Genomic DNA, 57,671 nt, shown 5'->3' with positions numbered 1-57,671 from the left:
AGAACATTTTCGAGACGGTAAACGTAGGATCAATCTTTTTCGCTCGTTCCCAGATTTTTTCTCCGCCAACCAACTTATTCGATTGTTTCCAGAACTTCACTTCCGAGTCAGTACGGTCATACCAGCCGTTGCCGACAATACCGGTTTCGCTCGGCCACTTCCCCGTTACGTAGGTTGACTGGACAGACGTAGTGACAGCCGGAAGCATGGGATCAATAGTAGCCTGATGCTTGCTGGCAAACCATTGTTTCAGAAAAGGAGTATGTTCACCAATCAGCGAATAGGATAGCCCTACTACGTCGATTACTACTGTTTTTTGCATAAAAGAGGAGTTTAACGCAAAATAGCGATTTTGTACTCAGGAAAATTGCTGCACCCACTTCATTTCTCGTTCAATCGAATCAACAAGATCTTTTTTCAAATCATCCGGCAATACGCCCCACGTATAGGTTTCGACTTCAAGCTGGTTGGTGAATCGCCGATCGGCCTGCAACTGTAAGACTTCCCGAATGTCGTCCTGCGTTGAATGTAGAACTCCATAATCGTTCACGAAAAGCGGTACGTGAAAGTGAGACCGCCATTCTGCGTGCGTATCGTCGAAAGCGGCTAGTGCCTCGGGTAAATCCGGAAAACGCAGTAATTCGCCTGATTTTGTACGAGCTACCACCTGATGTAGATACGTTGGTTCATTAAACTGCCCGAACGCTTGCCGAACGGCTTCGCGATTTTCGTCGGTTGCCGGAAATTCTGCTTTTAAAGCCGCGCTGATCTGAATTTTACCAACACGCAGCCCATATTGTTTCAATTTGTCGAGCACTTCAGCCGGGCGTTCGTAACCTACTGCAAAATGGCATACGTCGTAGCATAAGCGAACGTGTTCGCAGATGGTTGCCTCGGCTTCTTCGTCTGTCAGACTAAATTGATCGCTGATCTGTTCGATACCCATTGGCAACAAATAGTCTGTAAACCAGGTGATAAACTCATCTGCTGTTTCGATGACGCCATCGGGCTCAGGTTCCAGATCGAGATGCATCAACCGGTCGGTCTGTCGATGGAGCCGGATTAATTCGGCCACTACGTCGAGTACGTTCTGGGTTGTCTGCGAAAAAATATAATCCCGGGCAGCGGGCTGTTCCCACTCAAACCAGTGGCGGTAGGAGAGGGGCGAGGTAGAGACACCGCCCTGAATAGCATTGCCCAGTTCATCGACAGGTAGCAGTATCGACAAAATTCGAAACAGTCGTTTTGTGTATTCGACCCGGGCTTCGGTTGTCCAGTCGGGCGCATGAACCTGATCTTTGACAACCGTATCGTGAAATCCGCCGAACGGAAAGCCGTTCATGGTAAATACGTAGCAATCGTTCTCGGCCAGCCAGTGCTGAAAGGCCACTAAGTTTTCGGGTTGCTCCAACTCCTCACTCGCTACGTTCGATAGGCGTAGGCCAATTCCAAACGATGCATCGGGTGATAGCCGCTGCTTCAATTCAGGAATGGCCTGTTGCAACGCGGCAAAATGGTCGGTCCAGGTTTCGCCCGCGTGAATGTTGGTGCAATAGCCAAGGTGGCCGAGTGGCGTTTTCATAAAACGTTATTGAACACAGAGCCCCGGAGAACACAAAGAAATTGACAAAAAATCTGTGTCCTTCGGGGCTCTGTGTTCACTAGTAGAAACTTTAATTAATAAAAAACTAAACCGTAGTAGACAATTCATACTTACGCAACGTAGCAATTGCCTGTCGAATAAGCTCAGTATCCATTTCGTGGACCTCAACGCCCAGGCCAATACGTTTCAGAAGCATGATCGTCAGCTTACCGCCAAGATGTTCCCGGAATTCAGAGAGTCCTTTTAAAATGCCCGCGCTTTTATTAGCATCGAGCATCGGATGATAGAGCGAAAAACCAAGCGTCCGTAACGTTGTCAGAACGCGGTTCGTTTCGGCTTCGGTGAGCCAGCCGAGCTGCTGCGAATAGAGTGTATCCAGCGCAATACCGATAGCAACGGCTTCGCCATGACGGATCTCGAAATTGGTCAGCTGCTCCAGCTTATGTGCGCTCCAATGACCAAAATCCAGGGGGCGCGACGAACCCATCTCAAACGGATCACCACTCGCAATATGGTCCAGGTGCATCTGAGCGCAGCGGTGAATGAGCGTTTGCATGGCAGCGGCATCGCGTGCGGCAAGCGCCTGTGCATTGGCTTCGATCTCTTCGAAAAACTGGGTGTCTTTGATCAGCGCTACCTTAACCGCTTCGGAGATTCCCGAGCGCCAGTCCCGGTCGTCAAGTGTCGTCAGGAACGTACTGTCGTTGAATACCGCAACCGGTGGAACGAACGTACCCAGAAAGTTTTTCTTGCCCCGATAATTGACGCCATTTTTAACGCCAACACCTGAATCATTCTGCGAAAGCACCGTAGTGGGAATGCGGATGTGGCGGATTCCGCGATGCGAAATAGCGGCTGCATACCCAACCAGATCGAGCAACGACCCGCCCCCAATCGCTGCTACGTAAGAGTGGCGATCAATGCCGTGTCGGTCGACAGCATCTACGATTTTTTCAACAAAAGCTGGTTCATTTTTAGCATCCTCACCACCTGGGATAATCACTAGGTCATCTATAACCTCAATAAAATCAGCATCTTGAGCAAAATAATGCTTAATGTCTGCCAATAAAGTAGGCTGTGCCGTCACAACACCTGAGTCGATGACAAACAGCAGCTTTTTCCGGGTTTCATCAGTTGCCTGTTGCTTGAGAAAATCGCCGAAAAGTGGGTTCGTATGGCCGAAAAGTTGTTCGGTGAAAAAAACGTTATAGGTAAACCGAACGCTAAACGCTTGATGCAAATGATTCATGAGCTGATAAAGCAGTAGAGTAAAGGGGTCTTACTCTGTCAGAAAAAAATTAAGGTATTATTGGTTCCTTCCTGCTGTGTTTTTGACTACTGTCAGATGTAGTCAAGTGTGATCGGCAATTGTAGACGAGGCAGACGCGGTCAGGTTTTTGTTTTTTCGGACGCCCCTTTCCCAATCTTGATCACTTTTGACCCTTTATAGTCAATAACGGTATGAGAACCCGTTTATCTTTGCGAAAAAACTAGTCGCTGATTTTATGTCCCGTATTGCTCTTATCACTGGTGCTACATCCGGCATTGGCCGCGCTACCGCCGAAGCTTTCGCTGACCTTGAATACCGCCTGATTCTCTGCGGCCGTCGACAGGATCGTTTAGACGAATTGAAAACTGAGTTAAGCTCAAAAACCGACGTAACAACGCTAAACTTCGACGTCCGCGAGTTTATCGACGTCGATGACGCCGTTCGTTCATTGCCCGAAGAGTGGAAAGCGATTGATATTCTGGTGAATAATGCCGGTAACGCGCATGGTATGTCAGCTATTCAGGATGGCGATCCGAACGATTGGGATCAGATGATCGACGGCAACGTACAGGGACTGCTCTACGTATCGAAAGCGGTTATTCCAGGTATGGTCGATCGCAAACGGGGTCATGTCGTGAACCTGAGTTCGATTGCGGGCAAGGAAACTTACGCCAATGGAGCCGTTTACTGCGCGAGCAAAGCCGCTGTGGAAGCCTTGAGCACAGGCATGCGCCTTGACCTGACACAACATGGTATTAAAGTAACGAACGTAGCGCCGGGAGCTGTTAAAACAGAGTTTTCAGTAGTACGTTTCAAAGGAGATACCGAGCGGGCCGACAAAATCTATCAGGGTTTTACGCCCCTCTCCGCCGAAGATATTGCCGATGCCATTGTATACGCCGTTACAGCTCCTGCTAACGTTACCATCGCCGACCTGACCATCCTGGCCTCCGCGCAGGCTGCCGCCATGACAATCCATCGGAAATAAACGCAGCTCTTTTCCCAATGAGTTGTGCTTGTGCAGACTGAGTTAACATAATGCCAGTGGCTGTTGCAAAAGTCTGACTAGGTTTAGATAGGCTTAAATTGTGAGCTGATTACAGACCTAATCAGTAGATAAAACAGCCCGTTTACCAAGTCAATTCGCAGTCGTTTCGACTTTTGCAACAGCCATGCCACTTATATAACAGAAAATGGCTATTAAAAACATATTGTTTTGTTTATGCCTGGTTAGTTGGAGTTGCACCCAGAAGGTGCTGCCAGAAGCGATTCTCCAGCAAGCGAGTAAACCACTACCATACTATTTACCGCCTGAATATGATCTATCGATTCAGGAAGCGCAAAGCTGGTTAGCTCAGCATGAGTACAAACGAGAGGGAAGTTATGTACGCCAAGAGCAACTCGATTGGAACTTAGCCGTAAATCTAGGTTATTTTCTTGAGGTTCCTTTCAAAAAAACGTATCTAGGGCCAACTTACAATCATCTCTTCTATTCGGGTGAACTATCTAAATTAAATCAATCGCAAACAGAGTGGCAGTTCGTTATAGGCAAACAGAATAATATCTATGTTTTTCATATTCGGGCCTATGTTCCTTTCAAAGGGTCTCACATACCTCACTCTACTGATGAACCCTTGCAACTGGACTTAAAGCGGAAAGATCAAGTTTACCTATCGTTAGGTTTCGACAGTAATGGCCGTTTTCACAGTGGGGTTGAGTGTAACAACAAACGATGGGGACATGGTATTATCGACATTAGTACGAAGAAGTTTCCCTCTACAGAATTAGACGAAATCAAACGGGAGATGTATAACGATTCTTTGAAAGGTAGATAGTATAGATTTTATCGGTTTCCGAGTTTAATCGACTAACATAATCATAGTTATTCAACAAGGCTGAGATAAGTACAATTAACTCTGGATGTATCTGAGCAGACGCATTGAACTTTATAGATATCAAGTCTATAGGCTCTCTTTTAATTAAATAGCGGCTGGTTAATGCATTTGTTAGTTTCGCTGAAAACGGGATTGCTGCCGATCGTTTTTCCGTTGCTCATAGTGCTGTTTGTCGGCAACGTAGCACAACCGTTCGAGTTCGGCGTACACGGTGCCGTCTTCATCGAGCCATTGTATGGTGAATGTTTTCTCCGTCTGGGAGTTGGCAGCTACTTCCTGCCGAATGGTTTCGATTTGTTCGTTGGTTAGTTCAAAACGAGCGTAAAGTGTCCGACGCCCCGGCTTTCGGAAACGAATACTGGCAGCCTTATCCCAGACAACGTATTGATCGCCTAAAATCCGAAACAGTATTACCATGTAAAACGGATCAGTGGCGGAGAACATACTACCCCCAAAAATAGTACCGACGTAGTTATAGGTCCAGATGTTACGTCGTAGCCGCACATGAACTTCCTGCCAGTCGGCCGACCAGAACAGAATTTTACCACCCGTTCCGAAATACATCGGATACCAGTTCAGAAATGTCCGAAACCACCATGATTTAGTCGATTCCCGGCGGTCGGTTTTGAAGAAAGCTGGTTTCATAATGTTGATACGGTCAGACCGAATACCCGCCCTTTTTTTACCGCCTGCGCAAGTTGCCCGGCGTGGTATGAATTGTGATGGATCAAAAACATTAGCACCTGCAAGCGTGGCAATTCGCCGAATGGTGACGTAACGGTTTCCGCCCAGGCTGCATCGGGCAGATGCTGAATCTGGTCGCTGATCATAGCAAAACTGTCCTCAACCAGTTGCTGAACGGCTGGAAGATTGAGCGGGCTACCCTCGTCCGAAACACCCCCCATTGTCTGAATCGGTATATTGATCGGGTGATCGAAAAGAATATTGGCAAATCGGTGCATAACCTCTGCTGTATGTAAAGCAATAAAACCGGCCGAAGCCGTTTCCGGAGTTAGCCGATTGCGGTAGTTGGCTGGTGTCAGCTTGCGTGTTGGTCCTAAGGCTGGCCCCTGGCTCAGTTGCCAGATCTGACTAACAAATTCAGTTTTCATAGACGATCAGGATAAAAGTTTAGTCAATAAAGATTCTGACAGAAGTGTTAGCCCATTCACAGCCTCAGGACCAAGTTCAGCATGAACGCGCTGGTTTAATTCTTTCCAGATTTTGTGACATCGTTTAGCCAATAAGCTGCCTTCTTCCGTCAGAAATAGCCCCCGGCGGTTATCTGTTAACCAGCCATTCTTATACATTAGCTGCACATCCCGGCTCATCGCTGACTTCTCGATCTGTAAGGTTTTTGACAACGCTGACTGACGTATACCCGGCTGGGCAAAGATGTGCATGAGCAACCCTGCCTGCGCGAACGTAACGTTCTCTCCCGTAAATGCATCGTTATACAAACCGGTCGCAACGCGTGCCAGCATCCGCAGCCTTCCGGCTATACAATACGTTTCGGTGTTCATACGGTTAAAACTACCGCAAAAAGTTGTATATACAACTTTTATAAAAAAATTAATGTCAGCAAAGAATAACTCGATTCCTCATGACCTGATTCTGAGTGATAAACAATAAATGTGGCTTTTGTGATTATTCAGCGAAGAACATTCGCTTATTGATCGGTCTTGCAAAACTTTACGTAAAGCCTAAATTTGTCTGTTTATTTTTTAATCATTTCTTAACTACTCAAACATGAAGAAACTCTTACGAGTCTGTACTGTCCTTACTTTACTCTTCTGTTCGTCGCTTGTTTTGGCGCAACAGATTGAAGTAAGCGGCAACGTTACGTCAGATGGCGATGCTACTCCGCTGCCCGGCGTGAACGTAGCGGTAAAAGGAACCTCATCCGGAACACAAACGAACGAAAATGGCCGGTATACGATTCGGACCAATGGCGGAAATACGATTCTGGTCTTCAGCTACATCGGTTATGAAAGTCAGGAAATTACCGTAGGCAATCGAACGAGTATCAACGTATCGCTGAAGGACAACAACAAAATGCTGAATGAGGTCGTCGTTACAGCCCTTGGTATTAGTCGCCCGAAAAAAGACCTGGGCTATGCTACCCAGGGCGTTACGTCATCCGAGATTACGCAAAACCGGCAGACGAACCTGGTTAACGCCCTACAGGGGAAAGTGGCGGGTGTAACGATTACAAACACCGGGGGCGCACCGGGGCAGGGGGCACGTATCCTGATTCGGGGAATTAACTCGCTCGACGTAAGCCGCGATAACCAGCCGTTGTTTGTTGTTGACGGTATTTTGCTCGATAACAGCACGTCGGTGGGAACGACCAATTCGGGTGCCAGTTTACGTGGTATGTCGAACCGGGCCGGTGATATTAACCCCGACGATGTTGAGTCGATGAATATTCTGAAAGGGGGAGCGGCTACGGCTCTCTATGGCTTGCGCGGGGCCAATGGCGTAGTCGTCATCACGACAAAATCGGGAAAAGCGGGGGCGATCCGTACGAACTTCAGCAGTACGTATGGTTTCGAAAACGTCAATAAAATCCCGGAAACACAGGACAAATACACGATTGGTTTTTCGGGCGTATACAACCCGCAGGACTTCTTTCCATCGTGGGGACCAACCGTTGAAGAAGCCCGTAAAATTGATCCGACGCATCCCGAAAAACTGTATAATATCTACAAGGATGCGTTCAATACAGGTAGTCAGTGGCAGAATAACCTGTCGTTTACGGGGGGTAATGAACGGCTTACGTTCCTCACGTCTATCGGGCACCTGCGTCACGAAGGCGTGATTCCGTTCACCAATTTCAACCGGCTATCAGTGCGGCTCAATACGAATGCCAAGATCAGTGATCGGTTTAGCATCGGCTCCTCCCTCAACTTCATCAATTCGGGCGGAGATCGGTACAATGCCGACCGGTTTAACGAAAGTCTGAGCTACTGGTCGCCCCGCTGGGACATACGTGATTACCTGAACGCCGACGGTACGTATAAAACCTACGGAAATGGTAACCCGATTTATGGAGCCATGACCAACAAACTTCGCGACAACGTAAACCGTCTGGTGGGTGGGCTGAATTTTCTTTACAACCCAACGTCCTGGCTGTCGTTGAGCTATCGGGCGGGTCTGGATACGTATAGTGACAACCGCCTGCGAACGGCTCCCGGTCCGCAGGGTATTGCCGGAGAACGTGTACTTGAAGACAACGCGTTAGGCTTTGTTTATCAATACAATTCCAGCTTTCGGGCCATTACGTCGACCTTTACGGCGAGTGCGAACAAAAAGTTCGGCGCAAACCTGAACACGACGCTACGTCTGGGGCATGACCTCTACGACCGGCGCATTCGTGAGTTTGGCGCTGAAGGAACCGAACTGGCCGTTTATAACTATTTCGACCTGCGCAACGCCCGCACTGTTGTACCGAGCCAGAACAACGAAGATTACCACCTGATGGGTATTTTCGGTGAATTGACCCTCGACTGGAAAGATTACCTGTTTCTGACGCTGACCGGACGTAACGACCAGACGTCGTCGCTGCTGGCGCCGAACAACTCGTTCTTCTATCCATCGGCCAGCCTGTCGTACATCTTCTCGCAACAGTTTAAACTGCCCGAAGTATTCTCGCTGGGTAAGTTCCGAGCGTCGTACGCGCAGATCGGGAAAGATGCCGCTCCCTATTCGACCATTACGGGTTATTCGCCGTATACGGTACTACCATCGGGCACAACCGGGTTTACGCGGGGTTCACTGCTGGGCGATCCCAGCCTGCGACCCGAGTTTACCGATACGTTCGAGGCTGGTGTTGAACTGGGCTTCCTGAATAACCGGTTAGGCCTGGATTTTACGTATTACAATTCGCTTAGTAAAGACCAGATTATTCGGGTCGACGTAACGTCCACAACGGGTTATGTGAATGCCGCCATCAACTCCGGCTCGATGCGTAACCGGGGTATTGAACTGATTCTTCGTGCTACGCCCATTCGGACGAGTAAGTTCAACTGGGATGTAAATCTGAACTTCTCGGCCAATCGCAACCGTATCCTGAGTCTGCGCGAAGGTCTGACCGAAATCAACTACGCCAGCCAATCGGGTTATGCCAACTCGACCGTAACGATGCGACTGGTGCCGGGTTATGCCTATGGAAATCTGTACGGCCGGTCGTATCAGCGGTACTACGCTACGCCTGCCGAAGCTAACGCATCGCCCGAGCTTGACCGGAGCCGCCCCATCGTGATCGGCTCCAACGGTTTTCCGGTGATCAACACCACGCAGAAAATTCTGGGCAACTCACAGCCCGACTGGATTGGTGGTCTGAACAATACGCTACGGTACGGGAATTTCACATTCTCGGCCTTGTTCGATGCCCGGGTAGGGCAGGAACGGTATAACCAGATGGCCAACTGGTTCTCGGCCTTCGGCATTTCTAAAGAGTCCGAAAATCGGAACGAAACCATTGTGTTCGATGGCGTTCTGGCCGACGGATCGCGCAATACCAAGCCGGTTTGGCTGGGTCAGGGCAAAGGGCCGGATGGCGTTGATTACGGGATTGGCTTCTACCGGAACGTACACCGGGGCTCTTCGGAAAACTTCGTTGAAGATGCTTCTTGGTATCGGCTGCGGTCGGCCAGTTTATCGTATGCCTTGCCCACGTCGCTGCTGAAAGGCAAACTCATCAAGAACCTGTCGTTTAGCGTAACCGGTAATAACCTGTTTCTCTGGACGAAGTATACGGGCTACGATCCGGAAACCAGTTCGACCAATGCCGGTAGTAACATTGACGGCTTCACGGGTTTTACGTACCCCGCCGTACGGAGTTTCCTGTTTACCCTAAACGCTGGCTTTTAATCCCTGAAACGACATCATGAAACTACGTACCCAATATATCGCACTGACCATGATCGCCCTATTGGTGGGCGCGAGTGGTTGTAAAGAGGACTACTTCAATATGGCAAGTAATCCCAATCTAATCAGCAATCCGCCCCTCAATTCGCTGTTGTCGACTACGACACAGAAAACAGCTTACAGTTCGCAACGGGTGGCTAATACTACGTCCTATTTTGTGCAGTATCTGGCAAACCCCGGCGCTGGTGGACAAACCGATACATACCAGATTACGGACTATACCGGCACCTGGGATTATATTTATTTTGCGATGGCAGACCTGCGCGACATGAAGCTGAAAGCGCAGGAACAGGGTGCGACGGACTACGTAGGCGTGGCCGATGTCATGCTGGCGTATCACATCAATCTGATTGCGGATACGTTCGGGTCAGGGCCATTCTCGAATGCCTTTACGGGCACTACGTTAACACCCACGTACGATTCGGAAGAAACACTGTACACGACCGCCCTCGGTTTGCTCAACGAATCGCTGACCGAACTGGCCAAAACCGACTCGAAAATAAAACTGGCAGCTGCCAACGACTTGATTCACAAGGGGAGTAACACGGCCTGGATCAAAACGGCGAATGCGCTGAAAGCCCGAATGCTCAACAAAGTATCGAAAAAGAGTACATACAAACCGGCTGATGTGCTCGACGCGGTATCGAAATCGTACGCTGCCAATGCCGACGATGCTCAGATGGCTTCCTATCAGTTACGAAGTCCGTGGGCTACGGTGGCGCGTAATAATGCCCAACTGGTGCTTGATGGATGGCTGTCCAATCAACTGGTCAATCAATTGAATGGTACTACGTATGGTATCATCGATCCACGTATCGAAAAAATCACCGACAAAACGGTGAACGGTACGTATGTCGGTACGCGCAATGGGCAGGGCAATGTAGGCGGGAATAACACGGTGAAAGACGAAGTCTATATATCACTAAATTCACCTTGGTCGGGCGACGCTTCACCGTTGTTTATTGCCACTTATGCCGAAATGAAGTTTGTAGAAGCCGAAGCCGCTTTCCGCGCTGGCGATAAAGCGAGAGCGTATACGGCGTACCTGGCGGGCATTCGGGCCAATATGGATAAATTCGGCGTAGCAACTGCGGCCCGCGATACGTATGTCAACGATAAGTCAGTTAGTGTGGGCGCGGATGCGTTAACGCTCGATCTAATTTTCAAGGAGAAGTACGTAGCCACGTATCTGAATCCCGAAGCCTGGAACGATGCCCGGCGGTTTGATTACAAATACAAGGGCTTTACGTTACCGCTCAATGCTGCGCTCGGTACTGCGTTTATCCGGCGTGTCGCTTACCCAAACGCCGAAATCTCGAAAAACGGCAAGAACGTACCAGCCGACGTAGTGTTATCGACACCGCTCTGGTGGGATAAGCCGTAGAACAAATAGAACCCAAAACCCCTAAAGTCGCCCGCGACTTTAGGGGTTTAAACTAATCAGCAAGCGAGGCCAAAACGCCTTCTTTTAAGGAATACGTTGACGTCCGGATCTGTGAAACATTATAGGTCTTTAGTACGTAGTCGATCAGACAAACAGCTACCACGATCATATCGACACGAAGTTCAATCATGCCCGGAATCTGCATTCGCTCGGCATGATTTTTTGTGATAAGCAACTCATAAGCGCGGTAAAATTCAGTAACAGGCAACGTAAATGTAACTTGTTCAGGATTGGGCAAGCGCCCCTGTTCATGCATATACCACATATCGACCAACGTATCGAATGAACCCGAGGAGCCCACCAATACCGCCGGTTGATACTGGTGGATGGCGTTGGCAAGTGGTAAAAGCTGCTCCTGAAAATAATCGTGAAGTCGGCGGATGCTGCCCGAACTGATGGGGTCAGTAGACATGAACCGTTCGCGGAGTCGCTGTCCGCCGATCTCAAAACTTTGTTTCCAGAAAATCCGCGACTGATTGCCGAGAATAAACTCAACGCTGCCTCCACCAATGTCCATAATCAGGGCTGTCTCCGCATCCAGCGCCCCAGCCGCCCGGATACCCTTGTAAATGTAGTCGGCCTCCTGATCACCCGAAATGACCCGAATCGTAATACCCGTAGCTTCCCGCACACGATCAGTAAATTCCTGCTGATTGCGCGCTACCCGAATGGCACTGGTACCCATCGCAATAACTTGTTCCGGAGAAACACCGTATTGGTCAAGTACCTGTCGGAAGTAGGTCAATACGCCTAAGGCCCGGGTAATTCCATCTTCCGTGATGATTCCTTGATTAATACCCGCCTGACCGATTTTGGCGGGTCGGCTTTCGCGGAATAATGTTTGATACGTATCATCGCTTTTTTCACTGATAAACAGGTGAAATGTGTTGGTACCTAAGTCAATAATCGCTTGCTTCATACCTGCAAAACTATTACCTTTGCCGTCCGGTTTTAGCTAAATACCATATTTAAACATGCTTATCATTAACGTAAAAGACAACGAGTCGATTGACAAAGCTCTGAAGCGCTTCAAGAAGAAATTCGAGAAGACGGGCGTGTTACGGCAGTTGCGGTCGCGGACGGCTTTCCAAAAACCGTCGGTAAAGCGTCGCACGGAAGTTATTAAGGCTGCCTACAAAGAAAGAATGTATGGCAATCACACCGAGCAATAGAAAAGCCGGTGGTACGCAATTGGGCTTAAATCACTGAATGCGCAGTCAGCGATTAGTATGTGCCAATTCGAATAAGGGAGCAGCAGACAGGAATGTTTGCTGCTTTTTTGTTTACTTAAATCGCACGGACTGCCTCGCAGCATTTTCACAACAATGATTTTGGGGATTAATACGTATTGTACTAGTAAACCCTGAGCGGTTTCGAATCCTGCAAACACTTTGGTTCAGCTATGATTATCGATGATTTTCTCACCCACATTCGCTATGAAAAGCGGCTTAGTCACCACACGCTGACGGCTTATACGAAAGACCTGGAGCAGTTCAGTCTGTTCCTGGCAGGCGAATGCAATGTCAGCCAACCTGAACTAGCGGACTTCCGCCATATCCGGTCGTGGATCGTGAGTATGGTTGAAGGTGAAATGGATAAATCGTCGGTGAATCGCAAGATTGCTACGTTACGTACCTTCTACGAATTTCTACTACGTCGGAAAGTCATTACGGCTGACCCTATGGTGAAAATTCAGTCCCTGAAAGCTAGCAAACGACTGCCGCAGTACGTCGAAGAGAAACCGATGGAGATGCTCCTGAACGACATTGAATTTCCCGATACGTTTGAAGGGATGCGGGATAAGTTGGTTCTTGAATTGTTGTACGGAACGGGCATTCGGCTAAGTGAACTGCTCGGTCTAAAAACAACAGATGTCAACCTGTATGAGAAAACCATCATCGTGCTGGGCAAGCGAAACAAGCACCGTATTATTCCGCTGACTCAACCACTTTTTGAGCTGATTCAACAGTACATTCGTTTAAAAGAACAGGAATTTTCGGGACAGGCCGATGGCGTTTGCCTGGTGGTCAGCGACAAAGGAGTTGCGGCCTACCCTATGCTGATTCAGCGCATTGTACAGCGGAACCTTGCCCTGGTAACAACGCTTTCAACCAAGAGCCCTCACGTACTACGTCATTCCTTTGCTACGCACCTGCTTAATCGGGGCGCTGATCTGAATGCCATTAAAGATTTACTGGGACACACCAGTCTGGCCGCTACGCAGGTGTATACGCACACCAGTCTCGAACAACTCAAGAAAACCTACGATCAGGCCCATCCCAAAGCGAAAAAATAAAGGATAGGGTAAATAGCAACTGGCTTTTGAGGCTTTATAACTGAATAAGCGTGGTTGGAGTATACTCACCAGAGTGCTCCAACCACGCTTATTGAACTTTCTGTCCGTAAAAATTATTCGCCTAGTTTTTCGGTTACTACGCGCTCCAGGTATTCCCGGATTGGTTGAATTTTAATTTGGCTCAAAACATCCTGCGAGAAGGCGTAAAGCAATAATGTCCGGGCTTCGTCTTTGGGAATCCCGCGCGATCGCATGTAGAATAATGCTTCGTCGTTAAGTTTCCCCGTGGTTGTACCGTGTGAACACTTTACGTCGTCGGCGAAGATTTCCAGTTGAGGTTTCGTATTCATTGAAGCTCCCGGCGACAGCACTACGTTCTTGCAAGACTGGTAGGCGTTGGTTTTCTGTGCGTCAGGACGGACAAAAATCTTACCATTAAACACACCTGTACTGTTATCATCGAGGATGCCTTTGTATAATTCGTTACTGTACGAATTGGGCATCGCATGATCGACGAGCGTGTGATTATCCACATGTTGCCGACCGTTAGGCATGTACAAGCCATACATGAACGCTTCAGCGTGTTGACCGTTGAGTACGATGTTCAGGTTATTACGAACGAAATTACCGTTGAGCGTAACGGTAGCCGAATAGAAGTGGCTATTGTCGGTCTGATTTACCTGCGTCGTACCGATGTGATACGCTTTTTCGGTTTCGTTCTGTACCTTATAGTATTGCATCCGGGCATCGCGGCCAAGCACGATCTCTGTAACTACATTCACAAAACTGGCTTGTTCGCCTAGCGTTCGATAGGATTCGGCCATCATTACTTCCGCATTTTTGCCGACCGTAATCAGATTGCGTGGCTGCGACGCGATACTTTTATCGCGAGCGTCGGTAATGAATCGTAGAATAATTGGCTGCTCGACAGTTGTGTTGTCTGGTACACGTACTACAACGCCATCTGTCGCCAAAGCGGTGTTCAGCGCCGTAAAGGCATTTTCCTGGTAGTCGGCGTAGTGAGCAAAATGCGACTCGATAAAATCAGGGTCTGCTTTGAGTGCTTCGGCAAAGCTCGTGATCTGTACTTGATCGGTTGGGCTAACAAGCCGTGAAAGTTCGGCATGGTAGCGACCATTGACAAAGTATAGAATATTCCCGTCGAGGTTCGGAATTTCCAGCGGAGCCAGATCTTCGGCCGTTAACGTAGTAGTTTCGTCAAGTGCAAAGGCTTCCTTAAGCAGTCCGTTGACATTGGAGTATTTCCACTCTTCGTGTCGAATGGTGGGGAAACCCAATAGGTCGAATTGCTTAAGGGCTGACCGGCGGAGTTGATGCACTGGCGTCTTACTAGCCCCGTTCATCCGCTCTTCGTTCGTTCGGAAAGCCGTCAGCAACTGGTTTTTAAAATCGTTATAGGATGCGTAGGAGGGAGTCATTTTTTTCAGTGAAGAGTGAAGAATGAAGAGTGAAGAATACAGAAAAGAACAATCGATCCGCTATTCTTCACTCTTCACTTTTCACTGATTTATATAGCTTCGGCTTTGATCCAGTCGTAACCTTTTTCTTCCAGTTCAAGAGCTAGCTCTTTCGGACCTGATTTAACGATCCGGCCTTTATACAGTACGTGTACGTAATCTGGTACGATGTAATCCAGAAGCCGCTGATAGTGCGTTACGACGATCGTAGCCCGTTCTGGCGAACGAAGTTGATTGACGCCGTCAGCAACGATACGTAGTGCATCAATATCCAGACCGGAGTCGGTTTCATCTAGAATAGCCAGTTTTGGTTCAAGCATGGCCATTTGAAAGATTTCGTTCCGTTTTTTCTCCCCCCCCGAAAAGCCTTCGTTCAACGACCGACTCAGCAAGGACTGATCGATGTTAACGAGCTTCATCTTTTCTTTCATCAGCTTCAGAAACTGCACAGCATCGAGTGAGTCCTGACCACGATGTTTGCGAATTTCATTGAGAGCTGTTTTCAGAAAGTTGGTTGTGCTAACCCCCGGAATTTCTACCGGGTACTGAAATGCCAGGAAGATACCTTCAGCGGCCCGCTCTTCAGGTGCCATTTCTAAAAGGTCTTTCCCCTCGAACAATACGCTACCGCCCGTTACTTCATAATCTTCACGACCTGCCAGGACCGATGCCAATGTGCTCTTACCGGCGCCATTGGGCCCCATAATTGCGTGAACTTCACCGGCATTAACTTCCAGATCGAGACCTTTTAGTATTTGCTTGTCGCCAATAACGGCTTGTAAATTACTGATGGATAACATAATAGAAATATAGCGTGACGGCCAAATGAAGCCGCAAAGATAACAGATCAAACAGTATCTGCCCTGTTAGGGTAACAAAATCAGGTACTTAAAAGTTGACGCTGTCTGGGATATTATCCACTTTAAACCCTACCAATCTACTTCTTTCTTGTCGTGCCAGAACTTACCTGTTTCAGTCTGAGAGGCTTCGGTCGCCAGCCACACGATTGTTTCCGCTCCTTTTTCGACTGGGCGGCTTGCCTGAGGGCCTCCCATATCCGTACGAACCCAGCCTGGATCGACACAGTTAACGGCAATATTCTGGCCGTTGAGCGCACCCGCGAACTGCTTTGTTACGGCATTCAGCGCTGTTTTAGAAATACTGTAAGCCGGAGCGTACGTGTTCATATTTTTCAGCGCGCCAGCCCCACTCGATATGTTGATGATACGTCCACCCTGCGGACTTTTTTGCAGGAATGACAGAAAATTCTGCGCTACCAGGATAGGTCCGATCACATTCGATTTTAGCGTTCGTTCGAGCATTTCCGTGTTTAGCTTGAGAATATCTTCGCCATGATCTTCCAGAATACCTGCGTTGTTGATCAATACGTCTAAATGCTCCGCTTTTTGCGAGAACGTACCACAGGCTGTACGGATACTAACAGGGTCGTTTACGTCGAGCTGGATAAAGGTAGACTCATAGCCTTGCTGGCAAAGCTCGTCCGAGGCCTCTCTGCCCTTTGTGATGTCGCGGGCACCAATAAAAACGGCAAATCCACGTTGTGCCAATTGCCGGGCAATCTCTTTACCGATTCCTTTATTGGCACCTGTAATCAGGGCAATGCGTTGGTGTTCAGTTTTCATTCTGGTGGTCAGGTAAGGAAATGACGGGGTATCTAAATTTACCTATGTACTCTTCCATCTACTTGACTAGCCCCTAAAATGTTTAGTAAAGCACACCGTAAAGTCAACACAACGACCGTTTGCTCAGATGTGTTGAGGATTTTAATACTTTAGCGACTAATCTTACATAATTAATTTACCAACTATGAAATCGGTGAAAATCGTTTATGCGTTTCTAACCTTACTTACTTTGACGATGAATTCTTTGTTTGCGCAACTAAGCGGTACGACAACGCAACCAACGTCAACAACCAGTACGAACCGGCAGCAGGAGCTCTATGACCAATACCATGGCTATAATAAAAAATCATCATCTACCGCTCCGGCTACACTACCTGCGACTACTGCTGATCAGCCGCAACAGCGGACGAGTGACTATAGCACTTCACAACCAACTGGTTCAACTGGTCAGGCACAAAGTATGAATTCAAAGGCTAATACCTCGGGGACTCGCATAGGCGTGCGTGGGGGTGTTACGTATGAACTATTTACTGAAGAGCATCCCTTGTTCGATCCAATTATCGGTTTCGTAGGAGGGTTGACATTTAATCTGGGTGCTGGTACATTCTCATTTCAGCCCGAGGTGAACTACGCGCGCTATAGTGTGAAAATTACGGAGCCGTTCTCTGGCGCGCGCATAACGAGTGCTGGTGATCATGTTGAAATACCACTGTTCCTCAAAATTTCGACGGGATCTTATGCCGGTCATCGGTTTTTTGTCAACATCGGTCCCTATGGTTCGTATTTGATCAGCGCTAGTTCGGGCGGTAAAAAACTGCCCGTTGATGGACTAAGTAACCGCTTCAGTTATGGAGCTGCTGCGGGCGTTGGAGCAGCGATAAAAGCTGGATCAGGTCACGCTATTATTGAAGTACGTGGGCTGTATGAGCTAAGCAACACGAACAACGGGTTCAATTCGAATTACAAGCAGGTTCTGACCCAGGCAACAATTGGTTATTCGTTCCCGCTGGGAAGTCGGTAAGCGTACAACGTTAAAATTCTCATAGAGTGGGTTTTCAGAATGGCGACGACCGCTTGGGCGTCGCCATTTTTGTTACGTTGGACTAAAAACATACGTTGAGACACTTACTTATTTACTTATAACTTCTCTGATTTGACCCCAGCGGGACCAAATTAAACTAGAAGCGTTGTTGGGAATCCCATCATTTGGTCTTTATCTATGCGCTATCCCCTGTAAACGCCGTGAATAGACTTCGTCTATCCTGACAAATAGAATTGAATTGATTAACACAAAGAATATCACATACCAAAAGCCATAGAATTGGCTAAGCCAGCTTGCGGCTCCCCATGTGTGAGCCAGTAATACGAAAACAGCAAAGATTTTCAGATACCTGAGGGGCAAGAAATAACCAATAACGCCGATTGCAATTAACCAGAGAATCGAAAGTAAAAATATACCGGAAACGTGGCTCTTCATGAATAGCGCCCCTATGGGATTCGCTTCATTGGCTCGGTTCAAATTACCATTCCAATAGGCGGCTGGTTGATGAACAATCGTGATGGCTTCGTCGAACAGGCAAGCCCAATAGGCTGGTATAAGAATGAGGAATTTATTTTTTATGGCTGGTGTCATCGATTCGTATTCAGTGTTAGCCTTGTTTTCGGATCTTTGATAATCCCGTTGCTTCCTGCGACTTTACGGTTGGATTACCGGAATAGGTGAGTACGCTAACCCCTTCTGCCGAGGCTGAGAGGGTTTCTGTAACGTGAATAGTGGCGTTACTAGCTCCGTCGAGTTGCACGGTAGCCCGAGTAATGTTTAATTTATCGGCCTCTAATTTACCCGCGCCCGACAGGCGAATATCGGCATCCGTAGCGGTCCCCTGCACAGTAGCCTGCGATCCTTCCTTTACGGTGAGATTTAGTCTTTTAGCAGAAAATGTAGCTTTCAGACGACTGCCTGTCTCGACAGTTGTAACCAACGATTCGCTCTGGATGGGTAGTTCCGATTCCAGAGAGCAACCCGTACTGACCAGAATTTGATCGAGTTTGGGTACGTGAATGGTCACCGTCACCGTTTTTGTTTGCTTAAACGACTGCTTATCGGATAGCATAACCGTTAACTGCCCGTTTTTGACATCGGTTACTACGTGTTCGAGAATGTTGCTTTCGCCTTCCAATTCAGCCTTACCAGCGTCACCGGTCGTGATTCGTACACGCAGGCCAATACGTACTGCCAGTTTGGTAAAGCTTCCAACCGTACGTTGCTGTTTAACAATTTGCCCGTTGCCCACAAGACCAGCCTGACCGTAACTGGTTCGACCCATCAGGAGCGCCGAGATGAGCATAAGGGTTATGTTTATTGTTTTCATACGTAATGGGTATTTATCAGCATTATTGAATACACGATTTACGGCTAAGGGGTTGCTTCAAAGACGTAAGGTAGGGAAGTGTGAGCGTTACCAAAAGAGTTAAGTATATAATTTTAGTCATAAAAAAAGTGCTCGATGTGAGCACTTAGTATGAATAGGCAAAGCCTGCGTTTAAATGTCGCTACGTTGGTGGCTGTAATGACAGAGCTAAATTGGCAACAGCACCTCTTGCTTAGCGGTGGTGCTCAATTCTGTGTCAAAAAAGTAGTTTCCAGCCGTTGAAAAACAAGTCTTTACCCGGCTGTCCTGACCAGTGACGAGGGGCATCGTCAGTTTCGGTAGAAGGCGCTTCTTTTTGAACAACAATAGCCGAAATTCCCTTTTCAGCCAGCGAGCGGCAAATGTCCTTCGTCGTATTTGTTACGTTTCCGGCTGCGAGTCCTATGGTTTCTTCGTTCGTTTTCATGGCTATCGTTCTGTTGTATGTGCAAGCAATTTTCGTAATAAAATTTTTAGAAATCTTCTCCCAGTGTCTTAGCGGCCTTGAGTACCTGTTGCGTCAGCTGGCAAACATTCGTATCACCAAGTATCTGAGAGTAACGTGCTCCAACCTGATCCCAGGCTTTTGACACTTCAGGTTGTAAGGCTTCGCCTTCTGGCGTTGGAAAAATGAGGGTCTTTTTTCCCTCCGATTCCCGTCTGACCAACCGTTTCAATTCTAGTTTTTCAACCAATCGTGTGATCGTTGAAGGGGTCAGGTATAAGGTTTCGCTTAATTGCGATGGACTTATACCGGGTTGAGCTACGACTTCACATAGCAAATAAGCATGTGAGTAACATAAACCAAAGCGACCAAATTCTTCGTCTCCGATAGCTGTAATCGCACGCGCCAGGGCATTTGCTGAGAATAGTAAACAGGCACTAAAACGTGATGCAGTTTTTTCCTCGCCAGCTGTAAGGAGGATTTGTTCTTCGGTCATACCTTTCATTTCCAAACTCTGACAACAAAGGTAAATGTTATATTTGTATGTGCAAGCAAAAATAAAAAATAATTAATGTCTACTTTACTTGTTAGCTGACTTTCGATCGTACGACGGGATCGTTTAGTTGGTGATCGAGTTGATTGTCAAGGTGCGAAAAGCGCAGCTAGGATGCACTATACTACATCGCTCTCTATTTTTCCGGCAGATGCACTTCGGCCATCATGCATCTGGCCGAACCACCGCCCGCGTTTTCTATCGTAGGCAGATCAACATGAAGCAGGGTAGCATAATCGTCCAGGATGTCAATCTGCTTGGGGGTAAGTGACTCGAAAGCACGCGTTGACATAACCAGTAATTTTTGGCCTTTCCTGGCCTGAACCATAAGCATATTACCGGCAAAATTGTCCATTTGAACCAGCGAAATATCAACAATACGCTTGTTTAACCGCTCCAGCTCCTGACGTACCATCAACCGCTCATCGGGATCGCTAATGGCTGACAGACAGACGATCGCTAACGTATCGGTGATGCATAGTAGTACATTTGTGTGATAGATAGCCTGGCCATTTGCATCGGCTGACCGAAACGAAACGGTTCGATAGCCAGTCTGACGGGCGAACTCCGCTAATACGTCTGGATCAGTACGGGGTGACAGACTAGCAAAGGCAACGCGATGCATCCGGTCGAGTACCAGACTACCAGTACCTTCCAGAAATTTTCCTTCCTGCTCAAAGTGAGTTAAATCAACAATTCTGGCGACGTGGTATTGTTTGGCCAGGTCGTCAATAATATCCTGCCGCCGTTCGAGCCGACGGTTTTCAGCCTGCATCGGATAAAGAACAACCGTTCCGCTAGCATGGAACGACACCCAATTGTTTGGAAAAATTGAGTCGGGTGTATGGGAGGTAAGCGTGTCTTCGTAAACCACTACGTCGACGCCAAAAGCCTGTAGCTGACGTACCATCTCGTCGAACTCGCGTAAGGCATTTTCTTGAGCCACATCCTTTGTTTGCGCTGACAGTTCAGTATTCTGAAACGCATTCGATTCGGCTGTCTGTTCATTGAACGCAAAACGAACAGGACGAATCATTAGAAGATGAGAGGTAGCTTGGGATTGCATGACTGAAAGTTAACGTTTGTACTTAACCGTAGCAAGTTAGCACGAAAGCACTGAATCAAGCAATGAAAGCTGCGTAGTCTACAGGATTTCCTCTCTTAACAATGGCAGACTCATGCAGTGTGAACCACCCCGCGCCCGCGACAATTCTGCAGAAGGGAGCATAATGAACGTATTCTCAATCGTTTCTGGGGATAATTGATCTTGCTCGAAACGTTCCAGGAGCCTGGCAGCGCTAATAACTTCGAACCCGGCTGCGCGAAAAGCATCCGCTGTTTTTTCGTTACGGTCATACCCAACTACAACCCCATCTTTTAAGGCTAGCAAATTGCAGGAGTCGGTCCATTGCTCTCGGGCACCGAATGGAAATTCGTTGTTACCTGAGTAAATGAACTGCACGGGTTCGGTAGCGCCCAGATCATTTTTGCTAATGTCCGTCAGTAAGTCCTCAAGATTCTCGATTTCAATCGGCTTATGTTCCACTCCTTTGATAAACTGGAGAATCTTCAACTCTTCTGCTACGTCCTTCGGCGCGAAAAAATGCAGTACATCCCGTTTTTTAGCTTCATCACCCGTTCGGGCGAGTGATCCCAGCAGGACCCACACGTTGCGTTTTACCTGGGTAAAAATCGTATCGATGTGCATGTAATCCCGTTTTTTCGGAATCTTAATAATCGTCACCTTATCCACCAGATTTTTTTCGAACACCAGTTGCATCGTCTGCTGGGCCGCATAGAGCGTAGTGCGTTCACTAACGCCAATTAGTAGATGGCGTTTCGCAATCATCATCACGTCGCCCCCTTCGAGCGTTGAGCGCGTTACGTCGCGATTCGTATCTGAGTCAGCCAGAAGAAACGCATGCTCATTGTCGGGAATCTCAATGATTTTATCCTGATAGCCAGCAAATAATGGATGATTGAAAAATATATACTGAGCGAGCAGCGCTTCGCGCGTGCGGGCAAGCTTTGCCGGTTTATTAAGCAGAATATGGTCGTTGATGACAATACCAATGTCGCGCGTGAAAATAAAATTGGGTAGCGGAGCGAAGAGCATCGTCAGATCGGGTAAGGAACCCGAAATCATAATCTTAGCCAGTTCGCCGGGCTCATACTGATTTAGTTGTTGCTGTGTACGGAATGAAGTTCGCTCGATGCCACAAATGGCCGCAATCAGGCGCGTACGGATACTTTCGTCGGTCAGGATATCCGATAATAGCCATTGAATGTCAATAACCTTATTTGACTTGTAATAATCGGGATGATCAGGTTTAAAAAACGACCGGTCGTGGTCGGGGCTGAGAGAAGCTATTTTACCCCGAATGACAGTCGTGTCTAAAAAATACAGCAGAATCTTAACGTAGTAATCGTACTCATCCCGGCGCATCATGTCCAGATGAACGATGTCTTCAAACAACCAGTCCTGCGCTTTTGAAGGAACGACTTTGCCCAGGCCTCGGTCGGGGCTGTGAATCAGTAAACGTTTGAGAGTACCAATTTCAGAGGAGATCATAATTCGACTGGTCAACGACTCAGCGGGCTGTTCAGCAAGTATGTCAGCGATATTTCCAGCGGTTTGATTTTCGTTTTCCATATGATTCAAAAACCTACGAAAAGGCGGGTTCTCATTGGCAATGTACGTGTTTATGGGTTGAAAAGAAATGGTGTTTTCTTGCCCAACGGGGTGTTGTTACGTATTAATTTATTTCCATAATGTCTCTGTAAAACGGATTTAGATGAAAAAAATAAAGCGTTTAAAATCAAAAAGCCCTCCGACTAGTCGGAGGGCTTTTTGATTCACTGGTTACTAATTACACTACAGAGATCGTCAGTTTTATTGACGAGTATCCCAAAACACGCGTTCAGTTAGAGAAGCGCGTTTTGGTGTGTTCAGATTTCTGTCTGTTTCGCTTTGTGGATAATACAAGACGCGTGGTATCTGTGTGATCACCCCATTTGCTACTGGCCTAATCGCAGGATAACCTGTCCGGCGCCAGTCAGTCCAGTTCTCAACAGAAACGGATAAGTTCGCAACATATTTTTCTTCAATCAATTGCTGCAACTGCTGAGCGGCTGTGCCCGTTAACGTTCCCCGTCTGGCCAGATAGGACGTAATATCAGCGTCAGCTACACCGGCTGCCTGCATAGATGCGCGGATACCCGCCTGATAAAACGTTTGTGCATCGCCAGTAACCTGGAATCGTAAAGCTGCTTCCGCCCGAATAAAATTGTATTCGGCAAATGTTAACATCCGGACAGGCGCACTACCACTATACTGAATGACCGTAGAAGTAATACCGCCCTGAGCATTGGGGGTTATTGTCGTCGTCGTGTTGGTTCGGGCCCCGAATAAATATTCACCAAACCGTGAATAATTGATGGATTGATCATCACCCGGTGTCGAACCCTTGTATTGTGCCTGTGCCAGATTCGTTGTATAAGGGAACGGCGTAAAATACCTGGGCCGACGTGGGTCGGTGTTTGTATTCATCAAATTAACAAGGAAGCTGTTAGGGAATAAATAATCCGCCCGGCTTACGTCGAATTGATAAATTGGATTTTGTTTACCAACATCCGTTCCAAACGTCATCTGAAAATTATCTGAGTTAGACTGCATGAACTGCACATTACTACCGATCAAGGCAGTCATTTGCTGCTTCAGATAAGCGTTGTCTTTCTCACTGTAATGGAGTAACAACCGCAGTTTCAACGTGTTCGCAAATTTGGCCCATTTGGTCCGATCACCAGCAAAAATGACATCATTAGCCGTTGGTGAGAGAGCTGACTGCGTAGCGCTCACCTCCGAGATTCCCTGATCGAGCAACGTGAACAACTGCCTGTACACCTGCTCATCGTCATCGAACTTAGGCTGCGTATTGGCCGTACCCAGACCCGCTTCAGTGTAAGGAATGTCCCCAAACGTATCCAGTACTTGCTGAAATGAATAGGCCTTCAGAATTTTAGCAATGCCTGAATAGTGCGGACTACCCGTCGAATTACTGATTACATAGTCCAGATCAGACAGCGTCGTTGCATAAATCGAACCGTAGACGTTATTAACATCCGTAGGCTGAATGACGTACGTCTGATAAATAGAGGTCTGAGTACCAGGGCCTGCCTGGCCGGCAAATTGCTGAACAAGAAGGTTCGAGAACCGGCTCAGGTCGCTGCCTCCTGTAAAGCCTACGTTAACAGCCGCTGAAGTCAAAACTTGACTAATTGGCGCTGTCAGCAAATTATTCGGACTCGTGTTGATATCCAGAAACGTATCGCATGAGCTACTTATCAACACCAGAGCTGTAAGTAACGGAGCTAGTTTTAATTTAAAAGTCATTAGCTGTTGACTGGTTTAGAATGATGCTTTCAAAAAGACTCCATAAGAACGCGTTTGCGGCAGAGAATTGAACTCAAGACCTTGGCCGTTACTAGCACCTAAAACGCTATTTTCCGGGTCGAAATGCGGATAGTTTGGTGCTGATAAAAGTAAATTACGACCGTTAATGCCGATTTGTAATTGTCCCAAAGGCGTTTTCGTCAACAGTTTGTTGGTAAAGCTGTATGACAAAGAAGCCTCTCTCAAACGCATCCATGACGTATCAAAAATGTAGGTTTCGCCAATACCGGTGTATAAATTTTGCCAGTACTGTTGAGCTGTTAGGCGCGTCGTATTAACCGAGCCATCCGCTTTAACTCCATCAATGATATAAGGCGTCGCTTGTGTACCGTCAGCATTGAAGCGATCGAACTCGGCGGTTTCGATAGCGGCTCCTGTCCGGCGCAAGTCGCCAATGTTTCGGGCGTAAGCATCACCACCTTTGCGAATGTCAATCAGGAAATTCAGGTTGAATCCGCGGAACGAAAGATCACTGGTAATACCCATTGTCCACTGTGGATTGGGATTGCCGATCCGCTGGTTAGCGGCTGCCTGAGTAGGTAAGCCTTGAGCCGTTACAATCACCCTACCGTTCGCGTCGCGGTTTAACACCGATCCATAGATTATACCATAAGGCTGCCCTTCTTCCAGACGAGCTTGTGGCGTTGTAAATCCTCCTAAGAAAATGTTGGGTACACCAGCCGCCAGGCTTTCAACCCTGGGGTCAACATGGCTAAAGTTGGCTGACAGGTTCCAGGTGAGATTGGTGGTACGAATAGGTGTACCACGGAGTAAAAACTCCACACCGCGGGAGCGCATAGAGCCTGCATTTCGGTAGGCACTCGTAAAGCCCGAACTTGGCGAAATAGGTACGGCAAAGATCAGATCTGTTGAATGCTGGTCATAATAAGCAAACTCAAATCCGATTCGATCACGTAGGAACGACATCTCCAGACCAATTTCACTGCTGGTCGTGAATTCAGGACCTAAATCCGAATTACCGGCAGCATCATCCAGAGTTCTGCCACCTAACTGCTGGAACGGGAAGAGAATCTGTGGCCCAAAACCATCGGCTGGCTGTGCTTGGAGGAAGTACGTATCGGTTGAATAGACCGGAGCTACTTTACCCCCTTTCGCTCTGTTTACGTATAGTTTACCAAAGCTGATAGCTCCTCCATTTTTAAGCGAAGGGAAGGCTTCGGTGAAGACAAAGCTGGCGGCCACGCCCGGATAGAAGAAGGAGCGCTTGGCACGACCAAACGTAGACGACCAGTCATTACGTCCCGTAACATTCACTGTAAGCCATTGCTTGTAATTCAAGCTAAAATCACCGTAAACGCCGATCAGCCGTTGCATTGATACTTCTGCAAACGGGGTGTAAACGGTAGCATTCGTAATATTATCAAAATCACGAACATTCAACGTTGTTCCCGTAATGCGGTTCCGATTGCTGTATAACTGGGTGATTTCGTTACCAACCACAAGATTAAACCCTAAATCTTCGGTGATTTGCCGTTTAACACTCAGGTTAAGATAAGAAGCCAGGTTTTTGGTCTGGAAGGTTTCATCGCGGATACCGCCCCTGCCACCAGCACTCGTTGTCGCTGCTCCGACAGCACCAATCTGGTCGTATGCTTTTATCGTCTGGGTATAGTTGTCAATACCGATCTTGTAGCTCGCGTTCAACCAGGGTGTTATATCGTAGCCCAAATTGATATTGCCCAGTACACGATTTACCTGGTCATTCCAGCGGTTATTATCGATGGTCCAGTAGGGGTTGTCTTGCGACGTATCGAAATAATATTGCGTTCCGGCGGCATCCTGATAGGGCAGATTCTGCAGATCAATATTACGCGGCAGGAACCAGGTTCTGAAGAATGGGTTCGATAATTGGTTACCGACCTGCGTTCGCTTAGACGTCGAGGTAATGTATTCTGCACTTACGCCTGCCGTAAACTTACTGGTTATTTGAGATGACCCGTTGAACCGGAAGTTATTACGGACCAGTCGGTTGTTGGCTAATGTACCATTTTCAACCAGATTACCGTACGACACGCGGAACGTTGATCGCTCATTACCACCTGTTATCGCTACGTTTTTCTGGAAGTTATTTCCCTGACGGAAAACGTTGCGAATATTATCCGGATAAGACGTTAAGTTCGTTGAATCGGGCATACCGATCAACTGGCGCACGGCAGACGTGAACGGATTGGCTACCCGTTGTCCTTGAATACGGGGACCCCACGAGAAGTTAGATAAGTTGTTAAACGTAGAGCCGTTACTACCCTGCGCATATTGGTTTTGCCAGTCGGGGAAGCGATTCACTTCATTAACGTTATAAGAACTGGTCAGTTGCACGGAGGTTTTTGCGTTCCGACGACCCTTCTTCGTCGTAATAATAATCGCTCCACTAGCCGCCCGCGACCCGTAAAGCGCAGCAGCAGCCGGTCCTTTCAATACTGAGAGATTTTCAATTTCGTCCTGATTCAGGTCAATCCCCCGGTTTGAGTTAGCTACCCCGTTCTGTAGTGAGTTCGTACCACCCGAGTTATCAATCGGAATTCCATCCACAACGAACAAAGGTTGGTTACTGCCGGTGAAAGTCGTGAAGCCCCGGATAAAGATGGCAGAACTAGCACCCACTTGTCCGCTTGACGACTGGATGCGTACCCCGGCTACTTTACCCTGTAGCGAATTCACGAGGTTTGTTGTCCGGCCAACAGTTAGCTCTTCGTTTTTTACCGTATTAATAGCGTAACCCAGGCTCTTTTTTTCGCGCTCGAAACCAATTGCCGTTACAACAACCTCATTTAGGTTTGTTGCGTCCGTTTGAAGCGTAACGGCAATCGTTGAGCGATTACCAACAGCTACTTCCTGAGATTTGTACCCGATGAAGCTGAATACCAATGTACTAGTGGCAGGAGCGTTAATTCTGTAGTTGCCCTGTGCATCGGTCGTTGTTCCACGGCTTTCGCCTTTTACTTGTACGGTCACACCTGGTAAGCCTGACCCATCATCTGATGAAGTGACCTGACCACTTACTGATACATCCTGAGCCAATACGGGCAAGCAGAATAGTAGCGAAAGCAGCCAGCTGCCTAATAAAATTTTTCGCATTTGTGAGTCTAGATTAAATTAGCATTAAAGAAGTATAAAATGGCAACAAATATAATGAGCAGAAAAGAAAATACTAAATAATATACTATCAGGTAGTATACCTTTTGGATAATTCCCATTTAAGTCAAAAAAAGGTTACACAATTTGACAATATACAGAAAAAGCAACCTGCTTATTGAGTTGCTTTTTCTGTGTGGATTGAAAACGACTTGTATCTATTGGCGAATCAGATAACCTAGCCGTTTATAGTTCGCGCTGGCTTTGTAATCGGTGTTAGTACTATCAATAACCAGCACTAAATTACCTGTAGGACTGGTTGAACTGGTCGCACGCGATACAGTCAATGTTAGTGAGCCGAAACTACTGTTGGCTGGAATCGTTACGTTACCGTCATTAACCAGTGTATAGGTATTCGCCCTTGTGATTGTCGTATTAACCGGGTCAATGGCCACTTTAACCGAGAAATCGCTGCTACGTTGGCGGCCGACCAGGTTTAGTTGCTGAACGAATGTAGCACCAGCCGTTACGGAGTTATTAGCCGTAATAATCGGAAACGTGCGTCCGACAGCCGGGGTGCGGGTTACTGCTTCATTGAACTCAATGACAGTAGGGCCGTCATAAACCGTTTCCATGTTGTCGAAGCACGACATAACCAGCAGGGACAGTGCCCCTAAAAACAAATAAGCTTTCAGATGTTTGATCATCGGAGTAAAGTCAGTGATTAATAGCCCGAATTCTGGGCTAAGTTTTTGTTGGCTAAAATTTCGCTGTTGGGGATTGGCGCTAGTATACGGGTATCGCCGTAGGTTACGTTTCCGGTAGCTTTAATCACATCCTGTCCGCGCCGTTTCAAATCGAACCAGCGATGACCTTCGAACGCGAGTTCGAGTCGACGTTGTAAGACTATTTCTGCCTGCAACTGGGCGTTGGTTAGTCCGGTTGCGGCCGTTAGACCCGCCCGTGTCCGAATCATGTTCACATCCGCTAATGCCTGCGCAAGATCGCCGTTGCTACGTGCCTGCGCTTCGGCCCGAATCAGATACAGTTCCGAGATGCGAATGACCGGTACGTTGTCCATGTAAATAACTCCCGATTTACCAAGAAATTTAGTGCATTCGATTACAGTTGAGTTTGATCGGTTAAGGCCCAACTGATAGAGTTGTCGGCGAACGTCACCCGTTTGATGGAGGTTCAGGAAGGCCGTAGTTGGCACAATACCACCGTAGCCGTTTGCTGGCGGAAGCGGAGTAGGACGTAGGGCGGCCAGGCTGTTTGCCTGCGCTACGGATTCGATGGTAGTGTAGGCTGTCTGAATGGAGTTGTTCACCCCCAGCGATTCCTGACGGGTCTGAAACAATACTTCAAAAATTGATTCTGGGTGCGTATTGCTACGCCATGCTGCTACGTAATCCGTATTACCTACAAATCGCCCAACCCCTGCGGCTAAAGCCTCCGTCGCATACTTGATGGCGTTCGGAAAATCCTCATTATATAAGGCTACACGGGCAAAAAGAGCCAGCGCGGCTGCTTTAGTAGCCCGGTTCGGACCACCCGTAGCAGGCGCTTTCGCAACGGCTGTTGTCAGATCCTGGTAAATCAGTGAGTAAACATCAGCTACCGATGCGCGCGTTGGATACTGTACCTGTTCAGGAGTCTTAATTCCTGTGGTCATAATCGGAACACCGCCTTTATTGAGGGACGCAATGGCTACCTTGGGATCGAAGGCAAATACTCGCGCTAAATTGAAGTAGTTCAAGGCCCGAAGGAATTTAATCTCACCTTCAATAGAAGCGCGTTCTGCTTCACTGAACGGACTGGTAGGTAAGGCTTCCAGAATCAGATTAATTTCGTTGATGGCTGTGTAATAAGTTGGCCAGCCCAGAAAGTGGTTATTAATCACGTTCTGGCCTTCACTCACGTAGCGTCCGCCCGCGCGGTTGATAATTTGAGTTTCATCGGCTAAAGCTTCGGCAATCGCGATTAGATCACGCCCATAGGTAACCTGTGCTTTGAGGTACGTGTAAACACTAGTTACGGCCGCGTTGATGCCCTCCCGGGTAGTGAGCGCTACGGATGAATCGATGGACTGGCGCGGCTCGATGTCCAGCAGGCTGCTGCAACTGGCTATCAGCAGACCCATCGTTAGTACAAATGATTGAATGATATATTTCATGAGTATGACGTCTTCTGTGAGATTAAAGCCCGATTTGGATACCGAATGTGTAGCTGCGCGACTGTGGAATGATACCGGAGTTATCCGTACCAGCAAATTCTGGATCGAAGCCGGTCCATTTTGTCCAGGTCAGGGCGTTGATGCTCTGTGCATAGATTTTAACGCTCGACATTTTCAGGTGCTGCATTAGCGATGAAGGTAAGTTGTAGGATAAGGTAATTTGTTTCAGCCGGATGTAGGAAGCATCCTGATAGAACCGGCTGATTTGCTGATACGAACTAACCCGGCCACTCACTTCCGTACGATTTTCAGCCGGACGTGGTACGCTCGTAATCTGTCCGGGGGTGGTCCATCGATTTTCGTAATAGTATAACAAGCTGTTCCGCAATACGCCCCCATTGTCGGCAAATCGAAATTCCTGCAGGTTTTGCACCGTTTTTCCCTGATCGTATTGGAATAAAGCCGATAATTCGATGCCGCCGTAAGAAAGCGTATTGGTAAAACCGCCATAAATTTTTGAAATAGCGGAGTGGCCTAGTGGCCGCTGATCGGCCGTGCGGAAGAGGTACGTAATGTCGCCGTTTAGATCATACCACATTGGACGACCATTGGCTGGATTTACACCGGCATAGGGAACGCTGACGTTTGTAAAAAGTGGATACCCAACCCGAACGGCCAGGTTTCCGGGAAGTACGTCAGTTCCTTCGAACAGTTTCGTAACCTTATTATCAATCAGTGTAATATTGAAGTTGGTTTCCCAGCGGAAACCTCCTTTGTTAACATTGACTGTTGTAATGTCGAATTCCAGTCCTTTGTTAACGACCTCACCGATATTCTCGGTAATGACTGTGTTTGTGTTTGTATTTTCTAAGGCAACCCCGTTACTGGACGGTACGGTGCGGTTCAACAGCAGGTCGCGACTGGTCCGATGGAACGCTTCGAAAGAACCTTTGATCCGACCGCCAAAGAATCCATAGTCTAACCCGAGGTTGTAGGTTACGTTACGTTCCCAACGCAGATTGGAATTACCCAGCTGACTGGGACGAATTCCCGAATTACCCTGGTAAACACTGCTTAAGCCGTATAACTGGCGGGCAGCAAAGTTGTCAACCTGGTCGTTGCCAGTGCTACCGACGCTGAAACGAAGCCCCAGATCACTGATTGTGTTACTTGTGTTTAGGAACGATTCTTCCGCGATATTCCATTTAGCCGAAATCGACGGGAAATACCCCCAGCGATTATCAGTTCCGAAACGCGACGAGCCATCATACCGAAGAATTCCGCTTAGAATGTATCGCTTACCGTATTCATACCGCACGTTTGTGAAGATACCTGCCCGTTTGAAACCCGTCCAGGCACCACCTACCGATACCGGTTCAGCTGCTGCATTGGCTGTATTGAGATCAGGTGTTGGAAACCCACTTGCATTGAGCGTAGTCGTTTCGTTAATTTCCTGACGATATTCAGCACCTATCAAGGCACTCACTAAATGTTTCTCGCCAATCGTCTTGGTATAATTCGCGGTAACGTTGCTGGTCAGACCTATGTTGCTGTTCACAAACTGATTAAGGCTACCTCTAACATTGTAATAATCAGACGTACGCGGATCGTTGAACAACGATGAATTGACAGTTCGGTAGTCCAGACCGCCAAATCCTTTAAGAATTAAATCCTTGGTTAGTGAATAGGTTAGGCCCAGATTACCAACCAATTGATTGACATTCGTTTTTGATTTAATGAGGTCGGAGTTCGCAACAATGTTCTGCGATAAATCACCCACCATCGTTACGCCGGATGCTGGCAGGCCGTAGTAACTACCGTCGGGATTATAGATAGGGTTGAATGGCAGAATGAGCGGAGCCGCGTATTGAGGAGCTCCAAAAGCAGTTGTACTCCCTACGTTAGCGGCATTACCTGTATTGCCCGACGTACCATAGGGACCGCGCTGCGTGATTGCACTCACATTCAGCCCCGCATCGACCGCCAGTTTATTATTCAGCTTATGAGTCAAATTAAGCTTGCTTGAAAAACGCTTGAAGTCGACATTTCTGAGCGAAGCATCCTGCTGGTTAAAGGAGCCGGACAGGTAGAACGTCGTGCGGTCATTCCCGCCCTGCGCCGACAGATCAACGTTATCGACAGAGCCGGGTCGATACGACTCACCCTGCCAGTCATAATTGGGCAGTGCAGCAATGGCTTCATCCGTTAAATCTGTTGAAAGACCCAGTTGACTAAGGGCTAACGTGCGGCTGGCTACAGGCGTAAGGGTCGGACGCGCTGCCTGCAGGGCTTCGGTACGTATCTGGATGAACTGCTGCGTTGACAGTACGTCCAGCTTCCGAATGGGATCAACAATACCTTTGTAATAGTTGATATTGACACGGGTTTTGGCTCCTGCTTTACCCCGTTTGGTAGTTACCAGTACCACACCGTTAGCGGCCTGAGCGCCATAGATAGCGGCTGTCGCGGCATCTTTCAGTACGTCAATGCTCTCAATATCGTTTGGATTCAGGAATGATAACGGGTTACTGCTTACGTTACCACCGCCGTCGTTTCGGGTATTAATCTGCACACCATCAACTACGTATAGCGGATCGTTACCGGCAGTGATGGAGCCAACCCCCCGAATGCGAACCTGGACAGCACCACCCGGCACGCCACTACTGGACGTAATCTGCACTCCAGCGGCTCGACCCTGCAAGGCCCGGTCAAAGCTCTGAACAGGTAAGTTCTCAATGGCATCACCCTTGATATTAGCCGTTGCGCCCGTTGCTTCCTTTTTGGTAACAGCAGCTCCGTAACCCGTAATGATGAACTCTGTAAGTTCATTTGCACTGCTCTGAAGAGTTAGGTTAACGGTTGTTCTCGAGCCTGCTTCTACTTCCTGACTTGTGTAACCAATAAAGCTGAAAACCAGCCTTGGATTCGCCGGGGTAGTAATTTTGTAGTTCCCGTTCGCATCCGTTGTAGTCCCCCGAGTCGTACCTTTTACCTGCACACTTACACCCGGTAGGGCGGAGCCGTCGTCTGATGAAGTTACACGGCCACTCACTGTTACCTCCTGCGCCATAACTGGTAGGCAGAATAACGTAGCAAGTAACCAATTCGCTAATAAAAATTTCTTCATTTTTAAATTGAGTTGAGGTTAAAATTTCCTTAAAAGTATGAGTTCTTAAAGATACAATGAGAGAATTGCAAGATAGTCTGTTCGTTACAAGAAATTCTCTTTTTTAGTTATCAGTCTACTTTTGGTTTAAATAAGTCTACTAGATTTCTTGACTTTTATTCATATAACTCCTATCACGACCAACAAAAGTATGAGGTATTTATTAGGCACAATTGTGCTATGCCCCTATATTGTTCTGCCAAAAGCGTATATTGCATAATGATGAGACGTAACTAAGAAATTGTATAATTCAATGAACAAGCAGCAACTATTTGTATGCGTTTTAGTAATCGGAAGCTTAACCGCTCAAACAGCATTTGGTCAGACAGCAACACTGAATGCCCGGATGGATAAAATGGCGGAAAGCCTTGAAAAAAAAGTTGTTTCCTGGCGTCGTGATTTTCATCAACATCCTGAATTGGGCAATCGAGAATTTCAGACGGCGTCTAAAATTGCGGCCCACCTCCAGGCACTGGGCATGGAAGTAAAAACCGGTGTCGGCAAAACTGGTGTTGTGGGTTTACTCAAAGGTGGTAAATCAGGTCCGGTGGTGGCACTTCGGGCGGATATGGATGGCCTACCCGTAACGGAACGGGTAAACGTACCGTTCAAATCGGAAGCTCATACCGAATACAATGGTCAGCAGACGGGTATCATGCATGCCTGTGGGCACGATAGCCATGTAGCCATACTAATGGGCGTGGCTGAAGTGTTGTCTTCCGTTAAAAATGATCTGCGCGGCACAGTTAAGTTTATTTTTCAACCTGCCGAAGAAGGAGCACCCGCTGGTGAAGAAGGGGGTGCCTATTTGATGGTGAAAGAAGGCGTACTGGAAAACCCTAAAGTCGATGCCATTTTCGGCTTACACATCAACTCACAAACGGAAGTTGGCACCATCAAATACCGACCCGGCGCTACCATGGCCGCTGTCGATTCGTATGCCATAAAGATTAAGGGCAAACAAACACACGGTGCCAACCCCTGGTCAGGCGTAGATCCAATCGTTACGTCTGCGCAGGTTGTGATGGGGCTGCAGACTATTGTCAGTCGGAATGTTAATCTGACCGATGATGCGGCCGTTGTGACGGTGGGTGCGTTGCACGGCGGTATTCGGCAAAACATTATTCCGGAAGAAGCGAACATGATCGGTACGATTCGTACGTTTAGTCCTGACGCGCAGAAACTGGTTCATCGGCGGATCAACGAAATCGCGACCAACATTGCCGAAAGCGCGGGTGCTCAGGCTGATGTAAAAATTGATATCATGTATCCGGTTACCTATAACGATCCCAAGCTGACGGATCAGATGGTGCCATCCATCGAAGCCGTAGCGGGTAAAAACAACGTAAAAATTACCCCGGCTGCGACTGGTGCTGAAGATTTTTCATTCTACCAGCAAAAAGTACCCGGACTTTTCTTTTTCCTGGGAGGAATGGCGAAGGGAAAGAAAGTAGAGGATGCGGCCCCGCACCACACCCCCGATTTCCAGATTGATGAGGGAGGCTTTGTATTGGGTATGAAGTCCCTATGCCGTCTTACTACCGATTATATGGAATATGCCAGTAAAGGCACAGCCGTGAAAGGACTTACGGCGAGTAAGTGATGCATAACAAGAGTCTTAACGTAACGTGGGTGAGAATCGGCAATGATTGGTTAAACATTGCCGATTCTCACCCACGTTACGTTAAGACTAGGTTCCTTTTCGGTTCCGTAGAATTCTGGATAGTAAGCCAGGAAAAAAACGTTTTAGATAAATGCCGTAGATTTCTGAACCTCCGATATAAACTTCCTCCTTTTCCTGAGAAACAGCCCTTAGTAATCGCTTGGCAAACTCATCAGGGGACATGCCTTTTTCCTGATTATCATCCATTTTGCCATGTGTCTGACCGTGGGCGTTAAGTGCATTTAGTGAAATGGCGGTTCGGATATAACCCGGACAAACCAACGTAACGCGCAGACCAGACTCATAAACCTCCGCCCGCAGTGCATCGAAAAAGCCGTGCAGGGCATGTTTGCTCGCCGAATAGCCCGAGCGTTGTTTGGTTGACAGTTTGCCTGCGACACTACTCATTACAACAAAATGCCCGCTTTTCTGGGCCAGCATAATGGGTAATACCGCTTTTGTAAGCGCCACAACACCAAAGAAATTGACTTCCATAAGTTGTCTGTAGACGGCAAAATCGGTATCAGCGACGGTGCTACGTTGGGAAATTCCCGCATTCTGAAATACGTAATCAATCCGACCAAATCGCTGACGCACAACGTCGACTTGAGCAGGCAGGTTGTCAATATCAGTCATATCCAGAGGAAGCACCAACACGTCTGATTCTGGTAAACCCGTTTGCGTAGCCACACGTTGTAGCTCATCAGCCCGTCGGGCTGACAGGACTAGTTTGACACCCTTATACTGACTCAACGCAAGTGCGATGGCTTCGCCAATACCAGACGATGCACCGGTAATCCAGATAACCGATTCCTCGAATACCATAGACGTAGCGTTTTTACAGATGAAAATTGATACGACCTGATTCTTGCTCCACGATCAAGTCCACAGTACTTCCGATTGGCAAAGCCAGGTTATACGTAACGTGACCGGCTGGAAAATCATACAAAACGGGAAACGCATAACCTGAAACAGTATCGGCAATAATCTCGTAAGCGTCTTTGCCGAAGGGAAGCGATAGATTTGCCCGCATATCGGTAAACTGCCCGACTACCAAACCGGCCAAACGAGCCAAGCGTCCGGCTCTACGGAATTGCAGCATCATCCGATCCAGCGAGAAAAGCGTTTCGTCAATGTCTTCGATGAACAGGATTTTCCCCCTAAAGTCTACATCAGTTGGTGTGTTGATGGAGTTAACGAGCATTGTCAGATTGCCACCAACGAGTGGTCCTGTAGCTTGTCCTGATCTGTTGAGCGGATGGGCCGGAACGGTATAGTGCGAGGGGTATTCGCCGAACAGCCACCGACGTAACGATTCAAGCGATTCAGCCCGGTCCGGGTCACCAAACTGGCGAGGCATTAGGCCGTGTAAACTTACAATCCCCTGGTTGTATAGTAAACTTAACAACACCGTTACGTCGCTGAAACCTACTAACCATTTAGGATTGGTTTGCAAACGGGTCAGATCGAGATCGTCGGCGATTCGGTAACAGCCATAACCGCCACGAGCGGCAAAAACGGCTCGTACGTTTGGATCATCAAAGAAGCGCTGAAGATCGGCCCGGCGAAGTTCGTCGGAACCCGCAAAAGGCCCATCCGTTACGTGTAAACTCTGACCTTCTAGTACGTTGAGATGCCAGACATCGCGTAAAATATGAATTCCATCGGCCAGTTCTTCATACGGAAACCAACTGGCCGGGGAAACAATCCCGACTGTGTCGCCGGGACGTAAAAAGGGAGGTAAAATCACTTGATGAGGTAGAAACTGCTGTTTCGGTTTATGCGCCGTTGAAAGGGAAAATCTAATTTAGAGCTATTTCTTCGGTATCGTCAAGTCGGTTCAGGTCAAGGGTTACGGTGCCCTGCTGACTTCCATCGAACATTGGCCGGAATTTATGTCCCCAACGGATTTCATCATGCCGGTAGGAATAGCGCGTATGCACACTCTGAGCGAACGTATCGTCCATCGCCTGAAAAGAAATTAAAAACTCGCTATCGGATGTTTCCATATCCTGAGGAGTGCAGCCATACAAAGGACTTTCAGACGTAATTGGGTGTACCAACGTCCAGTTGGTTGGGAAAAAAGTCACCTTGCTACGTTCCAGATTCAATCCATAATATTTTCGGGTAGGCGTTCCGTCGGCTTTCGGTTCGATGCGGGACAGCGATACCGTTATGTTCAGATCGATCAGTTGATTGGCTCGGGTATTGATGATGCGAAACATCCAGGCATTCACGTCTAAATAAGGGGCAATAACGGCTATGCGTGAAAAGCGAGTATGGGCAACGGGCCGTGAAAAACGCGCGTATAGTAAACCGGTGGCCAGCGCAAATGCCAGCAAGCCAATCATCGACTCAAAGGCGGCAATGCAACTCGTCAGAAAACTGTCGGGCGAAATATGGCCATAGCCAACGGTGGTAAGCGTTTGTGAACTGAAAAAGAAACACTTCCAGAACGGTCCATTCAGCGCCCGGTCATCAACGCCTTTCAGCGTATCTGATCCTGCCAGCATATAGACGCCCGCAAAAAGTGTGTTGGTAAACAAATACGCCAGGAGAAGCCAGCTAAAAAACTGGGCCCAGCCCATGGTGATGAGCCGATTATAGATGTTCAGCCGATCCCAAAGCGAGTCATTGATACGGGTAATGTTGAAACTACCGTCTTTGTTAATCAGCCGCGATTGGGAGTGGGTGATTTTCGTGCCAAAACCAATGTCGTTCCGTTGCTCTTCCTGCTCAACTAATTTGCGGTCGACGGAACTTTGATTTGAAAAACGACGGTTTGATGAATTCATACCGGATAAATTTGGGATAGGAGGTCCGTTTCGGTAGGGCGGCTAACAAAGTTATGGCAAATTTGTCCCGCTTGTCATGGCCTAATCAGAATCATCACCCACATTCTATTCACGCAATGCATCCAATTGAACTTATAACGGGTCTACTCGGCGTAACAACCCTGCTGGCTGTCGTGGCTCGGTGGGTACGAGTATCTTATCCAATTTTGTTGGTTATCACGGGTTTGTTCATTGGCTGGATACCGGGTTTACCGCACGTAGAATTATCGCCAGATGCCGTTTTTCTGGTCTTTCTGCCACCCTTACTGTATGCGGCTGCCTGGCAAATCGACAATGTTGAACTAAAACTATATAGTCGGTCCGTCACCCTGCTGGCTGTTGGTCTGGTGCTTTTCACATCGACCGTTGTGGCGCTGGTAGCCCATGCCTTCATTCCTGGTTTTTCGCTGGCGCAGGGCTACTTACTGGGGGCCATCATTTCTCCTCCCGATGCCATCGCTGCTACGTCTGTCACGCAGGGGTTGAACGTACCCAAACGGATTACGACTGTGCTGGAAGGCGAAAGTTTAGTGAACGATGCCACCAGCCTGATTATTTACCGTTACGGCTTAGCGGCTATTCTGACAGGTCAATTCGTATTATGGCAAGCCAGTCTGCGATTTTTGGGAATTGCGCTGGCCAGCGGGGCGCTCGGTTGGGTAATTGGCTGGGGGATGAGTCGGGTACACCGACTCGTTACAAAAGATACGGTTATCAGTACGGTATTGACCCTGCTGACACCCTACGGCTCCTACCTGATTGCCGAAGAACTTCACATTTCGGGCGTTTTGGCCGTGGTTACAACGGGGCTCTACCTATCGACTCGAACAACGGAAATCTTCAGCAATCAGAGTCGGTTGCAAACCAACGCGGTCTGGGAGATTGTGGTTTTTCTGCTGAATGGCCTGGTATTTATTCTGATCGGTCTGCAATTGCCGACGATTGTCGCTGAACTAAACGGGTATACCCTGACTCAAGCAATTAACTATGGCCTGTTAATCAGTGCTGTCGCGGTTGTTTGCCGGATTCTCTGGGTTTTCCCCGGAGCGTATTTGCCTCGCCTGTTAAGCCGACGTATCCGCGAACGGGAACCTAAGCCGACCTGGCAGCAGGTAGCTGTTATTAGCTGGGCAGGAATGCGTGGCGTCGTTTCATTGGCTGGAGCTCTGGCGTTGCCCAATACGTTGCTCAATGGTCAACCTTTTCCTGCCCGGGATCTGGTCCTGTTCATTACGTTCATTGTGATTCTCTGCACGTTAGTAATTCAGGGGCTGACATTGCCCGTAATTATTGACGGACTGAATGTACGGGAAACGATTGACGGAAAGCGGGAAGAACGCAAATTACGGCGAAAGATGGCTTTAGAGGTCATCACACATCTCGAAGCCAATTACTCAGTGGGCGTGGTACACGACGATGTATTGAACTACGTGAAAAACGCCTACGAACTTCGAATCAATGAACTCAATGGGATGTTGCGAGCCAATAGTTTGTCAGGACGTCCGGAAGAGCTGTATCAACAAGCCGTTCAACTTCAACTGGAACTGATTGCCGTTGAACGTAGCGTATTGAACAGTCAGCGGCAGGGAAGCTTGCTGGATGGCGAGGTGTTTCGAAAGATGGAACAGGAACTGGATCTGGAAGCGGCTCGTCTTTCGTTGGTACAACCGTCAGATTAAAAAACCATTAAACAAAAGAGTACAGTCTGATTGTTAAATAGATAGAGCAGCAAGTTCTCAAAAAGTACATAACTAAGATGACATAGTCATTTTTTTTACCAGGGTAGTTGAAAATATTAGGTAAATATACTTATTTTAGCAGGAGATTTTTGGAATGCCATCCGTAACGGCTCATAATACGAACCTACTCATGACGTATCACCCAGGTATGATTAGCCTGATTGTACCCGCTTTTAACGAAGAAGAAAACTTACCCGTTCTAGTTCATCGTCTTATGGCCGTTATGGAGCCATATGACTCCTATGAAATTCTGATCATTGACGACGGCAGTTCTGACCAAACCCGTTACGTACTGCGGCAATTAAGCAAGGCTTATCCAGTTGTTCGGTTTCTCTCATTTTCCCGCAATTTCGGTCACCAAATGGCGCTACGTGCTGGCTACGATAACGCACGGGGTGAAGCAGTCATCTGTCTTGATGCCGACCTTCAGCATCCACCTGAGCTGATTCCAGCCCTAATTGACAAGTGGCGTCAGGGCTATGAAGTCGTGTATACCGTCCGGCAGACCGATCCAAAACTGTCGTGGTTTAAGCGAACGACGTCAAAGCATTTTTATCGATTGTTACGTACCGTCTCTAATCTGGATATTGAAGATGGGGCTGCTGATTTTCGGTTGCTCGACCGAAAAGTGGTTAACACCATCAAACAGTTCAAGGAAAACGACCTGTTTTTGCGTGGGGCGATCTCGTGGGTAGGCTTCCGGCAGTGTCGAATCATTTACGAACCAGCGGCCCGATACGCAGGGCGGTCAAAATACTCATTCCGTAAGATGCTTAAGCTGGCGGCAATGGGCATTACATCTTTCTCAACACGACCGCTGTATCTGTCGGTACTGCTCGGGTTTATTATGTTTCTCTTCGCCAGCCTGTTCGGTGCGGAAGCTCTCTACGAACACTATTTCACAAATGCTACCGTATCAGGTTGGACCACGTTGGTTTTACTTTCTGTATTGATCGGTGGTGTGCAGTTTATTATGATTGGCATTATCGGTGTTTACCTGGGTAAGACGTTCGTTGAAGTGAAAGGACGACCCGCTTACATTATTGGTGATACGAGCGAGATTGAGGAAAGCGTAGCGCCATGGCAATCATCCACAGAGGAGAATGACGACGTCTTCTATTTACCGTCCAGGTAAATTAATCGGATGACATTATACGAATAGATTGGCCAGCCGCCCAATACATTGGGCGGCTGGGTAGTTTCTTGACCAGTTCATGTCCGGATGGTATCCTTTTTTAAAAAACCATTATTTAGTGATTACCGATTTATAGTCGGTGTTTACGCGCTGCTTACGTTGTTTGCCAGCCTCCGGATCGTTTTTGTCGATGGTTCCAATAATTACCAGATTTTCTATCACTCGCTCGATCATCTTATTCAGGGTATAAGTCTGTATAATGAATACCCTGCTGAATACACGGATCATTACCATTACGCGCCCACATTTGCCGCCCTTTTCTCCCCGGTTTTTGCCTTACCTTACTCAGTAGGTTTATTCCTGTGGCATTTTCTATTTGCTGGTGTCTGGATGTTCGCCATTTACCGAATGCCTTTCACACATCAGCAAAAGGTGTTCGGGTATTGGTTTGGCTTGCAGGAATTATTTACCTCGCTCGTAAACAGCCAGACAAACCCGCTCATTGCGGCCATACCACTATTTGCTTTTCTATGTTTTGAGAAACGACAGCCGTTCTGGGCGGCCTTTTTTATCATCCTGGGGTTTAATATAAAAATATACAGTCTGGTGGCCGGGGCACTCTTTCTCCTCTACCCGCAAAAACTTCGGTTTTTAGGGTCCATCGTAGTCTGGAGCGTAGTACTAGGGCTACTTCCAGTCGTGTTTACGACGCCGGCTAAACTGCTCTGGCAATACGATCTGTGGGTTAATCAATTGTTCATTAAGTCAGATCATGACAAGTGGGCGAATACGTCTATTCATCGACTCATTCATACCTTTATTTCTCCTGATATTGACACAGCAGTCATTATTGGCTTGGGCGTAGTACTTTTTTGCACCGTTTATAGTCAGATTCGGAAGTTTACCCAACCTGCGTTTCGACTGCTCATGGTGGCTTCCATACTGATCTTTCAGGTCATTTTTAACCCGGTTTCCGAATCTCCTACCTACATTACGGCGGTCACCGGTGTGATTATCTGGTGGTTGTACTGTCCCCAGACTTGGCTCGATCGAACGTTATTGATGAGCTGCCTGATACTAACGGTTTTCTCTCCCAGTGATCTATTCCCATCTTTTTTGCGCGAGCAATACGTTAAACCGTACGTATTAAAAGCGTTACCCTGCGTATTGATCTGGTTCCGGATTATTTATCTGATGAACATATTCGCTTTGGAACAGATTTCTAACCGCAATAGGGTTTCTGTGGTTTCTATTGAGAAGTAGTGTATTTCTAACGATTCAGCAGACGCTCAACAAGCTACTGTCTGATTTTAAACCTAGGTGAATGGCTTCAACGTGGCTCGATTTCTGGCAGGGCGAGAATGAATTTGATCAGCCAATGTCAGTCAATTACGCTTATTTTCTGGCTCGCATAAAAAAGCATGTACCTGTATCAAAAACGCATAAAGTACTTGATATTGGCTCGGGGCCCGGAAACCTGGCCGATGCCTGGCACGATCAGGTCGCGGAAATTCACGGTCTGGATATTTCCAAACGCTACAATGAAATCGCCAGGACGAAACACGCTCATCACCCCAACATTCACTTTCATGATTTAGCCTCGGATGATTACCTCAATTTCAGTCCCGTCAAACAGATTAAGTTTGACCTCATTATTGTTATGAGCGTGGTGCAATACTACCGGAACGTAGCCGATGTCGAGCAACTACTCAAATCAATCAAAGGAGTAGCGGCACCCGGCGCCAAGGCACTTATCTGCGACTTGATGGTAGGTGGTAGTGTGCTCAAAGATATAGCCAGTATTATGGGTCGTTCACTCAGGCAGGGCCAGTTGCTATCTATGCTGAAATTATTGGTGCAACTCCGACTATCCGCGTATTATACTATCCGTAAAGAGAATGGCTTCTTAGTGATACCAAAGCAGGAGTGGCTGGCTATATGTCAACGATTGGGGTTGACGGCGGAATTTATTGAGGAACCATTGACAATGCAGCAGGAACGACAAAATCTGCTGATTCATTTTTAAAAAGTTGTTGAATTGATTCAACTGGTGCGGGTGCCTTGGAGGACACACCATTCATGAGGATCGGGCATATCGGCGTATATTTGGGGAAACGTTCGTTAGTAGAGAAGGTGGACTGCCTATATCATCAGCGAGACGAGCGAGATTGAGGAAACCGTAACGACATGGCAAGCCCCAACCGAGGACGACGAGATATTTTATTTACTGTAGACGTAGAAGAGTTTGATACCGCCGTTGAATTCGGTCATAATATCCCCCTAAGTGAACAAATAGACGTATCAACACGGGGTCTGAAATTAGTAGCCGATTGCTTCGATACAGTGGGGGCTCGCACTACGTTATTTACAACAGCGAATTATGCGCTCCACGAGCCAGAATTAATTCGGAAACTAGCCCAAAAGCACGAAATTGCTTCCCACGGCTATTTTCACACCACGTTCGAACCCGCCGATCTGCTCACCTCCCGACTGGCCTTGGAGGATTTGCTGAAACGACCTGTAACTGGGTTTCGGCGCGCGCGTATGGGGTTCGTCGATCCAAACGATGTGCAGCAGGCAGGCTATCAGTATAATTCATCGCTGCATCCAACCTGGTTACCGGGGCGGTATAACCATTGGGGTGATCCGCGCCATCCCTTCCGGGAAATGGGAGTCTGGCAAATTCCGGCATCGGTTACCCCTACGCTACGATTACCCTTGTTCTGGCTGAGTCTGAAAAATTTCCCGTTTGCTTTCTATAAACAGCTTTGCCGCCAAACCCTGCAAACCGATAATTTCCTGAATCTATACGTCCATCCCTGGGAGTTCACGGATTTATCGGCCTACGAAAAAATTCCCACCTATGTGCGCCGACATTCCCGCGATGCGTTACTCGACCGGGTCGACAATCTGCTACGTTACCTGAAACCATTGGGCGAGTTCAGCACGATGGGCGAATTCACAGAGCGCTTAAACAAGACCGCATAAAAGCAAAGGGCATCGTTTCGTAGCGATGCCCTTTGCTTTTATGATGAAGGTATAAATCAAATAAATATTACGTCGTCAATAACGTCGGTGCCCATGTCTTTATTCACTAATTGAATAAGCTTTTGCTTGGCGTTAACCAACTCGTTACGTAGCGGAGCCGAAGCAATTTCAATATAAAGTTTACGATCACGAACGTAGAGCCGGTTTGTACGAGAAGCAATCGCCTGACCCATCATGCGTCCCCAAAAGGCTTCCAGGTACGTTTCGTTAAAGCGGGTCTGGAGTCGGTATGCTTTTAACAGCTGACCGATGGCATCTTTTAGGGTGGTAGTTCCAGCTACTCGGGTAGCATTTTCGCGGTTGTATCGGTACGGCTGATTCATCGGCGGGTGTCTTACCACAAAAGTAAACAATGAATTGACTTAATAAACGACTGATTGTTCAGCTACCTTAAAAAATATATCGCTACACAGAAAAAATGTATAGTGTTTGGATTCGCCCCGTTTGACTAGTATACTTGCGGCATCAAGTCAATTGCTCCGCGTCACTGTGTACACTTACTGGCGCGCGTTGATTTATAAAGAAGCGGGAAGAGATCAGGCTCTGTGAACCGCTGGCAACCTACCACACGGCAAGGTGCTAACTCCTGCCTAAAGCTATTTTAGGAACTATAAATCGAAGAACTCACATGATCTACAGACAGCGATGTATGGCCGTAGGGGCCTGCTAAGCATTCTTCTCTCACCTTGCCGCTGAAAACCGGGAGTGGTCTTTAGTGTGTATTTTTTCTGTTCATACTGGCTGATTAATAGCCGGTTACGACTGAAAATAAGTGCAAACATAAAACCATAGACTCGTCTATTATGTCATCTCAACTTCATTTCGATACGCTTCAGCTGCACGCTGGCCAGGAGCCTGACCCAACAACGAACTCGCGGGCCGTTCCTATTTATCAGACAACGTCGTACGTATTCAACGACTCCGCGCATGGAGCTGATCTATTTGCTTTAAAGGCATTTGGCAATATTTATACACGCATCATGAACCCCACTTCCGACGTCTTCGAAAAGCGCATGGCAGCTCTCGAAGGTGGTGTGGCGGCTCTGGCAGTAGCTTCCGGACAGGCAGCTCAATTCATTGCCCTGAATAATATTTTAAGTGCCGGAGAGAATTTTGTGACCACTTCGTACCTGTACGGCGGTACTTATAATCAGTTTAAAGTGTCATTCAAACGGCTGGGAATTGAAGCCCGATTCGCTGAAGGCAATAGCCCTGAAGCGTTTGCTAAATTGATTGACGACAAAACCAAAGCTATTTACCTCGAAACAATCGGTAATCCTGAGTTTAACATCCCCGATTTCGACGCCTTTGCGGCACTGGCCAAAGAACACGATTTGCCGTTGATTGTCGACAATACGTTCGGGGCGGGTGGGTATCTGTTCCGGCCAATTGAGCACGGGGCCGCTGTCGTAGTTGAGTCAGCAACGAAGTGGATTGGCGGACACGGTACCAGCATCGGTGGCATTATTGTGGATAGTGGGAATTACAATTGGGGCAACGGTAAGTTTCCGCAGTTTTCCGAGCCATCGGAAGGCTATCATGGTATGGTATTCAGCGACGTATTCGGGGTGGGTGGACCGTTTGGCAACATTCAGTTCATTATCCGCGCTCGTGTTGAGGGATTACGTGACTGGGGACCAGCTATTAGTCCGTTTAACTCATTTCTGTTGTTGCAGGGACTGGAGACCTTATCGCTTCGGGTAGATCGAATTGTCCAGAATGCGCTGGCTTTAGCACAGTGGCTTGAACAGCATGAACAGGTCGACTACGTGAATTATCCGGGTTTGGAAAGTAGTGCTTACCATGATCTGGCAAAAAAATACCTGAAACGCGGATTTGGTGGCGTATTTACCTTCAAAGTGAAAGGGAACAGCGATGCGGCCGACCGGTTTGTCAATGGCCTGAAACTAGTAAGTCATCTGGCTAACGTAGGCGATTCGAAAACACTGATCATTCACCCCGCTGCGACAACACATCAGCAGCTGAGCGAACAGGATCAGGCGAGTGCAGGCGTTGAACTGGGTTTGCTACGTGTTTCGGCAGGAACTGAACACATTGATGATATTAAAGCCGATTTCGAACAGGCGTTTGCGCAGATTGCCGAACCGGTATTAACCTAGTTGTTGGTTTGGTCTGCAGTTGGCTAACGTACCATAAGTGCATCGTCAGCTGTAGACCTCAAACTTTTTCCAATTGGATCTCCAGTATTTCGATTATAAATATTCGTTTCCACTCGAATCGGGTGAGAGCCTACCGAGTTTTCGGTTGGCCTATACCACACGTGGCACACTCAACGATGATCAATCTAACGTCATCTGGATCTGTCATGCCCTGACCGGTAATGCCGATGCCGGCGATTGGTGGGGGGGCATGGTCGGTACGGGCAAATATTTTGATCCGGAGCGACATTTCATTGTCTGTGCTAACGTATTGGGTTCGTGTTATGGCACTACAGGCCCTTTGTCGGTAAATTCATCGACCCGTAAGCCCTTTTACCATGATTTCCCAGCTGTTACGGTGCGCGACATCGTCGGTACGCTGGATCTGCTACGTCAGGAGTTGGGAATCGAAAAGATACATACCTGTATTGGCGGGTCCGTTGGTGGTGAGCAAGCGGTTGAGTGGGCTATTCTGCAACCAAACCTGATTGATAATCTGGTGCTGATTGCATCTAGTGCCGTGGCTTCACCCTGGTGCATTGCCTTCAACGAGGCACAACGGATGGCCATTGAGGCTGATCCAACCTGGACTGAGCAACGCGACGATGCAGGTCAGGCCGGAATGAAAGCAGCCCGGGCGATGGCCATGATTTCTTATCGAAACTATGATACGTATGGCTTTACGCAGGCGCTGGACAACAATGAACAGCTGGACGCATACAAAGCGGCTGGTTATCAACGTTACCAGGGCGAAAAACTAGCGGATCGTTTCAATGCGTTTACGTACTGGACGCTCACAAAAGTGATGGATTCGCATAACGTTGGCCGTAACCGGGGGAGTATTCTCAACGCGCTGGCGCAGATAAAAGCCCGAACGCTGGTTGTTGGCATTCGGTCGGATTTATTATTTCCCCCATCGGAACAGCAGTTTCTGGCTCGCCATATTCCTGACGCGGCTTACGAAGAAATTGATTCATTATATGGTCATGATGGTTTTCTGATCGAATTCAGACCATTAGCTAACATCATACGCAAATGGATGGCCGGTACAGATTTAGTTAGTAGATTGAAACCAATTCCATCTACACCAGGTATTAGTTCTCAAGTTAAATAGTTATTTATGGTTTGGTACGAGGCCGAAGTTCGGCAATTAGAAGATAAATTTAGGACACTGCCTTCCGCTACAGATCGAGTTGTTTTCTACGGGAGTTCGTCAATGCGGCTCTGGACAACGCTGGCGCAGGATTTTTCAGAAGTCAATACGCTCAATCTAGGATTTGGGGGATCAACACTGGCAGCCTGCGCCTGGTTTTTTGAACGATTACTCGTTCCGGCAGCGCCCCAGTCCGTTATACTGTATGCGGGCGATAATGACCTTGGCGATGGTCGTCATTCCGAAGAAGTCTATCTCTTTTTTTGCGCCTTTATCGAAAAAATGGAGATGTACTTACCTGACGTACCGCTAACGTTTTTATCGATCAAAATCAGCCCCGTTCGTTGGAATATTGCCGATAAAATACGCCTTGCGAATGAGCTGATTAAACAGGAAGTTCAGAAAAATCCTGATTTTCAATACGTCGATATGACAACTCCTTTGCTCGGTAGCAATGGTCAACCGCGTCAGGAGTTATTTGAAAAGGATGGCCTGCATTTAAATCCGCAGGGTTACCGGGTCTGGCAACAAACGATACAACAAGCTCAGATTTTTAACAATTTATTGATCCCACAGCCGCTGTAATTTCCTACAAATGTTGCAATTTCACGAGCACTAACTACCCTCGTTATGCAGCGTGAGTATCACAAGTGGTTCAGCCCAAATCTGAACCGTGACATGGAATTACTGATTTTCGGTCACGCGGGTGCACGAGTGCTGGTATTTCCAACCCGGCGCGGGCGATTCCATGAGTATGAAGATTTGGGGCTGGTTGAAGCATTGGCTGATCAACTGGAAAATGGTTGGTTACAGCTTTTCTGTGTGGATAGTGTTGATAGAGAAAGTATCTACAATCGATACGTTGCTCCCTACGATCGTATTCGGCGGCATAGCCAGTACGAGCAGTATATTCTGAATGAAGTTCTTCCCCTTTCACGGCTGAAAAACCCTCAGCCTTTTATGATTTCGCACGGTTGTAGTCTGGGAGCCTACCATGCTGTGAATATCGCTCTTCGGCATCCGCAATGGTTCGGTAAGGTTGTAGCGTTCAGTGGTCGATATAGTTTATCGGAGCCCGTTGCTGAGTTTCGGGGTTTGTTCGATGATTACTACGATGAGGAGATTTATTTTCATAGCCCTAACCACTTTCTACCCAATTTGGCCGATGATGCCGTTCTTAACCACTTGCGTCGCCTGGAAATTGTGATGACGATTGGTGTTGACGACCCGTTTATCCAAAGTAATTTCGCCCTGAGTGAAGCGCTATGGAATAAACATATAAATCATCAACTGCTTATGTGGGACGGACGGGCTCATCAGGCCAGCGATTGGCAGAAAATGGTACAGCTGTATCTGTAAACGTACCAGCTACTTCTGGCTGGATGAAGTTAGCGGGAGCTTTTCAGCCAGATAGAGATAGGGTGGATGCAAATGGTGAATAAAAATGTTTTCCTTGCTATTCGGGTATTTTTGGAAATAGGCGCTGTCTCCGAGTAAGACGATCGTGTTTCCGGTTCTGACGTAATCGCTACTGTTGTAATATTCAGGTGGTACGTAACCAGTCAGGTTCTTGCCAACGGTTTTTGAGGCCAGATTTCCCAAATATTTCTGATAGGCTTTCTGGGCTTTCAGAGAAGGTTTGCTCAAACTATTATAAGCGTATTTCAACGCGATCCGGTTAATTAACTTCTTCTGCTTTTTGATCATGGCAGGTGCTCCAGCAAACGGGTTTGTTGGATTGAAATCATTCACTGTCTGTACAGTGAACGGCACTTCAGGAACCCAGTCAGCCGAGTTAACGACATTATAAGCCCAACCCGCTTGCGTAGCCGCTTCATACTCATAGGCATAATACAGGTTGCCTGGTTTGGGACCTGCGCTACAATACGTCTTGAACCGAATGTCAGCCGGAATCCGACCTTGTTTCTGTAGATTATACAGGTGCGACGTCAACAGGAAAACGAGAGCTCCTCCCTGGCTGTGGCCCATTAAGAGTATGTCTTTGATACCTGCCCGGTAACAGGAATCAATTTTTGGCAGAATATCTTTCGCCAGAAAGCCCATCGTCACCAACCAGCCAACGTGAACGGCTGCTCTGGGATTCGCGGCCAGCTCATAAGTGAATTTTTCGGTATCGCTGAGCTGGATCTCTCCTTTGGCGGGGACCATGGCTGCATAAAAATTACCCAGCCAGCTTACATTGTCCTGTGTAGTACCTCGAACGCTGACTACCGCTACTGACTGATTATCAACGAATAAATCCCAACGATTTTGCAGGCCAACAACAGGTGATCGATAAACAAACTTGAATCGTTCGGGCTGCGGAAGCGCCTTTATGTAGGCTGAATCCCCGACCTGTGCTGATACTTTAAGGAGTTCAATGTACTCCGCTTTATCGAATCCAGGTTTGAGCTTTTGTCCGAAAAGAACTGTCGAACCAGCAAACAGGATAAAAAATGCGAGAAAGTACTTCATAAAGGAGGAAGGTTAATCGTGAGTTAATTGAGCGCACACTGACCTTATTTCGACGGTTCCGCCCGTAGCCGTGCTACAACAGCCTCATCGTTTTTTAATAGCAACTCTTTACCCGAAATACCGTACGCGTTTGTAGCCGCCAGCGCTTTCATAAACGCGTTTTCTCCGCTCATATCCGGACAAGCCATCTTTGTTGAGCCGATTCCGTTAAATTTTATTTTTTCATCGCCCGATAATGTATACGTACCGAATAGGCGATTACAACCCGTTGAGCCAACGACTTTGTTGCCTTCGGCTGTAAATTCAAGAGAAGCCTGCTGATTGGGGCCAGGATGAATAACCGGCTGGTCCTGTAACTCAACCAAAACCCAGTGATTTTGAGTCAAGTACAGGCTATCCGTAGCAGATCTTGACGAATTACAGGCCATAACAATCAAACATATGCTGACTGTAAACAAGAATTGGCGTCTCATCAGACTTATTGGCTTTTTATGTAGGCTTTCACTAGTGCTAACGTAAACTATATACAGCTCATTTGCATAAGTAGCCCATTTCTGCTCTAAATTTAATGATGATTGGTTACTAAAAGTGAATTGTTTAAACTCTGCTGAGTACTTAACAGGGCATCTGCATACGGTTTGAACAAAATCCGACCCGGCGGAGTCACGGATAAATCGGCATCCCATAGGCCCGAGCGATGCCACTGATCAAGGTGATCCCAGTCTGGGCGATCGACCATTGGATAAAGACAGGCTCCCCAAAGTGGTACTCCTTCCTGAATAACAGCCCCGCATTCACGGCCAATCATATCAATCCAGACGGGACGATCAATTCCGGGATGGCTCGTTTCAGTTAGCGCAATAGGTCGATTGTAACGTCGATACGCTTTCATGAGTAAATGGCGAAGGGGCAGCCAGCGCGAGTCGGGTATGCGGTCGTTCCAGCCGAGAAAAATGCCGGTCCCTTCAACCCATTGATTGTTGTAGTAATAATTGAACCCCAGAATGTCGAGGTAATTGGGTGAACCCCCTAACTCGGGAGCGATTAAACCTGCCAGTATATCAACCGATTGAAATTGGTTTTCGTCGGCAACGGCGGCATTAATGATCTGCTGTTTGGTGGCATTAAGTGGCGGAACCATATGGACCAATGGTTCGGTCGTTAGAATCCGGATCGTCGGGTCGATTTCACGCATGGCCGCTACGCCTTCAATGTATGCCCGCATGAGGCCAAGTTTTACTTCCCATCCCTGCCGGACGCAATACGGCGACGTACCGCGTACATCCCCCCCCAGCCATGACATAAAACTAACTTCGTTGATGGGCGTAACGATTAATGTATCGTCGGGATACCGGTCGCGATAAAACCGGACAAAGGCCCGGCACAGATGCGCGAATCGTCGGGCAAACATCGGATGGAGGGGTGTCATGTCGTCGGGATAACCGAAATGACACAGGTCCCAAACCTGCTGAATACCCTGCCGATGGCCTTCGGTCAGCATTTGTTCGACGGTGCTCCAGTCGTATTGATAAGCTGTTTTTTCAACCCGACTCCATTGAATACCTTCCCGAACGGTTCGAATATTGAACGTACTAAGTTGCTCGTAGTCTTCCGACAAGCGTTGCAGATGCCCGGTGTGACGTAGTAAATCAACGCGATTCCCAAAACAGTTCTGTTGATCGGTGCATTCGTAACCCGCCCACCAAAATGATCGAAATGGATTGGTTGTTGTAGATGATGACGTGTTGAGTAGCAAAAGAATGATGGTTGTTATTTGTCAAAGATGAGGCAAAGGTTTTCTATTACCAATTTATAAACGTATTTCCAGGATGGCTTGAAACATATATCGTAGTAGAAAGTATGACTATGGATCAATGCCCTGAATCCGAAAGCTGGAGAAAGCGGTTATAAAGCTTTTACAAGGGCAATAACCAATTTCGCTGAGTTCCGGGCGGCTGTTGGGTAAAACTTATCGTAGGCAATGTGCGCTTCGGCGTCGGCCCGGTCGCTTAGGCTACGGATGATTAAATGGGGTACCTGAATCTGATAACAGACCTGCGCCACCGCAGCCCCTTCCATTTCAGTAGCGTCGGCCTTAAAATCAGCACGCAGGTTCTTCACTTTCTCGGGTGAGGCTACGAACACATCACCCGTCACGACTGTACCCGTCATCACCTTCACCGGACGATCCGAAACGCCACCTGAGGCCAGTGGAATACCTTCTAACGACACTGTCTTCACTACGTTCTCCGCCAGGCGCATGAGCACCGAATCTGCCGGGAAATAAACGGGGTTAAACTCCCTGGTAATTGCATTCCGAGTTTGCCTCGTCGGCGTATTCTTGTCTGTAATTGACCCGTAATCGTGGTGCGCCGTTTGGCCCGCAATAACAATATCGCCAGGTTGTAGATCGGGGTTTGTACCGCCCGCAATTCCCGTAAATAAGACCCGTTTGGGTCGGAAATGATCGAGCATGAGCGCGGTTGTCATGGCAGCATTGACTTTCCCAATACCGGTTTCCGCTACTACCACACGCTGTTTGCCGATACGTCCGGTGGTGAACGTAATGCCGTCGACAACAACGGTTTTAGATTTTGTCAGTGATTCTTTAACCAGCGCAACCTCAGCGCCAAAAGCGCCTAATAAACCCGTAATGGGTTTGGATTTATAGCGCTGGGCGAAGGTAAACGAGTGAACAAGTGAAAGCGTAAAAAAAACTATAGTGAGAGCGAATGGCTTATTCATGCGGTTTAAATTAATGGCCGGCGCTTAGGGCCAGCACACAAAATACATCAACAATCAGCAGACCGAGTGGCACTTCGTTACGTTTCCCAACGGCTATTTTTATAATCGTCCAGGAAAGAAATCCCCAGATCAGTCCCTGCGTAATCGAATAACTGAACGGAATCAGAACAAGGGCCAGAAAAGCAGGCAGGGCATCGTCTAACTTGCCCCAGTCGATACGTATGATGGGTTTCATCATGAACGCGCCTACCAACACCAAGGCTGGAGCCGTTGCAATAGAGGGAATAACGGATAACAAGGGCGATAGAAACAGAAAGGGAAGAAAACAACACCCTGCAACAATGGCTGTCAGACCGGTCCGTCCGCCCTGGGCAATCCCTACTGCCGATTCGATGTAGGCTGTGCCGGGACTGGTACCAAACACGCCCGCCAGCGTCGTAGCAACAGCATCGGTCAGCATCGATTGGTTTAAATGTTGAGGTTGCCCATTGGCGTCCTGTAAACCGCCGGCTTCGGCCACGCCCACAAACGTGGACAGACTATCAAACAGATCTGTAAACGCAAAAGCGAAAATAACCGGCCAAAGTGACCACGAAAGCGATCCCATCAGATCTAATTTTCCCAATAAAGAGAAGTCAGGCGCGGACCAGATACCCTGAATGTTGACCAGCGTTTTTTGTCCGAAGTTAATCGCCGAAGCATCGCCCCAGAATCGCCCGATTGGCCAGGCTGCTATTGTCGTCAGCACAATGCCGATGATGATGGCTCCCGGTACGTCGCGCACGACCAAAGCACTCGTCAGCAGTAGGCCGAAGACAAACGTTAGTATAATCGGATCATTAAAGTGGGCAATGCTAACCAACGTAGCTGGATTGGCAATAATGAATCTGGCGTTCTCGAAGCCAATTAACGTAATAAACAGCCCAATCCCTGCCGAAACCGCGTAGCGAATAGGGGGTGGAATGATCCGAACAATCGCTGAACGGACATTCAGAATCGACATAATCAGGAATAATACGCCCGCCCAAAAAACGGCTCCTAACGCTACTTCGGGTTTAATACCCATGCCTTTGACGGCTGTAAACGTAAAGAAAGCATTCATCCCCATCCCCGGCGCTACCACAATCGGGTTGCGGGCGTAGAAGCCCATCATTAAACTGCAAAAAAAGGACAGCAGAACGGTGGCCGTTACGACGCCACTGAAAGGTAAACCCGACTGACTCAGAATCGCCGGGTTGACAACGATGATGTACATTGTTGCCAGAAACGTCGAAATACCCGCGAGAATTTCCGTTCGGCGGGACGTCATAAGAGACTCATTGGTGATCATGTATCAGCAGCGGTTGTCATTCATTGCTGAACATACAACCGAATGCCGAAGAATACCAGTCAACGCGCACAAATGACGTAACGAAAGTACTAGCGCTACGTTAGCAAGCTTCCGGCGGCTTCGTCTATCCAGACCTGAGCATTCGCTTGTTTTTGCAGAATACTGGCCGGAACCTGTTCAGTAACAGGGCCTCGTAAAGCGTCGCGTAGTGTAGGCGCTTTTTTCTCGCCACTAACAAGAAGAATGACTTCGTGCGCTGCGGTGAGATGACGTAGCCCAAGCGTAATGCCCTGCGTTAGGGTTGTTTCCTGCGTGAAATATTTCTGACCGACGGTTTTGGTGCTTTCGGCCAGCTCAACAACGTGGCAGCCTAGTGTAAACGGCGTTCCTGGTTCATTGAGCGCAATATGTCCATTCATGCCCATCCCGACGAGCAACAAATCCAGGCCGCCCCGCGAATCAATCAGGTTGTCGATACGGGCGCATTCTGCGGCCAGATCATCCGCTTTCGCATTAAACACATGAATTTGTTCCGGACGAAGATTTAACGGCGTGAACAAGTCGCGGAATACGTAATAGGAACAACTGCCTGCGTCGTCTGGACCAAACCCGACCCACTCATCCAAGCCCACGAACGTACACTGACTCACATCGACTCGCTCATCCTTTGCCAGCGCTACAAACCGGCGGAAGGTTTCAATAGGCGTGTCGCCCGAAGCTAGGCACAGTAACGCATCGGGTTTCTGATTGATAAGAGCCGCGATATGTTCAGCGGCATATTGAGACAAGGTGTCGTGGTCAGGAAAGGCTTGTATAGTCATGGTTTTGTAGCCTAGACGGCCACGTCCGGGTATAAAAATCAGGTTTCTCATCCGGACGTAACCGTCCAGGCTACAAAAAATTACTTCAATTCATTCGCCCGCAGGTCGCGGCTCCAGCGCTCAGCGCCTTTCTGGTCATAGACCTTAATCGTCAAGACTCGATCGGTCTGAGGGCCACTAACGCTTAAAAGTCCAAAATTCCGTTCAGTTACTACCGTTCCTGCTACGTAGGTAGGTTGTTTCAGCTCATCGGCCAGAGGCTGTGCTACGGAAGACGTCAACGGTGAAATGGTCAGGTCGTAGATTGGGTATGTCGAAGAACCACCACTACGTTCTAATTTATGGAGAATCGAGTGATGACGGTCGCCGGTAATGAACAGAACGCCCGGAATTTTTGCATCGGTAATAGCTTTCAGCAAACGGTCGCGTTCAGTGCCATACATCGCATAATTCTCAAAAGCTTTCGTCGGATTGATAATTTGTCCACCCGTTACGATGAACTTGAACGTTGCTTTGCTGAACGTCAGTGCATCAATAAGCCACTGAATTTGTTTGTCGCCGAAATACGCTTTCTCCGGGCCGTCGGTCATGTCGTTCGGCGCGCGAAACGTACGGTCATCCAACAGAAAAAAATGACAGTCGTTCCAGAAGAACGTACCGGCACAACCTTCCGGGAACACGTAATTCGGATTAGTCCAGAATAGCTTGAACGCTTCTAACGTAACGGGCTTAAGCCAGTAAGAGCGATCCGCATCATTTGGGCCGTAATCGTGATCATCCCAGGTTGCGTAGTTATGCGTGCTGGCCAGCAGCGGCTGCATTTCGGGTAGCGAGCGCGTGTGTGTATACCGGCGCAGAACGCCCGTACGGGTATTCCAGTCAACTTCCCGCGTATACGTATTGTCGCCGGTCCAGATCATAAAGTCCGGCTTTTGGGCGGCTAGTGCTGTGAAAATTTCGTAACCACCCCCATATGGCTTACCAGGGCGATCAACATCAGGTTCGTTGACGTACGTGCAGCTTCCGACGGCGAAGCGAAACGGGGGTGGGTCGGTCCGCCATTGCCACAGGCTTTGGGTCTGGAACTGAGTCGGGTAGGGCAGGCTCACCTTCTGGCCCTCGATCAACACGTCGTACTCGTACTTTTTGCCGGGTTCCACCAGGTCGGCGAGCAGGTGGGCGGTAAAAACCGTTTGTCGGTTGGTTTTTATTTCGTTGGTTAAATGAACGGGTGTTGGTTTACCGACTTCGTGATAACGTATCTGAACACGAGCGGGCTTTTTTGTCTGTACCCACAGCATCACTTCGCGCATCGCTGAGTAACCTACCATTGGGCCTGACTGAAGGGTTCCCGATTGCCCAGACTCTACCTGATTACGCGAGGAAGAAACAGAGATTTTTTTTGCTTGACCAAATACTTGTGGAGAGCTGACTATCAATAACCACAAGAGTAGCTGACGAATTTTGTACATGGCCGAAAGATGGCGTAATTTTGCGGCTCGTTTCATTAAAATCATGCAACTTTCCAACCACCAATATACGATTCAGGGTGTTGACGTACTAACGATTGCTGAAGAATTCGGCTTACCGCTGTACGTTTACGATGCCGACAAAATTATCGAAAAAATCGGCTTGCTTCGGTCATCGTTCTCCGGGGTCAATTTACGCATAAAATATGCCGCTAAAGCCTTAACGAACGTATCGATTCTAAAATTGATGCGGCAACAAGGCGTTGAAATGGATTCGGTTTCAGTAAACGAAGCGCGGATGGGCATGCTGGCGGGTTTTGAGCCAAGCCAGATTATGTTCACCCCTAGTGGCGTATCGTTCGATGAAATCCGCGAAGCCATCGAGCTGGGTCTGCAATTAAACGTCGACAGTCTTTCGCTGCTCGAATGGGTTGGCCAGAATTACGGAAGCCGTGTTCCGGTCAGCATTCGGATCAATCCGCATATTAGCGAAGGCGGGAATATTAAAATTTCGACGGGTCATGCCGATTCTAAATTTGGTATTTCAATTCTGCAGCGTGCCGACATACGTGCAATCGTTGAGCAATATCAAATCTCGGTTACTGGATTACACATTCATACGGGTTCCGATTTCAAAAACGCTGGCGCTTTCCTGAAAGGAGCCGACGTATTGTTCGACCTCGCCAGCGATTATCCCAACTTAACGTTTATCGACTTTGGAAGCGGCTTTAAGGTTGCCTACAAAGAAGGCGATCACATTACGGATGTTGCCGAACTGGGTCGTCAGGTGTCAGCCGCTTTCCGGAAATTTTGCCAGGAATATGGTCGCGGGCTGGAATTGTGGTTTGAGCCGGGTAAATTTCTGGTCAGCGAGAGTGGCCATTTATTGGTTAAAACCAACATCGTTAAAGAAAATCCCACCCGTACGTTTGTTGCGGTAGACTCGGGACTAAACCACCTGATCCGACCGATGATGTATGATTCGTATCACGACATCAAAAATATATCGAATCCGCTGGGCACTGAGAAAACTTATAACGTAGTGGGCTACATCTGCGAAACCGATACGTTCGCTACCGATCGTCCGTTGCCCGAAGTTAGACCTGGGGACGTATTGTCTTTTGAGAATGCTGGAGCTTATGGGTTCAGCATGTCATCAAACTACAATGCTCGCCTACGTCCCGCTGAAGTGTTGGTGTATGAAGGAAAACCTTACCTGATCCGTCAACGTGAAACCTTCGAGGATTTACTACGTGGTCAGGTAAGCACAGAAATATTTAGTGAAGAAGTAAGCGTGATGACGGGGTCGCCCGTGCGGTGAAGAATAATACTTTACTGCACCGGCAGCCCCGTTGTCAACTCTTCTATTCTTCGCTTATCACTCTTAAATTCTTCACTCTTTAAAAATGGGACGCGCATTTGAATACCGGAAAGCCCGGAAAATGAAACGGTGGGGACAAATGGCCAAAACCTTCACCCGTATCGGCAAAGACATCGTAATGGCTGTTAAAAGTGGTGGCCCCGATCCTGATTCGAACGGTCGGCTGCGGGCCATTATTCAGAACGCCAAAGCGGCTAACATGCCGAAAGAAAACGTCGATCGGGCCATTAAGAAAGCTTCCTCGAAAGATCAGGAGGATTACAAGGAAATTGTCTATGAGGCTTATGCCCCACACGGTATTGCCCTTGTGATCGAAACGGCTACCGATAACCATAACCGCACAGTGGCAAACGTTCGTAGTTATTTGAACAAACTGGGTGGCAGTTTAGGAACGCAAGGCATGCTGGACTTTATGTTCGATCGGAAATCGGTATTCCGTATTCCCGCTGAAGGGATCGATCAGGAAGAGCTGGAGCTGGAACTGATCGACGTAGGAGGAGATGAAATCGAGTTCGACGATGAAACCAATCAATACGTTATCTACGGTGAATTTACTGCCTTCGGTAGCGTACAAAAGTTTCTTGAAGAAAAAGGGTATGAAATCAAGCAGGCCGAATTTGAGCGAATTCCGAATGATTACAAAGAGTTAACCGACGACGAGGCCGCCGACGTAGAGAAACTTATCGAACGTATCGAAGAGGATGACGACGTTCAAACGGTATACCACAACATGAAGTAAAAGCAACATAAAAACAGAAGGCCGGTCTCAAGATCGGCCTTCTGTTTTTATAGGTTTAGCGAACAGGGTTGGTTTCGCGCAGGATCTGGACCCAGCCCTTCAAGACCTGCGGGGGGGCTGCC

The 57,671-nt window shown here is 47.9% G+C and carries 51 protein-coding genes and 1 riboswitch (1 of these 52 running past the window's edge); of the genes, 19 read left to right on the top strand and 32 right to left on the bottom strand.

The genetic code is table 11. The features are described 5' to 3' along the window. The 3 genes from IC230_RS28715 to IC230_RS28705 all read right to left on the bottom strand — a co-directional run. Positions 1 to 322, bottom strand: partial view of an alkaline phosphatase family protein gene (locus IC230_RS28715; RefSeq protein ID WP_191042520.1) — the start only. The gene continues 1,082 nt to the left of window position 1, outside the view; only the first 322 of its 1,404 coding nucleotides appear in the window; the start codon lies at positions 320 to 322; its stop codon lies off the left edge, out of view. A gap of 36 nt (positions 323 to 358) precedes the next feature. Further along, positions 359 to 1,582, bottom strand: coding sequence for a metabolite traffic protein EboE (gene eboE, locus IC230_RS28710; protein WP_191042519.1), 1,224 nt, complete (start codon positions 1,580 to 1,582; stop codon positions 359 to 361). Positions 1,583 to 1,688: 106 nt separating this feature from the next. Continuing rightward, a complete protein-coding gene (locus tag IC230_RS28705; RefSeq protein WP_191042518.1) occupies positions 1,689 to 2,852 on the bottom strand; it encodes a 3-dehydroquinate synthase in 1,164 nt (387 codons plus the stop codon). A gap of 256 nt (positions 2,853 to 3,108) precedes the next feature. Between IC230_RS28705 and IC230_RS28700 the strand changes: the two genes are divergently transcribed. Continuing rightward, complete coding sequence (locus tag IC230_RS28700; RefSeq protein ID WP_191042517.1) at positions 3,109 to 3,861, top strand: SDR family NAD(P)-dependent oxidoreductase; 753 nt, start codon at positions 3,109 to 3,111, stop codon at positions 3,859 to 3,861. 205 nt (positions 3,862 to 4,066) lie between these two features. Then, positions 4,067 to 4,708 (top strand): hypothetical protein, encoded by a 642-nt coding sequence (locus IC230_RS28695; RefSeq protein WP_191042516.1) that lies wholly within the window; start codon positions 4,067 to 4,069, stop codon positions 4,706 to 4,708. Between the two features lie 171 nt (positions 4,709 to 4,879). Here the strand turns inward: IC230_RS28695 and IC230_RS28690 are convergent, their stop codons facing one another. From IC230_RS28690 to IC230_RS28680, 3 genes are read right to left on the bottom strand one after another with little or no spacing between them, the layout of a single operon-like run. Then, a complete protein-coding gene (locus IC230_RS28690) occupies positions 4,880 to 5,413 on the bottom strand; it encodes a DUF4442 domain-containing protein (RefSeq protein WP_191042515.1) in 534 nt (177 codons plus the stop codon). Then, a complete protein-coding gene (locus IC230_RS28685; RefSeq protein WP_191042514.1) occupies positions 5,410 to 5,880 on the bottom strand; it encodes a DinB family protein in 471 nt (156 codons plus the stop codon). The genes IC230_RS28690 and IC230_RS28685 overlap by 4 nt, the downstream gene beginning before the upstream one ends. Before the next feature lie 6 nt (positions 5,881 to 5,886). Further along, positions 5,887 to 6,291, bottom strand: a complete 405-nt coding sequence (locus tag IC230_RS28680) for a MarR family winged helix-turn-helix transcriptional regulator (protein WP_191042513.1) — start codon at positions 6,289 to 6,291, stop codon at positions 5,887 to 5,889. A gap of 226 nt (positions 6,292 to 6,517) precedes the next feature. Here IC230_RS28680 and IC230_RS28675 point away from each other — a divergent pair, with 226 nt between their 5' ends. Both IC230_RS28675 and IC230_RS28670 read left to right on the top strand, forming a co-directional pair. Next, positions 6,518 to 9,643: a SusC/RagA family TonB-linked outer membrane protein gene (locus IC230_RS28675; protein WP_191042512.1), complete on the top strand. Its 3,126-nt coding sequence runs from the start codon at positions 6,518 to 6,520 to the stop codon at positions 9,641 to 9,643. 16 nt (positions 9,644 to 9,659) lie between these two features. Next, positions 9,660 to 11,084, top strand: coding sequence for a SusD/RagB family nutrient-binding outer membrane lipoprotein (locus IC230_RS28670; protein ID WP_191042511.1), 1,425 nt, complete (start codon positions 9,660 to 9,662; stop codon positions 11,082 to 11,084). Positions 11,085 to 11,136: 52 nt separating this feature from the next. Here the strand turns inward: IC230_RS28670 and IC230_RS28665 are convergent, their stop codons facing one another. Beyond that, positions 11,137 to 12,063 carry a Ppx/GppA phosphatase family protein gene (locus tag IC230_RS28665; protein WP_191042510.1) on the bottom strand — a complete coding sequence of 309 codons (927 nt, stop codon included), beginning with the start codon at positions 12,061 to 12,063 and terminating at the stop codon, positions 11,137 to 11,139. Positions 12,064 to 12,118: 55 nt separating this feature from the next. Between IC230_RS28665 and rpsU the strand changes: the two genes are divergently transcribed. Next, complete coding sequence (rpsU, locus tag IC230_RS28660; protein ID WP_018622005.1) at positions 12,119 to 12,316, top strand: 30S ribosomal protein S21; 198 nt, start codon at positions 12,119 to 12,121, stop codon at positions 12,314 to 12,316. Between the two features lie 230 nt (positions 12,317 to 12,546). Beyond that, positions 12,547 to 13,440 carry a tyrosine-type recombinase/integrase gene (locus tag IC230_RS28655; protein ID WP_191042509.1) on the top strand — a complete coding sequence of 298 codons (894 nt, stop codon included), beginning with the start codon at positions 12,547 to 12,549 and terminating at the stop codon, positions 13,438 to 13,440. A gap of 113 nt (positions 13,441 to 13,553) precedes the next feature. On the opposite strand, the gene sufD is transcribed toward IC230_RS28655, so the two are convergent. The 3 genes from sufD to IC230_RS28640 all read right to left on the bottom strand — a co-directional run bounded on the left by sufD (position 13,554) and on the right by IC230_RS28640 (position 16,561). Beyond that, positions 13,554 to 14,879, bottom strand: a complete 1,326-nt coding sequence (sufD, locus tag IC230_RS28650) for a Fe-S cluster assembly protein SufD (protein WP_191042508.1) — start codon at positions 14,877 to 14,879, stop codon at positions 13,554 to 13,556. An 89-nt stretch (positions 14,880 to 14,968) separates the two neighbouring features. Continuing rightward, positions 14,969 to 15,718, bottom strand: coding sequence for a Fe-S cluster assembly ATPase SufC (gene sufC, locus IC230_RS28645; RefSeq protein ID WP_191042507.1), 750 nt, complete (start codon positions 15,716 to 15,718; stop codon positions 14,969 to 14,971). Between the two features lie 129 nt (positions 15,719 to 15,847). Next, positions 15,848 to 16,561: an SDR family oxidoreductase gene (locus IC230_RS28640; RefSeq protein ID WP_191042506.1), complete on the bottom strand. Its 714-nt coding sequence runs from the start codon at positions 16,559 to 16,561 to the stop codon at positions 15,848 to 15,850. Positions 16,562 to 16,745: 184 nt separating this feature from the next. On the opposite strand from IC230_RS28640, the gene IC230_RS28635 reads away from it, so the two are divergent. Next, the gene (locus IC230_RS28635; protein ID WP_191042505.1) at positions 16,746 to 17,582 is read left to right on the top strand and encodes a porin family protein; all 837 of its coding nucleotides are present in this window, start codon (positions 16,746 to 16,748) and stop codon (positions 17,580 to 17,582) included. Between the two features lie 192 nt (positions 17,583 to 17,774). Here IC230_RS28635 and IC230_RS28630 read toward each other — a convergent pair whose 3' ends face one another. The 11 genes from IC230_RS28630 to IC230_RS28580 all read right to left on the bottom strand — a co-directional run bounded on the left by IC230_RS28630 (position 17,775) and on the right by IC230_RS28580 (position 32,819). After that, complete coding sequence (locus IC230_RS28630) at positions 17,775 to 18,194, bottom strand: hypothetical protein (protein ID WP_191042504.1); 420 nt, start codon at positions 18,192 to 18,194, stop codon at positions 17,775 to 17,777. 16 nt (positions 18,195 to 18,210) lie between these two features. Continuing rightward, positions 18,211 to 18,933 (bottom strand): head GIN domain-containing protein, encoded by a 723-nt coding sequence (locus IC230_RS28625; protein ID WP_191042503.1) that lies wholly within the window; start codon positions 18,931 to 18,933, stop codon positions 18,211 to 18,213. 256 nt (positions 18,934 to 19,189) lie between these two features. Further along, positions 19,190 to 19,399: a hypothetical protein gene (locus tag IC230_RS28620; RefSeq protein ID WP_191042502.1), complete on the bottom strand. Its 210-nt coding sequence runs from the start codon at positions 19,397 to 19,399 to the stop codon at positions 19,190 to 19,192. A 46-nt stretch (positions 19,400 to 19,445) separates the two neighbouring features. Further along, the gene (locus tag IC230_RS28615) at positions 19,446 to 19,913 is read right to left on the bottom strand and encodes a MarR family winged helix-turn-helix transcriptional regulator (RefSeq protein ID WP_191042604.1); all 468 of its coding nucleotides are present in this window, start codon (positions 19,911 to 19,913) and stop codon (positions 19,446 to 19,448) included. 193 nt (positions 19,914 to 20,106) lie between these two features. Continuing rightward, on the bottom strand, positions 20,107 to 21,036 hold the full coding sequence (gene ctlX, locus IC230_RS28610; protein WP_191042501.1) for a citrulline utilization hydrolase CtlX: 930 nt from the start codon (positions 21,034 to 21,036) through the stop codon (positions 20,107 to 20,109). 78 nt (positions 21,037 to 21,114) lie between these two features. Then, entirely contained in the window at positions 21,115 to 22,623 is a 1,509-nt protein-coding gene (locus IC230_RS28605; protein WP_191042500.1) for an arginine deiminase family protein, read from the bottom strand. A 240-nt stretch (positions 22,624 to 22,863) separates the two neighbouring features. Further along, on the bottom strand, positions 22,864 to 24,363 hold the full coding sequence (locus tag IC230_RS28600) for a SusD/RagB family nutrient-binding outer membrane lipoprotein (RefSeq protein WP_191042499.1): 1,500 nt from the start codon (positions 24,361 to 24,363) through the stop codon (positions 22,864 to 22,866). A gap of 15 nt (positions 24,364 to 24,378) precedes the next feature. Beyond that, complete coding sequence (locus IC230_RS28595) at positions 24,379 to 27,519, bottom strand: SusC/RagA family TonB-linked outer membrane protein (protein ID WP_191042498.1); 3,141 nt, start codon at positions 27,517 to 27,519, stop codon at positions 24,379 to 24,381. A 215-nt stretch (positions 27,520 to 27,734) separates the two neighbouring features. Then, a complete protein-coding gene (locus IC230_RS28590; RefSeq protein ID WP_191042497.1) occupies positions 27,735 to 28,223 on the bottom strand; it encodes a hypothetical protein in 489 nt (162 codons plus the stop codon). Between the two features lie 17 nt (positions 28,224 to 28,240). Beyond that, positions 28,241 to 29,692 (bottom strand): RagB/SusD family nutrient uptake outer membrane protein, encoded by a 1,452-nt coding sequence (locus IC230_RS28585; RefSeq protein ID WP_223860911.1) that lies wholly within the window; start codon positions 29,690 to 29,692, stop codon positions 28,241 to 28,243. 22 nt (positions 29,693 to 29,714) lie between these two features. Beyond that, complete coding sequence (locus tag IC230_RS28580; protein WP_191042496.1) at positions 29,715 to 32,819, bottom strand: SusC/RagA family TonB-linked outer membrane protein; 3,105 nt, start codon at positions 32,817 to 32,819, stop codon at positions 29,715 to 29,717. 292 nt (positions 32,820 to 33,111) lie between these two features. On the opposite strand from IC230_RS28580, the gene IC230_RS28575 reads away from it, so the two are divergent. Further along, positions 33,112 to 34,461, top strand: a complete 1,350-nt coding sequence (locus IC230_RS28575; RefSeq protein WP_191042495.1) for an amidohydrolase — start codon at positions 33,112 to 33,114, stop codon at positions 34,459 to 34,461. 87 nt (positions 34,462 to 34,548) lie between these two features. Here the strand turns inward: IC230_RS28575 and IC230_RS28570 are convergent, their stop codons facing one another. The 3 genes from IC230_RS28570 to IC230_RS28560 are packed head-to-tail and all read right to left on the bottom strand — an operon-like array spanning position 34,549 to position 37,316. Continuing rightward, on the bottom strand, positions 34,549 to 35,346 hold the full coding sequence (locus IC230_RS28570) for an SDR family oxidoreductase (RefSeq protein ID WP_191042494.1): 798 nt from the start codon (positions 35,344 to 35,346) through the stop codon (positions 34,549 to 34,551). A 13-nt stretch (positions 35,347 to 35,359) separates the two neighbouring features. Beyond that, positions 35,360 to 36,271: a S66 peptidase family protein gene (locus IC230_RS28565; protein WP_191042493.1), complete on the bottom strand. Its 912-nt coding sequence runs from the start codon at positions 36,269 to 36,271 to the stop codon at positions 35,360 to 35,362. Between the two features lie 52 nt (positions 36,272 to 36,323). Further along, positions 36,324 to 37,316 (bottom strand): ion channel, encoded by a 993-nt coding sequence (locus IC230_RS28560; protein WP_191042492.1) that lies wholly within the window; start codon positions 37,314 to 37,316, stop codon positions 36,324 to 36,326. A gap of 116 nt (positions 37,317 to 37,432) precedes the next feature. On the opposite strand from IC230_RS28560, the gene IC230_RS28555 reads away from it, so the two are divergent. The 5 genes from IC230_RS28555 (at position 37,433) to IC230_RS28535 (ending at position 43,217) form a co-directional block, all read left to right on the top strand. Then, on the top strand, positions 37,433 to 39,034 hold the full coding sequence (locus IC230_RS28555; protein ID WP_191042491.1) for a Na+/H+ antiporter: 1,602 nt from the start codon (positions 37,433 to 37,435) through the stop codon (positions 39,032 to 39,034). Positions 39,035 to 39,224: 190 nt separating this feature from the next. Further along, a complete protein-coding gene (locus tag IC230_RS28550; RefSeq protein WP_191042490.1) occupies positions 39,225 to 40,229 on the top strand; it encodes a glycosyltransferase family 2 protein in 1,005 nt (334 codons plus the stop codon). An 87-nt stretch (positions 40,230 to 40,316) separates the two neighbouring features. Next, on the top strand, positions 40,317 to 41,492 hold the full coding sequence (locus tag IC230_RS28545; RefSeq protein WP_191042489.1) for a glycosyltransferase family 87 protein: 1,176 nt from the start codon (positions 40,317 to 40,319) through the stop codon (positions 41,490 to 41,492). 61 nt (positions 41,493 to 41,553) lie between these two features. Then, positions 41,554 to 42,255: a class I SAM-dependent methyltransferase gene (locus IC230_RS28540; RefSeq protein WP_191042488.1), complete on the top strand. Its 702-nt coding sequence runs from the start codon at positions 41,554 to 41,556 to the stop codon at positions 42,253 to 42,255. Between the two features lie 161 nt (positions 42,256 to 42,416). Further along, positions 42,417 to 43,217 carry a polysaccharide deacetylase family protein gene (locus IC230_RS28535; RefSeq protein ID WP_191042487.1) on the top strand — a complete coding sequence of 267 codons (801 nt, stop codon included), beginning with the start codon at positions 42,417 to 42,419 and terminating at the stop codon, positions 43,215 to 43,217. A gap of 56 nt (positions 43,218 to 43,273) precedes the next feature. On the opposite strand, the gene IC230_RS28530 is transcribed toward IC230_RS28535, so the two are convergent. Next, positions 43,274 to 43,600, bottom strand: coding sequence for a DUF721 domain-containing protein (locus tag IC230_RS28530; RefSeq protein WP_191042486.1), 327 nt, complete (start codon positions 43,598 to 43,600; stop codon positions 43,274 to 43,276). 189 nt (positions 43,601 to 43,789) lie between these two features. After that, positions 43,790 to 43,894, top strand: a riboswitch (SAM riboswitch). Between the two features lie 186 nt (positions 43,895 to 44,080). Here IC230_RS28530 and IC230_RS28525 point away from each other — a divergent pair. The 4 genes from IC230_RS28525 to IC230_RS28510 all read left to right on the top strand — a co-directional run bounded on the left by IC230_RS28525 (position 44,081) and on the right by IC230_RS28510 (position 47,948). After that, on the top strand, positions 44,081 to 45,397 hold the full coding sequence (locus tag IC230_RS28525) for an O-acetylhomoserine aminocarboxypropyltransferase/cysteine synthase family protein (protein ID WP_191042485.1): 1,317 nt from the start codon (positions 44,081 to 44,083) through the stop codon (positions 45,395 to 45,397). A gap of 73 nt (positions 45,398 to 45,470) precedes the next feature. Beyond that, the gene (locus IC230_RS28520) at positions 45,471 to 46,550 is read left to right on the top strand and encodes a homoserine O-acetyltransferase family protein (RefSeq protein WP_191042484.1); all 1,080 of its coding nucleotides are present in this window, start codon (positions 45,471 to 45,473) and stop codon (positions 46,548 to 46,550) included. Positions 46,551 to 46,556: 6 nt separating this feature from the next. Next, positions 46,557 to 47,174 carry an SGNH/GDSL hydrolase family protein gene (locus IC230_RS28515; RefSeq protein ID WP_191042483.1) on the top strand — a complete coding sequence of 206 codons (618 nt, stop codon included), beginning with the start codon at positions 46,557 to 46,559 and terminating at the stop codon, positions 47,172 to 47,174. Between the two features lie 45 nt (positions 47,175 to 47,219). Further along, entirely contained in the window at positions 47,220 to 47,948 is a 729-nt protein-coding gene (locus tag IC230_RS28510) for an esterase family protein (protein WP_191042482.1), read from the top strand. A 9-nt stretch (positions 47,949 to 47,957) separates the two neighbouring features. On the opposite strand, the gene IC230_RS28505 is transcribed toward IC230_RS28510, so the two are convergent. From IC230_RS28505 to IC230_RS28475, 7 genes are all read right to left on the bottom strand, one after another. Then, the gene (locus tag IC230_RS28505; protein ID WP_191042481.1) at positions 47,958 to 49,064 is read right to left on the bottom strand and encodes a lipase family protein; all 1,107 of its coding nucleotides are present in this window, start codon (positions 49,062 to 49,064) and stop codon (positions 47,958 to 47,960) included. Positions 49,065 to 49,108: 44 nt separating this feature from the next. Then, positions 49,109 to 49,492: an META domain-containing protein gene (locus IC230_RS28500; RefSeq protein ID WP_223860917.1), complete on the bottom strand. Its 384-nt coding sequence runs from the start codon at positions 49,490 to 49,492 to the stop codon at positions 49,109 to 49,111. A gap of 137 nt (positions 49,493 to 49,629) precedes the next feature. After that, the gene (locus IC230_RS28495; protein WP_191042479.1) at positions 49,630 to 50,820 is read right to left on the bottom strand and encodes an amine oxidase; all 1,191 of its coding nucleotides are present in this window, start codon (positions 50,818 to 50,820) and stop codon (positions 49,630 to 49,632) included. A gap of 149 nt (positions 50,821 to 50,969) precedes the next feature. Next, entirely contained in the window at positions 50,970 to 51,809 is an 840-nt protein-coding gene (locus IC230_RS28490) for a 5'-methylthioadenosine/adenosylhomocysteine nucleosidase (RefSeq protein ID WP_191042478.1), read from the bottom strand. A gap of 10 nt (positions 51,810 to 51,819) precedes the next feature. Continuing rightward, complete coding sequence (locus IC230_RS28485; protein ID WP_223860910.1) at positions 51,820 to 53,118, bottom strand: NCS2 family permease; 1,299 nt, start codon at positions 53,116 to 53,118, stop codon at positions 51,820 to 51,822. A gap of 116 nt (positions 53,119 to 53,234) precedes the next feature. Next, on the bottom strand, positions 53,235 to 53,960 hold the full coding sequence (locus IC230_RS28480; RefSeq protein WP_191042476.1) for a 6-phosphogluconolactonase: 726 nt from the start codon (positions 53,958 to 53,960) through the stop codon (positions 53,235 to 53,237). Positions 53,961 to 54,040: 80 nt separating this feature from the next. Then, a complete protein-coding gene (locus IC230_RS28475) occupies positions 54,041 to 55,432 on the bottom strand; it encodes an alkaline phosphatase D family protein (RefSeq protein WP_191042475.1) in 1,392 nt (463 codons plus the stop codon). Positions 55,433 to 55,475: 43 nt separating this feature from the next. On the opposite strand from IC230_RS28475, the gene lysA reads away from it, so the two are divergent. Next, a complete protein-coding gene (gene lysA, locus IC230_RS28470) occupies positions 55,476 to 56,750 on the top strand; it encodes a diaminopimelate decarboxylase (protein ID WP_191042474.1) in 1,275 nt (424 codons plus the stop codon). A gap of 85 nt (positions 56,751 to 56,835) precedes the next feature. Then, positions 56,836 to 57,549: a YebC/PmpR family DNA-binding transcriptional regulator gene (locus IC230_RS28465; RefSeq protein ID WP_191042473.1), complete on the top strand. Its 714-nt coding sequence runs from the start codon at positions 56,836 to 56,838 to the stop codon at positions 57,547 to 57,549. Positions 57,550 to 57,671: the final 122 nt, after the last annotated feature.

The sequence above is a fragment of the Spirosoma validum genome, assembly GCF_014699035.1.
Taxonomy (GTDB): domain Bacteria; phylum Bacteroidota; class Bacteroidia; order Cytophagales; family Spirosomataceae; genus Spirosoma; species Spirosoma validum.
The sequence above is the reverse complement of the archived record's forward strand: the minus strand, read 5'-3'. Positions and strand labels throughout refer to the sequence as shown.

Bases quoted from the DNA above. Each gene is read 5' to 3' on its own strand.
- eboE (WP_191042519.1), bottom strand. From the start codon at position 1,582: ATGAAAACGCCACTCGGCCACCTTGGCTATTGCACCAACATTCACGCG.
- IC230_RS28705 (WP_191042518.1), bottom strand. From the start codon at position 2,852: ATGAATCATTTGCATCAAGCGTTTAGCGTTCGGTTTACCTATAACGTT.
- IC230_RS28700 (WP_191042517.1), top strand. From the start codon at position 3,109: ATGTCCCGTATTGCTCTTATCACTGGTGCTACATCCGGCATTGGCCGC.
- IC230_RS28695 (WP_191042516.1), top strand. From the start codon at position 4,067: ATGGCTATTAAAAACATATTGTTTTGTTTATGCCTGGTTAGTTGGAGT.
- IC230_RS28690 (WP_191042515.1), bottom strand. From the start codon at position 5,413: ATGAAACCAGCTTTCTTCAAAACCGACCGCCGGGAATCGACTAAATCA.
- IC230_RS28685 (WP_191042514.1), bottom strand. From the start codon at position 5,880: ATGAAAACTGAATTTGTTAGTCAGATCTGGCAACTGAGCCAGGGGCCA.
- IC230_RS28680 (WP_191042513.1), bottom strand. From the start codon at position 6,291: ATGAACACCGAAACGTATTGTATAGCCGGAAGGCTGCGGATGCTGGCA.
- IC230_RS28675 (WP_191042512.1), top strand. From the start codon at position 6,518: ATGAAGAAACTCTTACGAGTCTGTACTGTCCTTACTTTACTCTTCTGT.
- IC230_RS28670 (WP_191042511.1), top strand. From the start codon at position 9,660: ATGAAACTACGTACCCAATATATCGCACTGACCATGATCGCCCTATTG.
- IC230_RS28665 (WP_191042510.1), bottom strand. From the start codon at position 12,063: ATGAAGCAAGCGATTATTGACTTAGGTACCAACACATTTCACCTGTTT.
- rpsU (WP_018622005.1), top strand. From the start codon at position 12,119: ATGCTTATCATTAACGTAAAAGACAACGAGTCGATTGACAAAGCTCTG.
- IC230_RS28655 (WP_191042509.1), top strand. From the start codon at position 12,547: ATGATTATCGATGATTTTCTCACCCACATTCGCTATGAAAAGCGGCTT.
- sufD (WP_191042508.1), bottom strand. From the start codon at position 14,879: ATGACTCCCTCCTACGCATCCTATAACGATTTTAAAAACCAGTTGCTG.
- sufC (WP_191042507.1), bottom strand. From the start codon at position 15,718: ATGTTATCCATCAGTAATTTACAAGCCGTTATTGGCGACAAGCAAATA.
- IC230_RS28640 (WP_191042506.1), bottom strand. From the start codon at position 16,561: ATGAAAACTGAACACCAACGCATTGCCCTGATTACAGGTGCCAATAAA.
- IC230_RS28635 (WP_191042505.1), top strand. From the start codon at position 16,746: ATGAAATCGGTGAAAATCGTTTATGCGTTTCTAACCTTACTTACTTTG.
- IC230_RS28630 (WP_191042504.1), bottom strand. From the start codon at position 18,194: ATGACACCAGCCATAAAAAATAAATTCCTCATTCTTATACCAGCCTAT.
- IC230_RS28625 (WP_191042503.1), bottom strand. From the start codon at position 18,933: ATGAAAACAATAAACATAACCCTTATGCTCATCTCGGCGCTCCTGATG.
- IC230_RS28620 (WP_191042502.1), bottom strand. From the start codon at position 19,399: ATGAAAACGAACGAAGAAACCATAGGACTCGCAGCCGGAAACGTAACA.
- IC230_RS28615 (WP_191042604.1), bottom strand. From the start codon at position 19,913: ATGACCGAAGAACAAATCCTCCTTACAGCTGGCGAGGAAAAAACTGCA.
- ctlX (WP_191042501.1), bottom strand. From the start codon at position 21,036: ATGCAATCCCAAGCTACCTCTCATCTTCTAATGATTCGTCCTGTTCGT.
- IC230_RS28605 (WP_191042500.1), bottom strand. From the start codon at position 22,623: ATGGAAAACGAAAATCAAACCGCTGGAAATATCGCTGACATACTTGCT.
- IC230_RS28600 (WP_191042499.1), bottom strand. From the start codon at position 24,363: ATGACTTTTAAATTAAAACTAGCTCCGTTACTTACAGCTCTGGTGTTG.
- IC230_RS28595 (WP_191042498.1), bottom strand. From the start codon at position 27,519: ATGCGAAAAATTTTATTAGGCAGCTGGCTGCTTTCGCTACTATTCTGC.
- IC230_RS28590 (WP_191042497.1), bottom strand. From the start codon at position 28,223: ATGATCAAACATCTGAAAGCTTATTTGTTTTTAGGGGCACTGTCCCTG.
- IC230_RS28585 (WP_223860911.1), bottom strand. From the start codon at position 29,692: ATGAAATATATCATTCAATCATTTGTACTAACGATGGGTCTGCTGATA.
- IC230_RS28580 (WP_191042496.1), bottom strand. From the start codon at position 32,819: ATGAAGAAATTTTTATTAGCGAATTGGTTACTTGCTACGTTATTCTGC.
- IC230_RS28575 (WP_191042495.1), top strand. From the start codon at position 33,112: ATGAACAAGCAGCAACTATTTGTATGCGTTTTAGTAATCGGAAGCTTA.
- IC230_RS28570 (WP_191042494.1), bottom strand. From the start codon at position 35,346: ATGGTATTCGAGGAATCGGTTATCTGGATTACCGGTGCATCGTCTGGT.
- IC230_RS28560 (WP_191042492.1), bottom strand. From the start codon at position 37,316: ATGAATTCATCAAACCGTCGTTTTTCAAATCAAAGTTCCGTCGACCGC.
- IC230_RS28555 (WP_191042491.1), top strand. From the start codon at position 37,433: ATGCATCCAATTGAACTTATAACGGGTCTACTCGGCGTAACAACCCTG.
- IC230_RS28550 (WP_191042490.1), top strand. From the start codon at position 39,225: ATGACGTATCACCCAGGTATGATTAGCCTGATTGTACCCGCTTTTAAC.
- IC230_RS28545 (WP_191042489.1), top strand. From the start codon at position 40,317: ATGGTATCCTTTTTTAAAAAACCATTATTTAGTGATTACCGATTTATA.
- IC230_RS28540 (WP_191042488.1), top strand. From the start codon at position 41,554: ATGGCTTCAACGTGGCTCGATTTCTGGCAGGGCGAGAATGAATTTGAT.
- IC230_RS28535 (WP_191042487.1), top strand. From the start codon at position 42,417: ATGGCAAGCCCCAACCGAGGACGACGAGATATTTTATTTACTGTAGAC.
- IC230_RS28530 (WP_191042486.1), bottom strand. From the start codon at position 43,600: ATGAATCAGCCGTACCGATACAACCGCGAAAATGCTACCCGAGTAGCT.
- IC230_RS28525 (WP_191042485.1), top strand. From the start codon at position 44,081: ATGTCATCTCAACTTCATTTCGATACGCTTCAGCTGCACGCTGGCCAG.
- IC230_RS28515 (WP_191042483.1), top strand. From the start codon at position 46,557: ATGGTTTGGTACGAGGCCGAAGTTCGGCAATTAGAAGATAAATTTAGG.
- IC230_RS28510 (WP_191042482.1), top strand. From the start codon at position 47,220: ATGCAGCGTGAGTATCACAAGTGGTTCAGCCCAAATCTGAACCGTGAC.
- IC230_RS28505 (WP_191042481.1), bottom strand. From the start codon at position 49,064: ATGAAGTACTTTCTCGCATTTTTTATCCTGTTTGCTGGTTCGACAGTT.
- IC230_RS28500 (WP_223860917.1), bottom strand. From the start codon at position 49,492: ATGGCCTGTAATTCGTCAAGATCTGCTACGGATAGCCTGTACTTGACT.
- IC230_RS28490 (WP_191042478.1), bottom strand. From the start codon at position 51,809: ATGAATAAGCCATTCGCTCTCACTATAGTTTTTTTTACGCTTTCACTT.
- IC230_RS28485 (WP_223860910.1), bottom strand. From the start codon at position 53,118: ATGACGTCCCGCCGAACGGAAATTCTCGCGGGTATTTCGACGTTTCTG.
- IC230_RS28480 (WP_191042476.1), bottom strand. From the start codon at position 53,960: ATGACTATACAAGCCTTTCCTGACCACGACACCTTGTCTCAATATGCC.
- IC230_RS28475 (WP_191042475.1), bottom strand. From the start codon at position 55,432: ATGTACAAAATTCGTCAGCTACTCTTGTGGTTATTGATAGTCAGCTCT.
- lysA (WP_191042474.1), top strand. From the start codon at position 55,476: ATGCAACTTTCCAACCACCAATATACGATTCAGGGTGTTGACGTACTA.
- IC230_RS28465 (WP_191042473.1), top strand. From the start codon at position 56,836: ATGGGACGCGCATTTGAATACCGGAAAGCCCGGAAAATGAAACGGTGG.